A 55,345-nucleotide genomic window follows, 5' to 3' on the forward strand; every position below is an offset into this window, starting at 1 on the left:
TACCTCCAAGGTCAAGGCCCACGACGAAGAGAACACCGCCGGCATCGGCGACCTCGTTGTCATCGCCGAAACCCGTCCACTGTCCGCCACCAAGAACTGGCGGCTCGTGGAAATCCTCGAGAAGGCCAAGTAGCACCTGCTGCTTAGCTGTTGCCCCTGCTCCCTTCCGGGAGCGGGGGCTTCCTCGTTTAACCCACGCGTCACGCCAGGCAGCTTTTAGCGGCAGCGGACGACGGCGCCTGGACTGGCAGGGGAGTGGCACCTTTGGTGGGCCGAAACGCTGCCCTGCGTCACGCCGTCGTACGTCCGGCCCTGCTTGCGGGCCGGTGCTTACTGGTGATATGGGGACTGGCGGAAAACGTGCTAGGATATTGAGTTTGTATGGCGCCTTCTGCGCGCCGTCATCAACCTCGTAAACAAGCGTGCCACAGCACAGTGCCCCTGTGCGCCTCGGGATCCGTTCCGGGCCGGATGGGAGCAACTGCTTCTGGCACGGGCGTTTAGGCCTGGTCTGGCAAAATCCAGGCAGGTCAAGAGACACCCCGATCAACCGTTCCGCAAGGCTCATTCCGTAGCAAGACCACGGCCTGAGAACCGGCGCGACGCAAGGAGTAAATAGTGATTCAGCAGGAGTCGCGACTGAAGGTCGCCGACAACACGGGTGCTAAGGAAATCCTTACCATTCGCGTTCTCGGTGGATCCGGCCGTCGCTACGCAGGCATCGGTGACGTCATTGTCGCCACCGTCAAGGATGCAATCCCGGGCGGCAACGTAAAGAAGGGCGATGTGGTCAAGGCCGTCATCGTCCGTACCAAGAAGGAACGCCGCCGTGCGGATGGTTCCTACATCAAGTTTGACGAGAACGCAGCTGTGATCCTGAAGAACGACGGTGACCCCCGCGGTACCCGTATCTTCGGACCGGTTGGTCGTGAACTGCGTGACAAGAAGTTCATGAAGATCGTTTCTCTGGCTCCGGAGGTGCTCTAGTCCATGGCTGCAAAGATCAAGAAGGGTGACCTGGTTCAGGTCATCACTGGCGCCAAGGCTGAGCGCGGCGGCGACCGCGGCAAGCAGGGCAAGGTTCTGCGCGTATTCACCGACACCAACCGCGTGCTGGTTGAGGGTATCAACCGCGTCACCAAGCACACCCGGGTTGGACAGTCGCAGCGCGGCACCAAGACCGGCGGCATCGAGGTCGTAGAGGCCCCGATCCACATTTCCAACGTGGCCCTGGTTGACCCGTCGACCAAGAAGCCGACCCGTGTGGGCTTCCGCTTCGACACTGTGGAGAAGAACGGTGTCCAGAAGACCGTCCGTGTCCGCGTGTCCAAGAGCTCCGGGAAGGACATCTAATGACTGAGACTCTCGAGACTCCGGCAACGAAGATCGTTCCTCGTCTGAAGACCAAGTACGCCGAATCCATCAAGGCAGCACTGCAGGATGAATTCAAGTACGAGAACGTGAACCAGGTACCCCGCCTGGTGAAGGTTGTTGTGAACATGGGTGTTGGAGATGCCGCCAAGGACTCCAAGCTGATCGACGGCGCTGTCCGCGACCTCACCCAGATCACCGGCCAGAAGCCGCAGGTTACCAAGGCCCGCAAGTCGATCGCTCAGTTCAAGCTGCGCGAAGGCATGCCCATCGGAGCACACGCGACCCTGCGTGGCGACCGTATGTGGGAATTCGTGGATCGCCTGGTCACCCTGGCCCTGCCCCGCATCCGCGACTTCCGCGGCCTCAGCGGCAAGCAGTTCGATGGCAACGGCAACTACACCTTCGGTCTGACCGAGCAGGTTATGTTCCACGAAATCGACCAGGACAAGATCGACCGCGTCCGCGGTATGGACATCACGGTTGTGACCACTGCCAAGACCGATGACGAAGGCCGCGCGCTGCTCAAGGCGCTGGGTTTCCCGTTCAAAACCGAAGCTTAATTAACTACGTAAAAGGTCCGGCCGCTCCGCTCCCCAAGGGACGGAACGGCGGAAACCGTTATGAGGAAGGGCATGAGCCCACATGACAATGACAGATCCTGTCGCAGATATGCTTACGCGCCTGCGTAACGCAAACTCGGCATACCACGACTCCGTGTCTATGCCTTACAGCAAGCTCAAGGCACGCGTTGCCGACATCCTCAAGGCCGAAGGTTTCATCGCCGGCTGGAAGGAAGAGGACGCCGAGGTCGGCAAGAAGCTGACCCTGGACCTCAAGTTCGGTCCGAACCGCGAGCGTTCCATCGCCGGTGTACGCCGCATCTCCAAGCCGGGTCTCCGCGTTTACGCGAAGTCCACCAACCTCCCGCACGTGCTCGGTGGCTTGGGTATCGCTATCCTGTCCACCTCTTCCGGCCTCCTGACTGACAAGCAGGCCGGCAAGAAGGGCGTGGGCGGCGAAGTCCTCGCGTACGTCTGGTAACGGGAAAGGAAGAGAATAATGTCACGTATTGGACGTCTCCCCATCACCGTTCCTGCCGGCGTTGAGGTCAAGGTTGACGGCTCTGTCGTCAGCGTCAAGGGATCCAAGGGGGAGCTGACCCACACTGTGGCCAGCCCCATCGAGGTTGCCCTGGACGAGAACACCCTGACCGTCACCCGCCCGAACGACGAGCGCGCCTCCCGTTCGCTCCACGGCCTGACCCGCACCCTGATCGCCAACATGATCCAGGGCGTCACCGCAGGCTACGAGAAGAAGCTTGAAATCGTCGGTACCGGTTACCGCGTTCAGGCCAAGGGATCTGACCTTGAGTTCGCTCTTGGCTACAGCCACCCGGTCAACGTTTCGGCTCCGGCCGGCATCACCTTTGCAGTAGAGGGGCCGACCAAGCTCTCTGTCTCAGGTATCAACAAGCAGCAGGTCGGCGAGGTTGCTGCCAACATTCGCAAGCTGCGGAAGCCTGACCCGTACAAGGGCAAGGGCATCCGTTACGCCGGCGAAGTCATCCGCCGCAAGGTCGGAAAGGCTGGTAAGTAACCCATGGCCATCTCCATTAACAAGAAGCGTACGAACAAGAGCAAGGCTGCTGGTCGCAGCCGCCGCCAGCTTCGTATCCGCAAGCGCATTTCCGGTACGGCTGTCCGCCCCCGCCTGGTGGTCAACCGCTCCGCACGCCACGTATTTGTCCAGGTTGTCGATGACACCATTGGCCAGACCGTAGCAAGCGCGTCCACCCTGGAAGCTGACCTTCGTGCATTCGATGGTGACAAGACTGCCAAGGCCAAGCGCGTCGGCGAGCTCGTTGCCGAACGTGCCAAGGCTGCCGGCGTCGAGGCTGTCGTGTTCGACCGTGGTGGTAACAAGTACCACGGCCGGATTGCCGCCGTCGCTGACGGTGCACGCGAAGGTGGGCTGTCACTGTGACCGAAGCAAACAAGGAAAAGGACACTGTGTCTGCAGATCAGAAGGCCCCCGAAGCCGCAGCTGCTGAGACCACTGCCCCCGCTGCCGACGACCGCCGTGGTGGCGCCCGTCGTGGCGAGCGTGGCGACCGTGGCCAGGGCCGCGGCGACCGCGGTGGCCGTGGCGGCCGCGATGGTGGCCGCGAAGCCGAAAAGAACCAGTTCGTAGAGCGCGTTGTCACCATCAACCGCGTTTCCAAGGTCGTCAAGGGTGGTCGTCGCTTCAGCTTCACCGCACTGGTCGTCGTTGGTGACGGTAACGGCATGGTCGGCGTGGGCTACGGCAAGGCCAAGGAAGTTCCCGCTGCTATCGCCAAGGGCGTTGAAGAGGCCAAGAAGTCCTTCTTCCGCGTTCCCCGCGTTGGCAACACCATCCCGCACCGGGTTCAGGGTGAGGCCGCTGCCGGCGTCGTAATGCTGCGTCCGGCTTCCGCCGGTACCGGTGTTATCGCCGGTGGTCCGGTCCGTGCAGTACTGGAGTGCGTGGGCATCCACGACATCCTCTCCAAGTCGCTCGGTTCCTCCAACGCCATCAACATCGTTCACGCGACCGTTGATGCCCTGAAGCGCCTCGAAGAGCCGGCAGCTGTGGCAGCACGCCGCGGCCTGCCCCTCGACGAGATCGCCCCCCAGGCACTGGTGAAGGCCCTCCTGGCTCCGAAGGCAGGTGTTTAGTCATGGCTAAGAACCTGGTCCCCTCCGACGCTCAGTTGGAAATCACTCAGATCAAGTCCGCCATTGGCGGCAAGCAGAACCAGCGCGACACCCTGCGGTCCCTCGGCCTGAAGCGGATCGGACACACCGTTGTCCGCACCGCCGACGCCGTGACCGTTGGGATGCTCAACACGGTTCCGCACCTGGTAAAGGTAGAGGAGGCGAAGTAAATGGCAGAGAACACTGCTGATAAGGCACAGGCTGCTGAGAAGCAGAACACCCTGAAGGTTCACCACCTGCGTCCCGCTCCGGGTGCCAAGACCGCCAAGACCCGTGTTGGTCGTGGTGAGGCATCCAAGGGTAAGACCGCCGGCCGCGGTACCAAGGGTACGGCTGCCCGCTACCAGGTGAAGGCTGGCTTTGCCGGCGGCCAGCTGCCGCTGCACATGCGCCTGCCGAAGCTGCGCGGCTTCAAGAACCCGTTCCGGGTTGAGTTCCAGGTTGTAAACCTGGACAAGCTCAACGAGCTGTTCCCGGAAGGTGGCGCAGTCACCGTGGAGAACCTGGTCGAAAAGGGTGCCGTTCGCAAGAACCAGCCCGTCAAGGTGCTGGGCACCGGCGACATCACCGTCAAGGTTGACGTCACCGTCCACGCATTCTCGGCCAGCGCCGCTGAAAAGATCGCCGCAGCAGGCGGAAGCACCACCGCCCTCTAAAGGGACGGCGCCAGCTGTTGGACTCCCGGTATCCGTGGGCTTCGGCCCCGGATACCGGGAGTTTTTCACATCCGCCGGGCGAATTTTTCCCGCCACCCGGCGCATGCGCGCTGGCCCGGATTGTTCGCATGGCGTGTAGAACCGTTAGACTCGGTTGTCGGGATCTATGGAATCCCCCACCCCACTCTTATTGACACCACAGGAGGACGCTTGCTAAGCGCATTTGGCCGGGCCTTTCGCACGCCTGATCTGCGACGCAAGTTGTTGTTCACGCTGGGAATCATCACCATATTCCGCTTGGGTGCTTTCATTCCCTCGCCAGGTGTGAACTACCAGAATGTCCAGCAATGCTTGCATAACGGTCAGACCGCCGGTGGGCTGTACCAGCTCGTTAACCTCTTCAGCGGCGGCGCGTTGCTCCAGGTGTCCATCTTCGCCCTGGGCATCATGCCCTACATCACGGCCAGCATCATCGTCCAGCTGCTCCGGGTGGTCATTCCCCGGTTCCAGGAGCTCTACGACGAGGGCGCGTCGGGCCAGTCCAAGCTGACCCAGTACACCCGCTACCTCACCATTGCGCTCGGCCTGCTCAACGCCACCACCCTGGTATCCCTTGCCCGCTCCGGGCAACTACTTCCCGGCTGCCAGCTGCCGGTGATCCCGGATACCAGCATCATTACCACCATCCTGATCATCATCACGCTCACGGCCGGCACCGGGCTGATCATGTGGATGGGCGAACTCGTCACGGAGAAGGGCGTGGGCAACGGCATGTCGCTGCTCATCTTCACCTCCATCGCTGCACAGTTCCCCACCTCACTCGGTGCGATCTGGACGTCGCAGGGACCGGGAACATTCTTCCTTGTCCTGGCCGTGGGCCTGCTTACGGTGGCCCTGGTGGTCTTCGTGGAACAGTCGCAGCGGCGCATTCCGGTCCAGTACGCCAAGCGTATGATCGGCCGGCGCACCGTGGGCGGCACCAGCACCTACATTCCCATCAAGGTGAACATGGCCGGCGTCATTCCGGTCATCTTCGCTTCTTCCATGCTCTACATTCCCGGGCTGATCGCGCAGTTCAACCAGCCCCGGAACGGCGAGCCAATGCCAGCGTGGGTTGAGTGGATCAACAACAACCTCACCCGCGGTGACCACCCGATCTACATGGCGGTTTACTTCCTCCTGATCGTGTTCTTCACCTACTTCTATGTCGCGATTACCTTCAACCCTGAAGAAGTCTCAGACAACATGAAGAAGTACGGCGGCTTCATTCCAGGTATCCGCGCCGGCAGGCCGACCGCTGACTACCTGCAGTACGTGCTCTCACGGATCACCCTGCCCGGCGCCCTCTACCTGGGCTTCGTGGCACTGATCCCGTTGGTGGCACTGGTACTGATCAACGCCAACCAGAACTTCCCGTTCGGTGGCACCTCGATCCTGATCATGGTGGGCGTTGGTTTGGAGACCGTAAAGCAGATTGATGCGCAGCTACAACAACGTCACTACGAAGGGCTTTTGCGATGACGAGAATGCTGATTATCGGACCCCCCGGTTCCGGAAAAGGAACGCAGGCAGAGCGGATCTCAGAACGCCTCGGCGTTGTGGCCATCTCCACCGGCGACATCTTCCGTGCCAATGTGAAGGGTGAGACCCCGCTGGGCCTCGAGGCCAAGAAGTACATGGACAACGGCGACTTCGTTCCGGACAGCGTGACCAACAAGATGGTCCGCGACCGCCTGAGCGAGTCCGACGTCCAGAACGGTTTCCTGCTGGACGGCTACCCGCGCACCACCGCGCAGGTGGACTACCTTGACGAGATCCTCGCCGACGGCGACGAGAAGCTCGACGTGGTGCTGCAGCTGACTGCCGACGACGAGGAACTGGTGCACCGCCTCCTGGGCCGGGCCAAGGAAACGGGCCGGAGCGACGACAACGAAGCCGTCATCCGCCACCGCCTGGACCTGTACCACCAGCAGACCGAAGCCGTGGTGGCGAAGTACGCCGAGCGCGGCATCCTCACCCAAGTTGACGGGATCGGTCCCATCGACGAAGTAACCAACCGCGTGATGCAGGCCATCAAGGCCGCACAGGCAGCCTGACCAAAGGCGCCCGGTTTATCGAGGCTCCTCCCGGCATCCGGGAGGAGCCTCAGCTATTTGAAAGGACACACCATGGCCTTCGGCCAGCCCCGCATCGAATTCAAGAACAACGCCCAGATGCGCACCATGCACGAGGCCGGCCTGGTCCTCAGCCGTGCACTGGATGCCGCTGCTGCCGCCGCGGTGCCGGGGGTCACCACCAAGCATCTCGACGAGATCTTCGCCGCTATCCTCAACGACGCCGGCGCCAAGTCCAACTTCCTTGGCTACCACGGCTTCCCGGCCACCATCTGCACGTCCGTCAATGAGGAAGTGGTGCACGGCATCCCCGGCAGCCGTGTCCTGCAGGACGGCGACATCATCTCCATCGACGGCGGGGCGATCGTCAACGGCTGGCACTCGGACTCCGCACGCACCGTGATCGTGGGCAATGCCGATCCCGAGGACCAGAGGCTCTCCGACGTCACCCAGGCCGCCATGTGGCGGGGGATCGCGGCACTGGCCAGCGGCACCCACGTGGGCGACGTCGGCGCAGCCATCGACGACTACGTGTCCTCCGTCCCCGGAAAGCCGCTGGGCATCCTGGAGGATTACGTGGGCCACGGCATCGGCTCCGAAATGCACATGGCCCCCGACGTCCTGAACTACCGCACCAACCACCGCGGCCCCAAAATCAAGCCGGGCCTGTGCCTTGCCATTGAGCCCATGCTGGTCCGGGGCAGCATTGACACCGCAGTCCTGGCGGACGATTGGACCGTGGTGACCACCGACGGCAAGCGCTCCTGCCAGTGGGAGCACTCCGTGGCAGTACACGAAAAGGGCATCTGGGTGCTTTCAGCGCCCGACGGCGGCGCGGAGCACCTGGTGCCCCTCGGCGTCACCCCCGTGCCCATCCCGTAAGGGGACGCGCCCCTTCCGCCGCGATACGCAAAAGCCCTGGCAACCCCCGAAACGGGGTGTGCCAGGGCTTTCGCGTCGAAGGCTAGGCCTTCAGCTTCGGCTTGACGTCCTTGGTGTAAATCCCTTCGAGCGTTGTCTTCAGCTCAGCCATGGTGGCCTTGACGTCGCCCTGCTGGGTGAGGATCTTCGCGGCCGCCTTGGCCATCTCCTGGTCGGCGCCGGGAAGGAACGCGCGCGCGTTGTCCTGGACCCGGGTCACGGCCAGCTGGTCCATGGCGGTCTTGATCTGCGGCGTCTTGGCCAGCACTGCCGTCATGTCGGCTGAAGTGCGCGTGGGCATGTAGCCCGTGGCTGCCGAGAACTCGGCGGTGTTTTCCGGTTCCGTGACAAACTGCAGGAACATGGCTGCCGCGAGCTGTTCTTCACGCGTCACCCCGCTGGGGATGCCCAGGCCCGCGCCACCGGTCGGGCAGACCTGCGTCTTGGCTTTGGAGCCACCCGGCAGGAACCCGACGCCCACGTTGAAGGACGCGGACTTCAGGATGCCGATCAGCGAACCGGTGGAGGACAAGGTGGCGGAGGCCAGTCCGGCGGCAAAATCGTCAGCCGATTCCTTCGAGGACACCCCCGCCCAACCGTCCTTGTACACGGAATCCTGCGCAGCCTGGAGGGCGGCTACCGATTCGGGGGAATCGCAGGTAATGTCCCAGCCCTTGGACCAGGCGCCACCCTCGCCCCACAAGTTGTTCTGCAGGGTCCAGCCCGCGTACCCGGCAAGGGCCGGATGCATGAAGGCGTACTTGGCGCCGGAAGCAGCCTTGAGCTTGGGAGCCCAGCCGGCGAACTCCTGCCAGGTGGCTGGCGCCCGGTCCGGGAGCCCGGCGGCAGCGAAGTGGTCCTTGTTGTAGTAGAACAGCGGGGTTGACCGGCCGTAGGGGAGTGCCCATTGCTGGCCGTCGTACTTGTAGTCGTCCACCAGCGAGCTGCGGAAGTCACCAAGCTTGACGTCCAGCTGCTTGATGAGCGAGTCCAGCGGAATGATGCTTTCGTTCAGGTAGTAGCGGAACCACCAAACGTCGGAGAGGACCACAAGAGCGGGCAAGCCAGATTTTGCGGCCTGCGCCGTCTGGAACTTCTGGGCAATTTCCTCGTAGTTGGCTCCCGCCGTGACCAGGTTGACCTTGATGTCCGGGTACTTGGCCTGGAACTTATCGATCATGCTCTTTTCCACGTCCTGCGACTTTCCAGGGTGGTTGGACCAGAAGTCGAAGGACGCGGCCGGCTTGACACCGTCGAAGTCCAGCGCTGCGGCAGATGGCTTGGCTCCTGTCGAGGTGGACGGGCCACCGCAGGCGGTGAGGGCCGCGGCGCCTGCCCCGGCGCCGGCCAGGGAGAGGAAGAGCCGCCGGTCCACCGGCGAGGTAAGGATGTTTCGTGCCATGGTGATGCCTTTCTATGGGGCCGGCGGCGGTGTTGCGGGGGCAGCCCGGCAACCGGCTTGATGCGGAGGAGGAAAAGAGCAGGGAACGACGGCGGGGGCCGGCTTGATCAGCCGGTGACACTTCCCTGCGTCAGGCCGGCCACGATGTAGCGCTGCAGCATGGCGAACACCACCAGGATGGGAAGGATGACGAGGACGGCGCCGGCCATCATGATGCCCCAGCCGGCACCGTTGCCTTCGGAGTTCTGCAGCAGGGTCAGCCCAACCGGCAGGGTCATGCTCTCCGGTTTGTCCGTGATGATGAGCGGCCAAATGTAGTCGTTCCATTCGCTGACCACGGTCACCAGGGCAACAGTGGCGATGGACGGCAGGGAGACCGGCACCACCACCCGCCACAGCCGCCGCCAGTGTCCGGCGCCGTCGATCTCTGCGGCCTCAAGGATGGAAACGGGCAAGGTCAGGAAGTGCTGGCGCAGCAGGAAGGTGCCGAAGGCCGTGCCCAGGCCGGGGAGGATGATGCCCCAGAGTGTGTTCTTGCCGCCCAACCCTGCGATCAGGATGTAGTTGGGCAGGATGGCCACCTGCGGTGGAACCATGAGTGCAACAAGGATCAGAACGAAGATGGCTTTCTTAAAGGGAAAGCGGACGAAAACCAGGGCGTACGCAGTCAGGATCGCGAGGACCACTTTGATGCTGGAGCCCACCACGGTGACCACTGTGCTGTTGAAGAAGAACTGCCCGAACGGGACAGTGGTCATGGCAACCCGGTAGTTCTCCAGGTTTAGGCTTTCGGGCAGGACCTTGAGGTCCACGGTGACGATTTCCCCGGGCTGCTTGAACGAGCTGAGGACCATCCACAGCAACGGAAGGAAGACCACCAGCACGGAAAGCGCGAGCGGAAGGTAGCCGGTGGTCACGGTGGCGGCGAGGTTTGCGCGGCTGAAGGGACGCACGCTCATGAATAATGCACCTTTTTTTCAACGAAGCGGAGCTGGACCACCGTGATGATGAGCAGGATGGCGAACAGGATCACCGAAACGGAAGCGGAGTAACCGGCCCGGTTGTAGGCACCGAAGGCCTGGAGGTACGCCTCATAGATCAGGGTGCTGGTGCCGTTCCCCAGCGGTGTCATGATCCGGATGAGGTCGAACGCCTGGAGCGAGCTCAGCATGGTCGTGATCAGCAGGAAGAAGGTGGTGGGGGACAAGAGGGGAAGCGACATGCTGATGAAGCGGCGGACGTCGTTCGCCCCGTCCAGGGAAGCGGCCTCCATCACGTCCTTCGGCAGTGACTGCAGCCCGGCAAGGAACACCACGGCGCAGTACCCCAGGTTCTTCCATACATAGACCAGGATCACCATGGCCAGCGAGAGCTGCGGATCATTGATCCACTGGGGGCTCTGTTGTCCGATTCCCCGGAGCAGCCAGGCAAGGACGCCGTAGCCCGGGTCGAAGATGAACAGCCAAACGAGGCCCACCCCTACGCCTGAGAGTACGTAGGGGGCAAAGACCGCGGAGCGGGCAAAGGTGGTTCCCCGGACTTTGGTGTTGAGCGCAAGCGCCACCAGCAGGCCCAGGATCATGGACCCGCCCACCGTGGCGACGGTAAAGACGGCCGTGGTTCCCAATACCCGGCCGGCGTCAGGACCGGTGAAGAACGCCACGTAATTGTCCAGGCCGACGACGGTGGCCGAGGCTGCACCCAGTGTCCAGTCCAATGTGGAGTAGTAAATGTTGTTGATCAGCGGCAGGTAGGTGAACGTCGCTATGAGGGCCAGGTTGGGCAGGGCCAGGGCCAGGAACACCAGGCCGTCTCGGCGCGACCGGGAAGACCAGCGGCGTCGGCGAACGGGTGCGGGGGTTGGGGTCAAGGAATCAGCGGGCACGACGGCCCTTGGCTTTGTCAGATCAGCGGTCATGGGTCTCTAACGGGAAAGGGTGGAAAGCCCGTGGACGGGGGAGCTGACTTTCACTTCACCACACGTGCCGGGCCGGGTTCGCCGCAAAGCCGGATTCGCCAAGAGATTTGGCCCAGCCTTTAGTTTCTGTTCACGAAATGTTGGGGCGAACTAAACGCAAGGTTTTTGTCGGGCCCATCAACAGCCCCGGAGGGAGAATGGGGGCATGGGAACCATTACCGACGTCCCGGGCATCCGTGTGGGCCACGTCCAGAAGTCCGGCGGCGGCTGGCTGACCGGGGTCACCGTGGTCCTTCCGCCACCGGGAACGGTGGGTTCGGTGGACGTCCAGGGCGGTGGGCCGGCCACGCATGAAACCGATGCACTCGACCCCACAACCCTTGTCAGCACCGTGGACGCCGTGGTGCTCACCGGCGGCAGTGCCTACGGGCTGGCGTCTGCGGCAGGAGCGCAGCGCTGGTGCGAGGAGAACGGCCGGGGCTTCGCCGTTCCCGGGGGAGTGGTGCCCATCGTCCCTGCCGCCGCGATCTTCGACCTGGGCAGGGGAGGCGACTTCTCCGCACGGCCTACGCCGGACATGGGCTACGCGGCAACAGCCGCCGCGGCAGCACAAACGGACGGGCACGACGTCGGACGCGGCAACGTTGGCGCCGGCACCGGCGCGCTCATCGGCAGGGGCCAGTTCAAGGGCGGAGTGGGAACAGCATCAATCACCCTGGAGAACGGCGTGGTGGTCGCAGCCCTGGCCATAGTCAACGCACTCGGGCTCCCGGCTGCTGGGTGGGAAACCAGTCACGGCGCCCCGCTCAACACAACTCTTGTCGTCGTGGCCACCGATGCCGTTCTCGACGTGGCTGAGTGCAAGCGGACGGCCGCTGCGTCCCATGCCGGTATTGCCCGGGCTTTGAATCCGAGCCATACCCTGGCTGACGGAGACACTGTGTTTTGCCTCGCAACTGGCGCCGTGGCGCTCGACCGCTCGGACGATGCTGCCCGGCAACTGGGCCTCATCACCTTGCAAAGTGCGGCAGCCGACGTCGTCCGTTTGGCCATCCTGGACGGTGTTGCCAGTGCTGAAGCAGTGAGCACGCCAGCCGGCGAATATGGTGCGTACCGCACCGCGTAGGCTACTATGGCCGATTTAACTTTTGCAGCGATCCAGAGTAGTGTTGTTTGTTGGTTGTCTGGACTGCCACGCCCTTTTGGGCCTGGAGACGGCAATCGATCCAACAAAAACGTTCGTGGTCATGCCCGGTGCAATCCGGCGGGGCTGCGGCAACAACAGTTAGCGGAGGGTATGGCCAAGAAGGACGGGGTCATTGAGATCGAAGGCGTTGTGACCGAGGCGCTGCCTAACGCGATGTTTCGCGTTGAGCTCACCAACAAGCACATCGTTCTGGCACACATCTCTGGAAAGATGCGCCAGCACTACATCCGAATCCTCCCTGAGGACCGCGTAGTGGTGGAGCTGAGCCCGTACGACCTCACCCGTGGTCGTATCGTCTACCGCTACAAGTAAATTGCTGGGCGGCGGCAGCGCAAGCTGACTGCTGCTCCAGTTGACCAACTGCTACACGCAAAGGAATGCCATGAAGGTCAAGCCGAGCGTCAAGCAGATCTGCGAAAAGTGCAAAGTGATCCGCCGTAATGGCCGGGTCATGGTGATCTGCGAGAACCCGCGCCACAAGCAGCGCCAGGGCTAATTTCCTTCCCTGAAGGAAATCCTGGGCTGTAACCCACGCAAGTAAATAAAGGCAGCACAAGCTGATCTGGAACATTGAGCTCGAAAGAGTCCGGACAGCTAACCCCCGGTCGGAGGCTGGGGCCGCACTGAACGTGCGGGTGTACTGCCTACGACCTCCGGTTTATCAAGGAGCACTGCCACTATGGCTCGTCTCGCTGGCGTAGACATTCCCCGCGAAAAGCGGCTGGAAATTGCGCTTACTTACATCTACGGCGTGGGCAAGACCCGTGCACACGAAACCCTGGCTGCCACTGGCATCAGCGCTGACGTTCGCGTCAAGGACCTGACTGACGCCCAGCTGGTAGAACTTCGTGACTACATTGAAGGCAACTACAAGGTTGAGGGTGACCTTCGCCGCGAAGTAGCAGCAGATATCCGCCGCAAGGTTGAAATCGGCAGCTACGAAGGTATCCGCCATCGCAAGGGCCTCCCAGTACGCGGACAGCGTACGAAGACGAACGCACGTACCCGCAAAGGCCCGAAGCGTACCGTGGCCGGCAAGAAGAAGGCCCGTTAAAATCCCCGCTCGGGATTTACGGACTTTCCCCAATAACTTTCTGTAGGAGAAAAAATGCCCCCGAAGACTCGTGGCGCGGTTCGCAAGCCGCGTAAGAAGGACAAGAAGAATATCGCGCTTGGCCAGGCGCACATCAAGAGCACCTTTAACAACACCATCGTTTCCATCACGGATCCGAGCGGCGCTGTTATTTCCTGGGCTTCCTCCGGTGAGGTTGGCTTCAAGGGCTCGCGCAAGTCCACCCCGTTCGCTGCCCAGATGGCTGCCGAAGCCGCTGCCAAGCGTGCGCAGGAGCACGGCATGCGCAAGGTAGACGTTTTCGTCAAGGGACCGGGTTCCGGACGCGAAACCGCAATCCGTTCGCTGCAGGCCGCAGGCCTCGAGGTTGGCTCCATCCAGGACGTCACCCCCGCAGCGCACAACGGCTGCCGCCCGCCGAAGCGCCGCCGCGTCTAATTCTTTTCCGCAGCAGGAGCTTGCCCGGACCAGCGATGGCCCGGGCAAGCCCAGCGCGTTAAGTCTCAGACCGAATTTCCACCACCTGTGTTGCGTCATATAGCGGATGCTCGCCGAAAGGAAACCTAAGTGCTCATTGCACAGCGCCCCACCCTCTCCGAAGAGGTAGTCTCCGAAAACCGTTCGCGTTTCATCATTGAACCGCTGGAACCGGGCTTCGGCTACACCCTCGGAAACTCCCTCCGCCGTACCCTGCTCTCCTCCATCCCCGGTGCTGCCGTAACCAGCATCCGGATCGATGGTGTGCTGCACGAGTTCACCACGGTTCCGGGTGTCAAGGAAGATGTCACCGAGATCATCCTTAACATCAAGAGCCTGTCGGTTTCCTCCGAGCACGACGAGCCCGTCGTGGCTTACCTGCGCAAGCAGGGCCCCGGAGTCGTCACCGCCGCGGACATCGCTCCGCCGGCCGGCGTCGAATTCCACAACCCGGATCTGCACATCGCCACGCTGAACTCGAAGGGCAAGTTCGAACTCGAACTGACCATCGAGCGCGGCCGCGGCTACGTTTCGGCAGCTCAGAACAAGTCCGGCGACGCAGAGATCGGCCGTATCCCGGTCGACTCCATCTACTCGCCGGTCCTGAAGGTTACTTTCCGCGTGGAAGCAACCCGTGTTGAGCAGCGCACCGACTTCGACAAGCTGATTGTCGACGTCGAGACCAAGCAGGCCATCGCCCCGCGCGATGCCGTCGCTTCCGCAGGCACCACCTTGGTGGAACTGTTCGGTCTGGCCCGTGAGCTGAACACCGCAGCTGAAGGTATCGAGATCGGCCCGTCGCCCACCGACGCTGCCCTGGCAGCCGACATGGCACTGCCGATCGAGGATCTGGACCTCACCGTCCGTTCCTACAACTGCCTCAAGCGTGAGGGCATCCACACCGTGGGTGAACTCGTTGCCCGCTCCGAGGCTGACCTGATGGACATCCGCAACTTCGGTGCCAAGTCCATTGACGAGGTCAAGGCAAAGCTGGTTGAACTGGGCCTGTCCCTCAAGGACTCGCCTCCCGGTTTTGACCTCGCAGCACGCGCCGCAGCAATCGAAGAGGACGACGCCGCGTTCGGCGACGACGAACTCTAAACCAGACCTTGGCCGGCGGGCAGCACCATGGTGTGCCGCCCACGGCTTCCACATGAGGAGAAACAATTATGCCTACCCCCACTAAGGGTCCGCGCCTCGGAGGCGGCCCGGCTCACGAGCGCCTCATGCTCGCGAACCTGGCAGCATCCCTGTTCGAGCACAAACGGATCACCACCACGGTGACCAAGGCCAAGCGCCTGAAGCCGTACGCAGAGCGCCTGGTCACCTTCGCCAAGCGCGGCGACCTCGCTTCCCGCCGCCGCGTTCTCGGCCTGATCAGCAACAAGGGCGTCGTCCACGAGCTGTTCAACGACATCGCCCAGGCTGTGGAGAACCGCGACGGCGGCTACACCCGCATCACCAAGATCGGCAACCGCAAGGGCGACAACGCTCCCATGGCTGTCATCGAACTGGTCCTCGAGCCGGTTTCCGCAAAGCAGGCCGTCGTAGCCGAGGCTACCCAGGCCACCAAGCGCGACGCTGCCAAGGCTGCTCCGGCCGCCGAGGAAGCCCCCGAGGCTGAGGTCGTGGAGACCGAAGCTGCTGAGGCTCCTGTTGCTGAAGAAGCTGCAACCGAAGAGGCTCCGGCCGCTGAGGAAACTGCTGAAGCTCCCGCAGCCGAGGAGAAGGACGCGAAGTAATTCGCTGATTCCCTTCGCATAGACTTAGGTCTGTGAACCACCAAAAACCCGCGGCCCCCGTTCCAGGGGGCGGCGGGTTTTTGCGTATCCGGCTTGATCTTTCGTACGACGGCGGCCCGTTCAGCGGGTGGGCACTGCAGCCAGGACGGCTGACCGTCCAGGGCGTCCTGGAGGAAGCGATCGAGCTCTTGGTCCGGCGCCCGGTCCGCGTGACCGTTGCCGGCCGCACCGACGCCGGGGTGCACGCCCGCGGCCAGGTGGTCCACCTTGACCTGACCGAAGCCGAGTGGCTGGGACTGCCGCGCGGGCACGAACTGGATCCCGCCGTCGCCATGCTGCGCCGGCTCCGCGGCGCGTTGAGCCGCATCCTCGGGGACCTTACCGGCGCGGTGGAAGTGCACAGGATCTCCCTGGCACCCACCGGTTTCGACGCCCGTTTTTCCGCCCTTTGGCGGCGCTACAGTTACCGGATCGCGGACGGGCCGGCGCTCTGGGATCCGTTGGAGCGATACTTCACGCTGTGGCACCGGAACCCGCTGGACGTATCCCTGCTCAACCAAGGGGCCTCGAAGCTCCTCGGGCTGCAGAACTTCCTGTCCTTCTGCAAGCCCCGGGAGGGCGCCACCACCGTCCGGGAACTCCAGCGCTTCGAGTTCAGGCGGGGCGAGGACGGCGTCATCGTGGCCACCGTCCAGGCCGACGCCTTCTGCCACAACATGGTGCGCGCACTGATCGGCTCCGCGCTCTACGTGGGTGAGGGGACCGAGGCGCCGGGCTGGCTGCACGAGCGGCTGCTGCTGCAGAAACGGGACGCCAAATCCGTCCTGGCCGCCCCGCACCCCCTGGTGCTGGAGGAAGTGGCCTACCCGTCGGACAGCGAACTATTGGCCCGCGCCGAACTAACCCGCGCCGTCCGCAAGTACTAATCTTCATCCATTGCTCCTTACTTGTCGTTTTGGGTCTGAAAACGACACGGGGCCCACACCGGCGAGGGCCCCGGCCCGAGCTTGCGAGGGTAGGGAGCCGGTGGGGAGCAATGGATGGTTCTAAAACGCCGGCGGCGAGCCTTCGGCGGGAAGCGTAACCGTGAAGGTGCTGCCCTGGCCCTCGCCGCTCTGGCACATGATGCTGCCGCCGTGCCGTTCCACGATCATGCGGGTAATGGAAAGGCCCAGCCCGGCTCCGGGGATCGCCGCCCTTTGCGCGGACTCCGCCCGGAAGAACCGGTTGAAGGCCTTCGCCGCGTCGTCGGTGGACATGCCCATCCCGGTGTCCGTGACGCTGAGCCGGACCCACTGCTTGTCCGCTTCCGCGCTGATGCTGACCTTGCCGCCGTCGGGGGAGTATTTAATGGCGTTGGAGACCAGGTTGTCCAGCACCTGCCCGATGCGGAGCGGGTCGGCGTAGGCCCACAGGGGCGAGGGGATGTCGGCGGCGATCTCTACATGGGACCGCTGCGCCGAGGCCTGGGCCGAACTCAGGCTGGTTTCCACCAGGCTGGCCAGGTCGGTCCGCTTGGGGTGGACGTTCAGGGTGGTGGAGGCGGAGGCCGTCAGGTCGGCCACCAGGTCCAGCAGCCGCTCCGCATTGCGCTGGACCACCAGCAGGCGGTGCGCCACGTGCGGGGGCAGGCTTTCGGCGTCATCCAGCACCAGGTCCACGTTGCCGACGATCGAGTTCAGCGGGTTCTTGAATTCGTGCGAGACATTCGAGATCAGTTCCTGGTTGGCAGCCAGGGATTCCACCCAGCCGGTGACGTCGCTGTAGACCACCACTGCCCCGGTGAGGCGACCGTCCTCGCTGACCAACGGGCGGGCGGCGGTAGAGACGGCGCGCTGCTCCGGGCCTTCGCCCGCCCACACCAGGTAGTCGGCGAAGGACTCCCCGGCCATGGCACGGATGATAGGCCTGCGGTCCGGTGGGAGCAGGGTGCGGCGGTCCTGGCCGAAGATGAGCTGGTGCCCCTGCCCGGGAATGGCCTCATCGGCACCCGTGGCCCGGCGGAAGTTGCGCTGGCGGCTGTTGGACACCAGGAAGTGGCCGGAACGGTCGACGGCGGCAATACCGACGTCAGTGGCGTCCAGTACGGTTTCGAGCAGCTTCTCCCGTTCCCGGCTTGAGTCCAGCAGGTTCCGGAGCTCACGGTCCTTCTCCGCCAGTTCACGCTGCTGCAGCCGGAGATGCACGCTTGCGAAGCGGATGGCCAGGGACACGGCGAGCATCATGACGGGGAAGAGAACGACAGTGGTGAGGTCCGCGGCGGTTTCCGACGGGAAGTGATCCACGGCCGTGGGGAGCATGATCAGGAACGGCCCCAGGAAGCTCAGCACCAGGCTGCTGCGCGCCAGCATGCCGGACGCGGAGAGCCAGATGACCGGGAAGACCACCAGGACGGCCAGGCCCGGCAGGAGCGGTGCCGCACCGTTGCGCAGGAACCCGATCGCGGCGAAGTCCAGCACTGGAATCAGCAGGTACGGACGGTGCGCCAACCGTTCCCAGGGAACCAGGAAGCAGGCAAGGAACAGCAGCCCGTGAAGGACAAGGCCGGCCATGTACAGCGGGCTGTGCAGGAGCGAGGGCCAGGCAAACGGGCTGGCGACGGCAATGACAGCCACAATGAGGGTGAGGGGGAGCTGGCACAACGCCACTTGGGCGCGGGGCCCCAGCCGGCGGAAGATGCGGCCGGGTCCACGGTGGAACAACGGCTCAGCCATGTTTCTGACTCGTACCCCTTCACGTCTGGAATGCAGGTTGCGCCGGAGTGATTCAATTCCCCCCGGATGCCCGGCACTTACCCATTCCTGCCCCATATTGCACACGTCTTGTCATAGTAATTGACTTTTCAATTTTTAGCGCGGATTCAGGTGTCATCAGGCAGGCTTACAAGTAGCGTATAAATGGTTGGAGCGGGAATGGCATTGGCGCTGGGCCAATGGGGGGCCATCTCCGCCTGGCACAGGGATAGCAATGGACGATCTTGGTATAGCTGTAGTAATCGAAGATGACGCAGACGTACGCAACCTCCTTGAAGGTGTATTGACCCAGGCGGGCTTCGAAGTACATACAGCGGTTGATGGGCGGGCCGGGGTTGAGGTGGTCCGCAGTAAGCAGGCCAACGTTGTAACGCTCGATATCGGCTTGCCGGATATTGACGGGTTCGAGGTTTTACGGCGAATCCGGAATTTCAGCAATGCATATGTGGTGATGCTGACGGGCCGGACGGAGGAGCCGGACCTGTTGTCTGCACTCAATGCGGGCGCGGACGATTACATCGCCAAACCCTTCAGGCCAAGGGAGCTCCGGGCCCGGGTGTCGGCGATGATGCGCAGGCCCCGGCATGAGATAGCGGGGGAGGAACCGTCAACCGCGCACTGGGGACAGCCCCCGGCTCCGCCCGCGCCGGGCGATCCGGGGGTGCTGCGGCACAACGGACTCCAGCTGAACCACCGCACACGCACGGTGGAGGTCAAGGGTCAGCCGCTGGGCCTGACCCGCAGCGAGTTCGACCTGCTGCATGTGCTGCTGAAGGGCGGCGGCGCCGTATGCACCAGGGCTGACCTGGTACGGGCCGTGCGGGGCGACTTCTATGACCATGACACTTACATAAGCGAGGCCGATGAGCGTGCAGTGGAGGTCCATGTGGGAAACCTCCGGCGCAAGCTTAAGGAAGACCAGTTGTCGCCGCGCTGGCTGCAGACGGTGCGCGGTGTGGGGTACCGGCTGGCGCCCCGGCGGCCCGACGACGCGTAGGCTTCAGCCCTTCTCCAGGATGTAGGTTGACTGCAGCTCGGATACTGTCCGTGCCCCGTCCTGGGCTACTCCGGCCATCATGGCCTGGCCCTGGACAAAGTCGCCGCGCCGGATCAGGTCTTCGAGGAGTTCGGCGAGCCTGGCCAGGCGGACCCCGCCCACCATGGCGGAACTGATCTTGAGGCTGATGACGGCGTCCAGGGCAGACGCCTTGTCTTCGCTGTCCACCGCCGTTCCCAGCCGGGTCAGGCGCAGGTCCCACATGGCGGCATAGTCACGGGCGAACCGCTGGGCCAGGCCGGATCCTGCCACTTCGTCCTCGAGTTCGTCCAGCACAGCTGCATCAATCAATGGCAAGAGACCCGCCGCCTTCAGCGAGTGGTCCGCGCTGGCGGCCGGGACGAAAACGGAGGGTACTGCGACCCCGGCCAGCGGTGAGTCCGCAGCGGGGCTCTTTCCACTCGAACCGTGATCGTGACTGTGCATTGTTCAAGGCTACTTCCTGGAATTCGTGCGGTGTCTTATTTCGGGTCATCCTGTGTAAACCTTGAGGCAACCTTGCCACGGTGCTGAGCGTGCTTCACTGCCCGGTGAAAGTGGCAATCGTGTTGATCACGGCCGGCCCCAGAATGGCGATGAAGAGGACCGGAAAGATAAAGAACAGCAACGGGAAAAGGATCATGACGGGCAGCTTCATCGCCTTTTCCTCGGCCCGTTGGCGCCGCTTGACCCGCATCACCTTGGCCTGCACGCGCAGGACCCGGCTGATGGCGATGCCGTACGTGTCGGCCTGGACCACGGCCTGCACAAAGCTGCGAAGCTCCGGGATGTTGGTCCGTTCAGCCAGGGCGATGTAGGACTCCCGGCGGCTGCGTCCCACCTGCATGTCCTGCAGGGTGCGGACCAGTTCCTCGGCCAGGGGGCCCTTGCCGTTCTCGCCGGCCCGGGCCATGGCGCCTTCAAAGCCCAGGCCGGCTTCCACGGAAATGAGCATCTGGTCCAGGGTGTTGGCGAGTTCCAGCTGCATGGCCTTCTGCCGCTCCTGCCCCTTGCTGTAGAGGAGGAGGTCCGGGATGAAGTAGCCAAGGAACAGGACGAAGATCCCGGCCAGCTTCATCACAGGGCTGCTGCCGATGGCCGCCAGGTAGCCGCCCATGGCCACGCCGGCCACGCCGAGGGCCAGCTTTGACCCCAGCACCTTCCCCAGCGGCATGGAGGCCGGGCGGCCGGCGAGGGACAGGAGGCGGTCAAGGAACGCAACATAGGCAGGGGGAGTGAGGCGCCTGCCGACGGCTTCGAGCAGTCCCGGCGCTGCGGCAGCAGCGGTGGCAACAGGCGTGCCGCCGCGGGAGAGCAGGTCGTTGACAGCCACGCGGCCTTGCTTGTCCACCGTCAGGACGGACCACGCCAGAGCCGCCACGGGCACGCAGACCAGCAGGACGGAGAGGAGGACGATCAGGTTCATGTGATCCTCAGAACTTCAGGTCGATGATCTTGCGCATCCAGAGCGCACCGATGGTCATCAGGACAAAGGACGCACCGATCATTGCCCAGCCCAGGGGATGGGTGAACATCGAGTTCATGTAGCTCGGGCTCACCGCGAGCAGCATGGCCACGATGCCGAACGGCATGGCGATCAGGATGTAGGCAGAGAACTTGCCTTCAGCGGCCAGGGCCTTGATGTGCCCCTTGATCTCCGCGCGCTCGCGGATGGTCTCGTTCACCTGGTCCAGCACCTCCGCCAGGTTGCCGCCCACCTCGCGGTTGATCTGGATGGCCTGTGAGATCCATACGAAGTCCTCGTTCTTCATCCGGTCGGCGGTGTCGTTCAGGGCCGCCAGCAGGTCACGCCCCAGACTGGTTTCGGTAATCACGCGCCGCATTTCCTCCGACGTCGGCTTCTGGGACTCGGCGGCGGCGGCGTCGATGGCGCGCAGGATGCTGTGCCCAGCCCGCAGGCCGCCGGAGAGCAGCTGCAGGGTGTCGCCGAGCTGGCTGTCGAAAGCGGTGCGGCGCTTGCCGGCCAGGAAGCCGAGGACCAGCTTGCCCGCGAAGGGGGCCAGCAGGGCAAGCAGCAGTCCCATCAGGAGGCCCACGGTGGCCAACCCAACCAGCATGCCGAGGCAGGCGCCGATGCCCACCAGCAGGAAGAATTCGGCCTGGCTGAGGCGCAGGCCGGCGTTCTCCAGTTCGGCGCGGGAGAAGAGCCTGACGTTCCGGCCGGCGAGGAGCCGTTCGAAGGACCGCACGCCGGAGAGCGCCAAACGCGTTATGGATGACGGTGGCTCGGGTTCAAATGGACGACGGCGGTCCAGCGGCACGGCGGGGGCGCTCGGCAGGAGCACGGCCACGCCGAGGAGGCAGATGGCAGAGAGGAGGATGACGCTTCCGATGGCGATGATCATGGCTGCGTCCCTACTTCACGCCCGGGCCCAGCGGGGTGGCAAACACCGCGGGAGACACGTGGATGCCCAGGTCCTCGAAGCGGTCGATGAACCGCGGCCGGATGCCGGTGGCAACAGGCCTGCCCAGGAAGCGGCCGTGGGCATCAACTCCGGCGGAGTAGTCGAAGACGAAGGCGTCCTGGAGGGTGACGATGTCCCCTTCCATGCCCTGGACCTCGGTGACGTGGGTGATGCGGCGGGAGCCGTCGCGGAGCCTGGAGATCTGGACGATCAGGTTCACGGCGGAGGCTATCTGCTCGCGAATGGCGCGCAGCGGAAGGTCCATCCCGGCCATCAGCACCAGGGTCTCGAGGCGGGCCACGGCGTCGCGGGGGGAGTTGGAGTGCACGGTGGACAGCGAACCGTCGTGGCCGGTGTTCATGGCCTGCAGCATGTCCAGCGATTCACCGCCACGGACCTCGCCCACCACGATCCGGTCCGGACGCATACGGAGGGAGTTGCGGAGGAGCTCGCGGATGGTCACTTCGCCCTTGCCTTCGGTGTTGGCCGGCCGGCTTTCCAGCCTGACCACGTGGTCCTGCTGGATCTGCAGTTCAACGGCGTCCTCGATGGTGACAATGCGTTCGTCGTGCGGCAGGAACGAGGACAGGACGTTTAGGAGCGTGGTCTTGCCCGTACCGGTACCGCCCGAAACGATGATGTTGAGCTTGGCTTTGACGCAGGCGTTCAGCAGTTCTGCCATCTCGGGCGTCAGGGTTCCGAAGTCGATCAGGTTGCGTACTGTCAGCGGCGTCTTGCTGAACTTTCGGATGGTCAGCGAGGAACCGCCCACGGCCAGCGGAGGGATGACGGCGTTCACGCGGGAGCCGTCCTCCAGGCGGGCGTCCACCAGCGGGGAGGACTCGTCGATGCGGCGGCCCACCTTGGACACGATGCGTTCGATGACCTTGCGCAGGTGTTCCTCGGAGCTGAAGCGGGACTCGCTGAGCGTCAGCTTGCCTTTGCGTTCCACGTAGATCTGGTCCATGCGGTTCACCATGATCTCGGTGACGGCGGGGTCGTCCAGCAGGCGCTGGAGGGGGCCGTAGCCCAGCACGTCGTCGGCAACGTCCTGGACCAGGCGGGTGCGCTCTTCCGGCGTCAGCGGCACCTGTTCGGCGTCGACGATGCGGGTGAGTTCCTTCTTGGCTGTGCTCCGCAGTTCCTGCTCGGTGACGGCGGCGTCGTTGAAGCGCGTTCCCATCCGCTCGAAAAGGGCGGTGGCCGCCCTGTCCTTCATGGCTGCGAAGACGTCCACTTTGGGTGCGGTGGGCACCTGCTGCGCGGCGTCGTCGTGCGTTGAATGCACGGCGGCGGCATGCGCCGGAACGTGCCGCTCGGCACTTTCCGCAGGGGACGGGGAAGGAGTAGGCGCCGGGCGCGGCGGCTCAAGCAGCGCGGTGCCGGCCGACTGGTTGCGGCCCTGGACCGCGTTGATGCGTTCTGAGAGTTTCATCAGATGACCACCCTTCGGTGAAGCTTCCGCTGTGCCTGGGCACGCCATGCGGGGTTGAAGCGCTCCACGAGCTGGCGGAGGCTTTTGACGGCGGGGTCCTTTTTGGAGTCCTGGAGGACGGGGATGCCGCGGTTGGTGGACAGCGCCACGGCACGGGAGCGGGGGACGCTGACGTCCACCGGGGCTCCGATGGTGGACTCGACGTCCTGGACGTTCAGGCCGGTTTTGCTGTCCGCCATGTTCAGGACCACGTGCCGGGATTCGGGCTCGATCTCGAGCTGGCGGAGGACTTCCAGGCCGGAGCGCAGGCCGCGGAGGCTGGGGATGTCCATGGCGCTGACCCATACAGCGTCGGTGCACTGTTCCATGGCGGCGAGGCCGATTTCCTGCATGCCGGGGGCGGTGTCGATCACCACGTACTGGAATTCCTGAGCGAGCTGGTCCAGCAGGTGGCTGATCTGGTCCGGGGTGATGTGGTCCGCGTCCACGGGGTTGGGCGGGGCGCAGAGGGCGTAGATGCCGGCGGGGTGGACGGTGAGGAAGGCCTTGAGGACCAGGGAGTCCTGGGCCGCTGCCGGCGTGACGGCGTCGGTGACCGTGTGTTCCGGGTTGAGGTAGAGGCCGGAGGCGACGTCCCCGAACTGTAGGTCAAGGTCCACGATGACCACGCTCATGGGCGCGATCTGGCCCAGGCCGATGGCGATGTTGGTGGCCAGGGTGGTTTTGCCCACGCCGCCCTTGGGGGAGAAGACGCCGATGACCAGGCCCTTGCCGCCGTTCTCCGTTTGGTGGGTTTCGGGGCCGCGGTTGCGGGTGGCGAAGGACTGGCAGGCGCGTTCCAGCAGCACCCTGATTTCCGCGGCGTCGGCCTGCGGGTTGAGGATGTCGCGGATGCCGGCGCGCATGGCGTGGAGGAGAAAATCCGGGTCCACGTCGCTGACCAGGACCAGGCTGAGGCCGGGGAACTGGACGTCGAAGACCTTGGCGAACCTCAGGGCCTCTTCATACGGGACGTCCGGGCCGATGATGAGCACTTCCGGTTGTTCCTGGTTGAGGAGGGCGAACAGTTCCTGGGGGCCCGCGGGGAGGATGTCACTTGCGATGGTCTGGACGCTGCCGCGCAGGCCGTGGGCGACGGCGGCGCGCAGCTTCTGGTCGAACTCGCCGTTGGGGGAGAGGAGGACGAAGCGGCTCATTTGTACACGTTGTCCTTCCTGGCGATGAAGCCGCCGTTGTCCTGGGCGTCGAGGGGTTCCTTGGTGAGCCAAAGGCTGCCATTGATCGTGGTGAAGATGATCTTGTTTGCATCCACGTCGCTCACCGCGACAGTGACCATTAAGGAACCTTGGGGAAGGGTGGTGTCCTGGGGGTTTGTGCCGTCGGTAGGCTTGGCAGTTGGCGTTGCCTGGGGTGCCCGCTGGACGGCTGTGACCAGGACCTTGCGGAGGGCGAGTTGAGTGGTGGGTTCGCCGGGTTTGCTCTTGTCCGCGCCAGCAGGAAAGCTGAATCCGATTGCAACATGGTCGCCGGCTTCAAGACGGCCACCGACCACCATTTTTGGTTCCAGCTCGAAGGTGACTTCCTGGAGACCTGCCGGCACCTTGGCTGCGCTGCTGCTCTTGGCGTCCTGAGGGGCCACGAGGCGTTCGGCCAGGAGCTGTTCGCCGGGGACCAGGTCAACAGCGGCGACGGTTCCGGCTTCGTTGTCCAGCGTGTTCAACGCGGTCTTCGCAATGGCTGTGCCGGGCAGCTGCTGAAGTGACACCGAAGCCTTCACCACATCGACCGAGGACCCCGACGGTACGGCTTTGGTGACCACGAGCACGCCCGTGGGATTCATGTCGGCGACTGCTCGCTGGTCGGCACCGTTTGCGTAGGTGATGATTAAGACCGCCCCGATGATGGCCAGCACTACTGCTGCTACACCGGCCAACATACGTGACTTCACTAACTGCTCCTGTGGACTTGCTGATTCTTACGGGGTGAGACGGACGATTGAGGCCTCGTAATTGGGGACGTTGCCAAGTTCGAATGCCTGGGCGAGCGAAACGAATTTCACGAAGTACCCGCGAATCGTCTTGTTTTGGACATTTCCCCCGGCCGTCCACGAATAGTTCGCGAACTGATAGCCAGTGACGTGAAAGGCGGCGAAGCCCTTGACGTAGAACTTGCCGGAAGAACCCGTTCCCGTCGCTACGTCGTAGAGCGGTAGGAGAACTGTTTGGTCGTTCATCTGGCTGAAGTCCGCGGCGGTGCAGATAGTCGGGGCGCTGGCACCGGGGTCGCTGGCGAACCATATGCCGGGGTTGTTGGCCTGGCCGGCCGTCATGGTGACCGAGCACTGTGAGCCACTGGTAGTGATCCAGCCGAAACCACCTGGTAGCCCGCCGCAGCCGTTCACCGACTGCTCAAGCACCTGTACGCTTCCCGTTGTTCCACCGGCCGGGATGTCCAGTTTGCAGTAGGCAATGGCCAGTGGAAGGATCGCCGGGCCCTTGGACGGTGTGCCCCACTGTGCTGAAGCGCTTGCGTTCACTTCCGCAGAGGAGATCCCCAGAGCCCGCGCGAAGAACAGAGACACTTGGTTTGGAACGCCGCCTGCTTCCTGTGCGCCGGCCGTAACGGCCACAGTTCTTCCGGTCTGATCGATCGTGACCGACTTCAAATTGCTGAGGCCGTCATTGGCGTTCTTGTTTGCAAGACCTGCTGCCAGCGACGACGTGCTGATGCAGTCGGCGTCAGCCGTTGATTTGGCACATTTTTGGGCTATAGCCAAGGCAGCGGCGTCGGCTCCATTGTGAAGCTGGGTGCGTTCTGCATACATCATCGAAACATCCACAGCGATGGCTGCGAAGCCGAGGAGCGCCACAAGCATGACGGCCACGATCACGCTCACAGCGCCTCGTTCGTCGCTTTGCGAACCGTTGACCTGAACTAGCCCCCGCACAACATGGCTCCTTGGCCTGTCATAGCGAACGGTCCAGCAATTCCTGTCATCGTGGAGAGGCTGTACGTGATGGTGACCGTCATTCGGTTGCCCGGCGCGCAAGTTGAGGCGCCTGTATCAAGGTTTTTGAACGCAATATTGCCGTCAACCAACGCTGGCTGGAGGGATACTGCAGTGTTCTCTGCGGCAGATCTGGCCCCGTTGGGATCGTTCGAGATTGCCATAACGCGGACGCCTTCGCGGGCTGCGGCCGAAAGCGATGCTTGGGCGTTGTAGGCCCGGCTGAATTCCATGATGCCAAGGAGCAGCATGATGAGGACAGGCACGACGATGGCGAACTCAACGGCCGCCGCCCCGCGTTCTGATGGCCTCACCATGTGCTGCGTTCCTCTCGAATCACTGTTGCTGCGATGCGTCGATTTGTACACGTGAAACAGTTTGTGCGGTGCAGTTGAGCTGCACCGCACAAACAGCCGGCGTGATGGGGCCTGGGGTCTTGCTTCAGGGGCCGGCTTCAGAGATTGGCTGTGACTCCGGTGAACATCGTGTTCAGCTGGCCACCCAGGGTGCTTACAGCGACGATGATGACGACTGCGATGAGTCCGACCATGATGCCGTATTCGACAGCTGTTGCGCCCTTTTCGTCGTGGAAGCGGTTCTTGAGGTTGAGGCCGACGGTCTGAAGGGTGGCGATGAGAGAAAGCATAATGAACTCCTGAGCGAGTGGTTTTTGGCCGGCCCTGCACCAGCACTACGACGAAGTTAGCAACGCTTGATGCGGTGTTGACCGGGTCTTGCAGGATCGTGTGCAAAGGCATTTCAAGGTGTACCTTTCCCGCGCGATCACGTGGAAAACCCTGCGAAACCGGTCGCTTGCAGATCGGGAAGGCGAAGCGGGCACCGGGAACGGATGTGTTCTCTGCTGTGACCGCTGTTGTTGCGGTCACGCCGGCGTACGCCCTGCGGAAACGTCGCCTGGTCGCCTGTACCGTTCTCGTCGCGGGAACCTGTTTCTTGGGCGATGGTCCTGCGTAAGTACAAGTGCCCAACGCAACGGATTCTCCGCTTCGGTCGCTTCAACGGGGTGGGTTCGGCGACGTCGAGCAGACAGTACCGGCCCTTCGTCCGGGCTAGAGCTTGGCTGTGACTCCGGTGAACATGGTGTTCAGCTGGCCACCCAGGGTGCTTACAGCGACGATGATGACGACTGCGATGAGTCCGACCATGATGCCGTATTCGACAGCTGTTGCGCCCTTTTCGTCGTGGAAGCGGTTCTTGAGGTTGAGGCCGAGGGTCTGAAGGGTGGCGATGAGAGAAAGCATAATGAACTCCTGAGCGAGTGGTTTTTGGCTGGCCCTGCACCAGCACTACGACGAAGTTAGCAAGGCTTGATGCGGTGTTGACCGGGTCTTGCAGTATCCTGTGCAAAGGCTTTTCAAGGTGTACCTTTCCTGCGCAATTGCGTGGAAAACCCTGCGAAAACCGGACGCCTGCAGATGGGGGAGGCCAACCGGGCACCGGGAACGGATGTGTTCTCTGCTGTGACCGCTGTTGTTGCGGTCACGCCGGCGTACGCCCTGTGGCGGCCCATCCGTCGAGCATGGTGCGGTTGAACCGCTCGACTTTACCGTTGGTCTGTGGCAGGTAGGGGCGGGTTCGCTTGTGCCTGATTCCCGGGCCCAAGGCGTCCTTGAAGGCGTAGGAGCGGTAGCAGGAGCCGTCGTCGGTCAGGACCCGGCTCACCGTGGTCCCGGCGGCGTTGAACGCGGCATTTGCCCGCTCCCAGAAACCGCCGGCGTTTTCCTTCTTCTCATCGGTCAGGATCTCGGTGTACGCGAACGGGGAATGGTCATCGACGACGTTGTGCAGGTACGCGTACCCGGGCCGTTGGTTGGCCTCGGTCCCGGTCTTGTTCTCGTCTTCCACGGCCCGGCCGGAGACCCGGTGCCCGCCACCGTCGGGGATCCTGCCGAGTTTCTTGATATCCACATGGACCAGGACCCCCGGCTTGTCGTGCTCGTCGCGGCGGATCACCCGGCCCATGGCCCGGTCCAGCCAGGACAACCTGGCCAGACGCTACCGGGATAGGACTTTGAGCACTGTCGAGGGGTGGATGCCCAAGAGGTAACCGATCCGTTCCGGCCCCCCAGCGGCGCTTGAGCGGACGGGCAATGATCCGCCGATAAGGCCGGAGCGGGCCCCGGCGCGGGGACCGTGCAGGGCGGCTGGACAAGTCCCCCAAACTGTTCTCGCCGAGCTCCCGGTACCGTCGGGCCCACGGCGACGCAGTAGCAACAGAAACCTGAAATCGCTCCGCGGCCCTCCGCAGCGGCCAACCCTCATCAACTACACAACGCGCCAGCGCGAGACGGCCACGAGGGCTCAGAAAACATTGGGGTGGGACATTGAAGACCTCCGTTTGTGGAACAGGACTCTTAGACAAGCCCCACTCCACTCGGAGGTCTTCTTCATGTCACCACACTACGCCGACCGTCACCAACGTCTGTGGTAATACAGCTGAGCTTGGCTGTGACGCCGGTGAAGTTGGTGTTGAGCCGGCCACCCAACACGCTCACGAAGTCAGCAACGCATTCCGCGCGCTGTCGCGCACCTTGGCACATCCCGCCCAAGGCCTTTCAGGCTGGGTTCTTCCTGCGAAGTTCCCGGCAACCATGCGGTACAGCTCAGTCCCAAAAGAAAGAGCTGTGCCCAAATGCGATCTTTCCGCCGTTACGGCAGCAGGTTGTAGTATTGGGCGCCGACAATTTGCTCGGCGTGGTAGTGGCTTCTAACCCAGTCCACGATTCGTGCCGACTCTCCGCGGCCTTCAAGGGTAAGTGGCGGCAGATCCTGAACCACTACGCAGGCCACCTGATGGTCGGTGACCATTCGCTGAAACTGCTCCAAGGTTGGGAATGGATCGGTGCCGTCAAATCCGCCCAGCGGCAGCACCGATCGCTTGCTGGCCAACTGATAGTTGGCTGCTGTCTCAGAGCCCACAGTGGCCGCCGCCCATTTGGTAGTGGACGGAGTCGCGCGGAGGCGCGAAACGATTCCGGATTCAGGCACGTTGCCGAACATTACTTCAATGAAACTGGCTGGCACTTCGGGGCCCATCTGCTGACGGTCGGGATGATCCGTGCGTATGCCGAGGATACTGGGACCAGCCACGACGCCTGCCCCCTCATGGGAACTCAGAACTGTATTGATGGACCACACCAACGGACCGACCAATAGCGCCACTGCCAAAAGTCCTGTTGTCATTTTCCGAAGGGCTGGAAAAGGCGGTGGGACCACAAGAAAGGTGATGGCCACGGACCAAACCAGAAGCGCCACCAAAGGACCCAGCGGGAAATCAGCGGTTGAGCGACTCGCGGTTAGGAAGGCCAGCACCATTGTTATTAAGAGCGTCCCAACCAGCATCCAGCGTGCGTTTCGTCGTCTACTAAGCCTGTATAGGTGCAGCAAGCCCGTCCCTGCGAGGCAGCATAGCGGTGGTACAACAGTTAGGCAGTAATACGGATGGACTATGCCAGACATGAACGCCAAAACCGTTGAGGCGGAGAGAAACCAAAGAACGCACAGACTAAGGAAGGCCCGGTATCGCCGACTGCCGCTCTGCCGCTTGATATGCCAGACGGCAATGCACATTCCTGCTACGGCCAGGGGCAGGAACCAGCCGAACTGGCCCGAGAATTGCGGTTGAAGGAAACGCTGGAAGCCTGGATCCAGTTTTTCCGCAAGGCTCGCCGTACTGGGAGACATCGTCCGGCTGGCGTCCTCTCCGGTAAGGCGGTCCAGACCGTTGTAGCCCAAGCTTAATTCCACCGCGCTGTTGAGACGGGATCCTCCGACGAATGGCCGGCTGGCCGCCGGGACCATTTGCACCAGGACAAACCACCACCCGCCGGTAACCAGTGCAGCGAGCAGGGCGACCGAGACGTGCGTTATGCGCTTCAGGACTGGTCCACGGGCAAAGGCCAGATAGGTAACAGCGACGGCGGGCAGCAGCAGCGCGATTTGAAGCTGCTTCGTCAGCAGGGCAGCACCCGTGAGCGCACCGGCGAGAATCAGCCACCGTAGCTTGTCGCGGCGGATTGACTCCAATGCGGTGTAGGCCACGCCGATCATCAGCAGGGTAAGCAGTGCATCTGGGTTGTTGTAGCGGAACATCACCACGGCAACTGGGGTTATGGCGAAAAATGTCGCCGCGAGAAGTGCTGCGGCGCTCCCGACATAAGTGCGAACCATCCTGTAAAGCAGGTAGACGCTGGTAATTCCCATAAGGGCCTGCGGCACCAGGATGCTCCAGGGGCTTAGCCCGAAAGCGCGTACGGAAGCCGACATTACCCACAGGCTGAGCGGTGGCTTGTCGACGCTAATGGCGTTGCCTGGATCCGAGGAAGAAAAGAAGAATGCGGTCCAATCCTGTGAGCCGGCCATGGCTGCAGCAGAATAATACGAGTTGGCCCATCCGTTTCGATCCAGGCCCCAAAGATAGAGCACAGCAGTTAGGGCCAAAAGGGCCCACAGCGCCAATGTTTCCCGCCGACGGCCTAAGTATGGTGAGGATGGCGCACCGCCGGTTTGGCGCAAACGAAGCCCCCCGGCTGGAAGCTCAGAGGGGTCCCATGGGTCTGGTGCCGCGGGCTTCAAGAGGCCTGCGCCGTTTGGGCACCTGAGATCACAACGCGGCTGGCTGCTGCATCGGCCCTGGGAACACGGAAAACCCAGACCCGCAACATGACGAAGCGCATAAGCGTCGCGAGGATATTCGCCGCGGTAAGTGTCACGAGCTCCATCGTAGGGGACGAGTGCGGTGCAGAAGCGTGCAAAATCAACAGCGACGATGATGTTATTGACCAAGCCAGTGTAAAGACAACAAGTCCTTGGAACTGTTGGGTGAAGAGCTTCTCCGGGCCGTTCATCCCGAAGGTAAAACGGCGGTTAGCGGCCGTATTGCCCACCGCTGTCAGGAGGAGGGCGAGGAAGTTGGCCGGCTGTGCGCCAAAAGGCTCCTGGAACAGCACATAGAGCAGGGCGAAGGCCACCGTTGATATGGCTCCGACAACGCCGAACCGAATAACTTGCCCAAAGAAGCTGGGCCTCGACTGTGGAACCACAGGGCGCCGCCCCAGCTCCGCATAAATCGCTTGAACGGGAATCGACCCCTTTACGAGGGAACCAGCAACCCGAATGAGACCGCGAATGTCATCAACTGCAGTCTGCATGATGTCCACTCGACTGTCAGGATCGTCCACCCAGTCCACCGGGATTTCATGGATCCGAAGGCCCGAGCGCTCCGCGATGATGAGGAGTTCCGTGTCGAAGAACCATCCGTTGTCCTCCACATGAGGAAGGAGCTTCTTCGCGACGTCAGCCCGGATGGCCTTGAAACCGCACTGGGCATCGGAGAATCGAACCTGCATGGTGCGCTTCAGCAGAAAATTGTAGGAGCGGGAAATGAACTCACGCTGCGGGCCACGGCTAACGCGGGAGCTCTGGCCAAGCCTCGTGCCAATGGAGATATCCGAATGGCCGGACAATAACGGCGCAACCAATGGCGGAAGTGCCGCCAGATCCGTGGAGAGGTCCACGTCCACATACGCCAAGACTTCCGCGTCGGAGGAACCCCAGGCGTCACGAAGTGCCCACCCGCGGCCCTTCAGGTCTAGCCGACGGTACGCGACGTTTGGCATACGATCGGCCAGGTTGGCCCCAATCAGGGGGGTGCTGTCAGTGCTTGCGTTGTCGGCGATGGTAATCTGCCACGTCACCGCAAATTCGCTATGGAGATAATTTGCGAGTTCAGTGATGCTTTTTTCGAGTACCGATTCCTCATTGAAGACCGGTACCACAATTTCAAGCGCCAGGCCCCCGTGGCTAAGTTTCATGCTATGTATGCTATGGACGGCTTGGGGGCCGAATGTAGAAACTTGGGGAATACTGATGAACTACTTGGGGAATCCTTGATCTCTTGGCTTGCGGCACTGCCGGGCTTTTGTGTTGCGGGTGCTGTACTCCTGCTGCCCGGACTGGTTTTTGGCTGGGCCCTAGGGTTACGGCGGATCTGGATGATTTCGCTTGCCCCGGTCCTGACAGCATCACTTGTTGCCGTCTCTACACTTGTTTGCTGGTGGTTGCACGTTGACTGGCAGCTTGGCGTTTTCACCTTTGCCACAGTGGTGTGTGCCGGAGTTACGCTCGGTCTGGTCCGTGCAGGGGCGAGACGGTGGCCGAAGTTCTTCTCATGGGATCAAAGAGAACAGTCGGTGGGCCGTGCATACTGGATTGCACTGCTCACCAGCGGGATCCTCCTCTCTCTGAGATACGCCCAGATTGTCGAGGACCCGGCCAATATCAACCAAGGCATAGACACGCCATTCCACCTCAACCTGGTACAGCAGATCATCGATTCCCGTGACGGATCACCTTTCTCTGTACGTGGGCTCATGGGTGAGTCCGGAGGGTTTTACCCACAAATCTGGCACGCACTTGCCGCACTTATTGCCGAGGCAACCGGGTTACCGGTGGTTGACGCAGCGAACGCCTTAAACTTCGCTGTTGTAGCCATAGCTTGGCCGATCGGTGTACTTTCCTTGGTCAACGTCGTTGTGGGCCCCAAGATGGTCGCTTTGCTATCTGCCGGTATTGCGAGCGCCGGTTTCTTCGCGTTCCCGTTCACTGTCATGCAGAGCCAAAAGAGCGACTTTGGTCCGCTGTTCCCCTACATGCTTGCAGTCACGTTCTTGACTCCCCTGGTGGCGGTTGTGGCCTCGCTACTTGGATTTGGCCGCACGTCACCGGTTCCTTGGCCGCTGGGCCTCACAACGCTCCTTGCCGGACTGCCAGGGCTGGTTGTCACGCACATGTCGGCTTTGGTAGCCCTTGTGGGTCTTACATCGGGCTTCACCGCCATGGCCGCTGTGCGGTCTTTCAGGAAAATCAAACAGATGCGGTCCGGTCCTTTTCCGTACCTGCAATGGACAGCACTTTGGACCAGCGTCTTCACATTCGGCTTGATAGTTTGGGCCGGAGTGCGGCCTTTTACCACTACTTGGGATCCAATTGACACTTTTCCAGCGGCCGTTCGAAGCGTTCTCGAAGTAGCTCCCACACACGGGGGCGTAAGCTGGGGCCTTGCGGCGCTCACTCTGCTGGGCACCGCGGTCATATTCGGTCGCGCAAGTGAACGGTGGTTTCTGGCTGCGTATGCAGGCGCCGTCGCGCTTTACCTTGTTGCGGCGGCGCTGCCGCAGCCACTGTTGAGGCAAATCATTATTGGTGCGTGGTACGGGGACCCACCCAGGCTCGCTGCCCTCCTGCCGATGTTCTGGGCCGTCTTTGTCGGCGTAGCGGCGACCTGGTTCGTTGAAAGCGTGGTCTCACGCTTCCGTATCAAATGGCTTGGGGCCGTTGCCATCACGGCGGTCGCGGTAACGACCGTATTGTGGCCAACAAATTCGCAAACGACACCAGGAAGGGAACGCACCTACGCTCTGGCAAGTGACTCGCCACTGGTGCGTCCCGATGAACTCGAATTGCTGGGACGGCTTAGTGCCGAAGTGCCTGAGGGCGCAGTGATGGCTAATAACCCGTGGGACGGCAGTTCTACGGCGTTTGCGATCGCGAACCGGCGTGTACTCTTCCCGCACGCGTACACCGGGTCGAACGCGGACCGTCTGCTCCTGGCCAAGACGCTAAACGAAGCCACACCTGGCTCTGAGGCTTGTGCGGCGGCAAAAAGGGAGAAGGTTGGATTCCTCCTCGACTTTGGCCAGCATTACATTGACCAGCTGCGTGCCGAGGTCAATGATTTTCCGGGGCTTAGTGTGCCGGCTAATTCGCCAGCGTTTGTGAAAGTGGACCAACAAGGGTCTGCGGTCTTATATCGCTTCGTGGGTTGCGACCTGTAGGCCGCGACTGCCCGTGGTGATTGGTAAGGCCCTCGCCTTTGAACGTAAAACGGACCCCCTCGGTTCTGGGTGCCGAGGGGGTCCGGACTATGGGCGCAAGTTGCGCCTTGGGTAGGGGGATCAGGGGATTCCCAGAGCCGAGCTCAATGTTGTCGCGAGGTTCTGGTACTGGAGGTTCAGGGCCTGACCAAATGCGGTGATGCCGATAACCAGAGCCATTGCTAGGAATGCGACCAATATCCCGTATTCGGTAGCTGTCGCTCCGCGTTGGTCCATCGTTAACGTACGTAGAGCTTCGGCGCGTCGGTTTATAAAACCTGGGATCCAATTCAACATGGCTGCCCCCTAGGAGAAAACTGCCATGATCTGGAGGACAGCGGGCCCGAGCAAAATGATGAAGAGCGTCGGGAGAATGAAGAAGATCAGCGGGAAGAGCATCTTGACCGGCATCTTCATGGCGTGTTCTTCGGCCATCTGCCTGCGTTTGATGCGCATGTCTTTTGCCTGTGTCTTCAACACACCGGCGATAGCTATGCCGTAGGTATCGGCCTGTACCACGGCCCGGACGAACGTCCGCACTGCGGGTACATCAACTCGTTCCGAGAGAGCCAGGTACGCCTCCTTGCGGGAGCGCCCTACCTGAATGTCTTGAAGGGTCCTGATTAGTTCATCCGCCAAGGGACCCCTGCCATTCTCTCCGGCACGTCCCATGGCGGTTTCGAACCCCAAGCCCGCTTGAACCGAAATCAGCATCTGGTCCAAGGCATTCGGAAGCTCCAACCTGATTGCTTCCCGGCGCTTTTGGGCAAAGTTCCGCAAGAGGATGTCGGGAAGGAAATAGGCCAGTGCGACAATGACAAAGGCGATGAAGAACCTCCCCGCCGAGGGTGAGCCCATGAAGACCAGAAGGCCCAGGAGTGCGCCGCCGAAGGCCAGCATTGGCTTGATCATGAGGATCCGGGAAAGCGGCCACTGTTTTGGCCGACCCGCGCCCGACAATTGTTTGTCAAGCCAGGCCTCGTAGCCGCGGGGTGTAATCCGTTTGGACAAGCTCGAGAATTGTTGGCTGATGTTGAGCGACTGTGATGCCTGTGCGGAGCGGCCGCCCAGATTCGCCTTGATGCGCCGCAGGGCAGCCCGGTCGCCTGTGAAGGACAACCAAACCATGCCCGAAATCGGCACGACAATGGCCAATATTGCAGCTAGTGCGATGGGTTGCATGTCATCCCCCTAGTACTTCGGTTTTATGATGCGGCTGAGCCAGAGGCCGCCGACGGACAAGAGGATGATCGCCGCGCCCAACATCGCGAATCCAATGAATGTCGTGGTGAAGACCCGCGAGTAGGTTGGGTTGAACAGCACGAGGCCGATGAACATCAGGATCGGCAGGGCCATGAGGACCAATGCCGAGATCCGCCCTTCTGCGCTGAGTGCCCTGACTTGGCCTTTGACTTGGTTTCGGTCGCGGATGGTCTCACCCACGTGGTCCAGAACTTCCGCCAGGTCCCCACCAACTTCACGGTGGATTTCAATGGCTTGTGCTATCCAGTAAAAGTCCTCGCTTGCAGTTCTCCGAGAGACATCCGCCATCGATTCACCCAAGTCGCGGCCGATCCTGGTTTCGTTGACGATGCGCGTGAGCTCCACAGCCATCGGTCCATCATTTTCCTGCGCTGCCGCGTCGATGGCCCTCAGGAGGCTGTGCCCGGCCCGAAGACCGCCGGAGAACATTTGCAGCGTGTCCGGGACCTGAGCGTCGAACGCCTTTCTGCGCCGGGAAATAAGGAAATTTAGGCCTAGATACAGGAGGAAAGGCGTGACAATGAAAGCCAGGATGCTCATGCCGAGGCCACCGAGGAGGAATGCTGCGACCGTTGTCACCAAAGTGACTGTTCCGGCGATCAGGAGGTAATCCCCGGGCTCCTTGTTTAGGCCTGCCTGCTCCAACTTGTCGCGGTTGAAGATCGAGGTGGGGCGCTTCTTGAGGCCACGGTTCAAGGCACCCACAGCTTGATTGGTAAGGCGTGTCAGGCTGGAGGATTGTTGCACAATCTCAGGGCGTCGCCTGGAAAGGGGGACGCCCTGGCGTCCCTTCCAAACGAAGACGAAAAATAGCGCGAGAGACGTGTAGACCAGGAACAGGCCCGTCATGAAGAGGGCGACTGGCACGGACGGCGTCATGGCTATCTACCTCGGCCCGTTTCAGCGCCGAAGATGTGTGGTGAAACGTGGATGCCAAGGTCTGCGAAACGGTCCGTGAACCGTGGCCGAACGCCGGTTGGAACTGGCTTACCGAGGAACCTTCCGTTCGAGTCAACTCCCGCAGCAAAATCGAAGACAAACGCATCCTGAAGGGTGACGATATCGCCCTCCATGCCCTGCACTTCGGTGATGTGCGTCACTCGCCGGGTGCCGTCCCTCAGCCTGGAGATGTGAACGATAAGGTTCACCGCGGACGCAACCTGCTCGCGTACTGCGCGGAGCGGAAGATCCATCCCGGCCATCAATACCAAAGTCTCAAGGCGGGCTATGGCATCGCGGGGCGAATTGGCGTGGACTGTGGAGAGGGAGCCGTCGTGGCCGGTGTTCATGGCCTGCAACATGTCAAGGCATTCGCCGCCGCGCACTTCGCCGACCACTATACGATCCGGCCGCATGCGGAGCGAGTTTCGCACGAGGTCGCGAATGGCAATCTCGCCTTTTCCTTCGATGTTCGCCGGCCGGCTTTCCAGCCTCACCACATGGTCCTGCTGAAGCTGGAGTTCTACTGCGTCCTCAATCGTGACGATGCGGTCCGAGGCAGGAATGAAGGAAGACAACGCGTTGAGCAGTGTGGTCTTGCCCGTACCAGTACCACCGGAAACGATGATGTTCATCCGGGCTAGGACGCACGCTTGAAGCAACTCGGCCATCTCGGGTGAGAGGCTGCCGAACGCAATGAGCTTCTGGACGGTCAGAGCATCACCGCCGAACTTTCGGATGGTCAGGGCGGGTCCGTTGACAGCCAATGGCGGGATGATGGCGTTGACGCGGGATCCGTCAGCCAAACGTGCGTCGACAAGAGGAGAGGATTCGTCGATCCGGCGTCCGACCTTTGACACTATGCGCTCGATCACCCTCCTCAGGGCGTCGTCGGAGGCGAACTTGGTGTCAGTCAATGTCAACTTGCCGGCCCGTTCAACGTAAACCTGGTCGAACCGATTGACCATTACTTCTGTGACGGAGGGATCATCCAGGAATCGTTGGATCGGACCGTGGCCAAGAACGTCATCGATAATTTCTCGGATAAGGCGCTGGCGCTCGGACGGGGTCAGCGGAACCTGTTCCTCGTCGACAACTATCTTCAGCTCATCCTTGACGTACTGGTGGAGCTCAACTTCTTCCAGAGAAGAATCAGTGATGCGGGCACCAAGCCGCTCATAGAGCGCGTGGCTTGCGCGTTCCTTGAGTGCGCTCAACGCACCGCTCGCTACGGCCGCAGTTGGGCTCAGCTCGATGACTTCGGACGCTTGCGCCGTTTCTGCGGTTTTGGCGTCACGAATGCGGCCCAAGGTCGCGGGTTCAACTGCGTCCTTGGTCAGCATAAACGGATCGTGATTTTCTTCCACCACTGCCAAACTTGGCTCCGTGCCTCGTGCCTTTTCGAGTCTGCGTGAGAGGTTCACTGGACTACCGCCCTTCTGTGCAACTTCTTGTGGGGTCTTGCTTCCCAGCTCGGCTTAAACCGCTCCACAAGTTGCCGCAGACCCTTCTGCGCGGGATCCCTGCTGCCGTCCTGGAGGAGCGGGATTCCTTTATTGGTAGAGAAAGGGAGGGTCCTGGAACGGGGGAGCACTACATCGACCGGAGCGCCGATAGTTGCTTCTACATCCTGGAGCGTCAGCCCGCTACGGCGGTCTGCCATGTTGAGGACTACGTGGCGAACTTCCGGCAAGAGGTTCAGCTCGGAAAGAATCTGGTTGCCAGAGCGAAGGCCTCGTATGCTCGGAACATCCATGCCGCAAATCCATACAGCGTCGGAAGCCAAGTCAAGGGTTGCCAGGACATGTTCACCGAGCCCCGGCGCCGTATCGACCACGACGTACTGGAACTCCTGCCGCAGCTGGGTAAGCAGATGGCTGACGTTCTCTCCCGTGATCCGGTCCATCTCCACCGGGTTCTTTGGGGCACACAGGGCGTAGATACCGGCAGGGTGCACGGTCAGGTACGTCTTGAGGACCATGGAGTCTTGGCTCGCGGCACCGACAACGGCGTCCGTGATGGTGTGGTCGGGTTCCAGCATCAGCCCGCTGGCGACGTCTCCAAACTGCAGATCCAGGTCCACGATGACCACCCCCATTGGAGCGATCTTTCCCAGCCCCACGGCCAGGTTCGTGGCAACGGTCGTCTTGCCTACCCCTCCCTTGGGGGAGATGACGGCGATGATTCGACCCCCCGCTGCGTGCTCGTGATGCTCGGAGCTGCTTGGGGACAAACCCCGTCGCCGCCCGGCCGAGGCAAGGCTGGCCCGCTCGACGATGATCCGGATGTGGTCCACTTCTGCTGCCGGATCCAGAAGATCCCGGATGCCGGCCCGCATCGCCTTGATTGCCACTTCGGAGGATTCGTCGGTCACCAGGATCATGCTGATCTCCGGATACTGTAGATCCATCACTGCGGCGAACTTCAAGGTCTCGTCAGCCGGCAGCCCGGGTCCCAGGATGAAGACTTCAGGAGGTTCCCCGAGGAGTTGCGTCAAGACTTCCTCGGGACCCTGGGGGAGATAGTCAGCCTGGAAGTATTGAAGGGTTCCCGGCATGGCTGCAGTAGCCAGACGAACTTTGCGCTCGAATTCCGCGTTAGGGGTGATCAGGACAAAGCGGCTCATCGGAATACCTTCGTCTTGTCCACAACGCCTGTGGTGCCCTCCGTAGCCCCGGTGGGCTCTTTCGACATGTAGATCTTGCCGAATTCTGCTGCGTACACCAGGCGTTCGGCGTCAACTGAGTTCCGGGCGACCGTGATCAGGTAGATTCCGTCGCTTTGTGCATTGCTGCCGGAGCTGAGGGATCCATCCGACTTTTGGGTCGAATCCTGCTGAGCCGGATTGCCGTTGCTCAACTGGGTGGCAGTGACAAGGACTTTGTGGAAGGTGAGCTGGGTGCCCGCCGATTGCGTAGCCGTTTGTCCAGCCCCGTTGGTGGATGACTCGGTGAGGGAGATGAAGATGCCCACAGTGTCACCGGCGGAAATCTTTCCGCCGACTACGCGTTCGATGGGGAGCTTGAGTGAAATCTCCTGCATGCCGTCAGGGACAGCGACTCGTGACGGCCCGAGGAATGACTGCTTTTCCACCAGCCGGCTCGAGAGCAGTTGTTCTCCTGGAACCAGGGCAACGGCGGTGACCTTTGACCCCAAGGAGTTTAGATCGGTCACACTATCCGCGGTGAGTGCTGACTTTGGGAGCGGCTTCTTGGCTACTGACCCTCCCAAATCGCTGACTGCTGTTCCTGCAGGAACGGCGGCCTGAACCACAAAGACTTCCGATGTCTCGGTTCCGGCCATGGCACGGGCATCCGCGCTCTGTACGTAGGTAATAAGAAGGACTGTGCCGCTTATCGCGATGACTAGCGCGGCGATGCCTCCCAGTAGGCGTGCTTTCACTTTCTTCCCCTTAGTCGTTGCTTTACTTGATCAGCCCGATGACAATGACGTTGCCATTGGGTGTGGTGGAACCTCCGGTGAAGAGGTTGGGGTCCGCGGAGTATCCGACGAACGTTCCGTAGAGGCCCTTTTGACTCCCGGTGAAAACGTTGGTTGGGTCATATTTGGCCTGACCAGTAAAGTTCCATGCCTGGAGCTTGAACCCGGCCCACTTTTCGATGTAGTACTGGACGCTGGATCCATTGCATGAGCCGAACTGGGCTGCGGGCATTCCCGCGCAGGTGTACTTGTAGACCGGAAGCGCAACGGTGGAGTTGGCGAGTGACGGATTAAGTGTCGGGTTGAACAGGTCCATGCATCCGTTTGGAACGGCACCTCCTGCGCTTGTCATGCTCCACTGCCCAACTTCAGCGGTAACTTTGCATCCAGTGCTGCTGTCGGGATTCAGCCAAGCGAACCCACCTGGAATGATTTGATTCGACGGGTTAAGCCCGTTGCAATCTTGTGCGCCTGCGCCCCCACCCTGGGTGAGGATCTTGTGGGGCAGCCCGTCATCTGTGAATTCGCAAGTAGCGAAAGTCAACGGGAGGATGGAAATACCTTTAGTGACGTACTTCCACTTCGCCGTTGCTGTAGCACCTACCGTCACGGGTGGAGCGTTGAGTGCGCTGGCAAACATCTTGGTCAGGAAGCCGGCGTTTGTGGCGCCATCCTTTGTAGAGGTGGTTACGGAGACCTGGCCCGCGACGGAAAGATCAACTGACTGAACTGTTGACTGCGAGTCCAGGGAATTGCCGTTCGCAAGTGACGAGGCAAGGGCAACAGCGCTGGCTTGGGAGCAGCCTGAGGCTGCGCAAAGGTCCACCGCAGCCAGAGCCCCGGCGTCTGCGGCATTCTGCAGCTGTGCCCGTTCCGCGTATATCTGGCCTGTGTCGACCGCGAGGGCGCCAGCACCTAATAGAACCAACATCATCACAGCCACTAGGACACCAGCGGCACCCCGCTCGGCGGCTTCGCGATTCAGATTCATCCGCCGCATCGCATGGCTCCTACTCCGGTCAATCCGACTGACGATCCAAACAGGCCTGTCATCGTTGGCGCGCTGTAGGTAATCGTTACCTTCATCGTGGTGTCCGGTGTGCAGGCCGTGGGGGAGAACGTGTAGCTGAACGGGCCGCTAAGACCCGGCGCCCCGGCGACTGCGGCGGCTTTTGCGTCGGTTTGACTGTTCTTGACAGCCATAGTCCTCGCGGCCTCGCGAGCGGCTTGGGTTACGGAAATCTGGGCGTTATAGGCATTGGCGAACTCGACGATGCCTACTACGACGGCCAGGAGGATGGGAGCCACCAGCGCGAACTCCACAGCAACGGCGCCACGACTTTTGTGTTCCGTGTTTTCTTTGCGGATCTTCTTCAACGGATCCCCCGAAGTTGATTGCGATTTCGGACGTGCCGCAATTGGTGCGGCACATCCGAAAATTGGGGTGGCTACCAGGTGCCGACTGTCGAGCCCAGGCTGGAGAACCAGTTGTTCAGCGCTGTGCCGAAGGCAGTAACGCCGATGATGATGAGGAGTGCGATGAACGCCACGAGGAGCGAATACTCTGTCGCGGTTGCACCCTTTTCCGAGGAGATGCGCTCCTTGCAGCTCGCGACGAAGGCGAGTACGGAGACCATGAATGAAGTCATTTCTGTCCCTAAATTCTTGTTTTGGCACGGTCGCTGATGCGCCGGCTGATCGCCCCAGGCGATCACTAAGTCGCAGCCGGAGAATGCTGTCCGGCTACCAAGAAGTGCGCCGCGCCCGCTGGGCTACAGGGACGCGGCGCACTGTTGAGGCGGCCAACTACCAGGTGCCGACCTTGGATCCCAGGCTCGAGAACCAGGTGTTGAGGGCACCGCCAAAGGCGGTGACGCCGACGATAATGAGCAAAGCAATGAACGCGACGAGCAGCGAGTACTCCGTGGCGGTCGCTCCCTTTTCAGAGGAGAAACGATCCTTGACGCCGGCAACGAATGCCATCATCGAGACCATGAGAGAAGTCATTGTATTTTCCTTAATTCGGTGAAATTGAATTGATTTTTATTTCAACGAATTTCCAGCTGCCCCCATGAATCCTTAGCGGCTGGACTTCGCTAAGAAGAGATTGTCATTTACGCCGGAGGGCAACAATGCGTAGTGGTACTCGACTTTTAGGCGGCGCGCCGAAAGGACGTACTCGAATACTCGGAAAGGTACCTAGGGTGCGATCACCCTGCTCCATCGACTACTTGGATGGGCGCGCTTCAACCCGAGCGCAAGGAGTCGCTCGGCTGCAGTTCCTGCTACTGGATGAGCAGGGCAGTGAGGGCCAGGGCGCCAAGCATGGCGGGGCCGTGCGGCACTTCCTTGGCCGTATTCCGGCGTTTTCCGCCGAGGAACACCGCTGTGGTGACCCCGTTCACGATGAAGCCCAGAAGGCCTCCATAGAGCAGTTGGCTCCAACCTAGGTACCCGAGGTAAAGGCCGACGGGTGCCGCCAGTTTCACATCGCCCATGCCGATGCCGCCAGGGGAAATCAACGCCAAAATAAGGTAGACGGCAAACAAAATGACCGCGCTGAAGAGGGCGCGGACGAAGTCATCAGGTTGCTGACTAAATATGAGGGGAGCTCCCAACAGGACAATGCCGGCGACTAAGAGAATGAATACGAGCTGGTTGGGCAATAAATGCAGCGCAATATCCACCCTGGCAAGTTGAACGCCGAGTACTGCAAGGAGGATTAGGGCCGACAGGCCCGGTGGAGTGCCAAAGCGCAGGACGAAGGCGACGCAGGCGCCGCCGGTGACTGCCGCCGTCGTGATCCGCGCGCGCGGCGTTGGGAGGCCGCCCAGCCGCGGGAGCAGCCTGGCAATGAGGATCTCAGCCACGGGGGAGAGGAGGCACCCCAGGAGGCCAAGGGAAACGACCATGAGCAAACCGGCCGAGCCGCCGCCCCCTGCTGATACCACTGCGCCCCCTCGGTTGGTCGGGCCGACGCGCGATGTGCTGGCCGTCTGCTACCCCATTTTGACCCTGAACCCCCTGACGCGCTAATCTTGGTAGTCGTTGTGCGTGTCCTATTCCGATGGTGCGTGCCCGCTTGAGAATCCGGTTGCAGGATAGCTACTCAACGTGCACATTCGGAACTTCAGGATGACTGGTTACATGGAGCCCTCACCTCTGTTCCGGTAGCGCGCAGACAGTAGGTGCGCGAGCTAGCGACACCTAAACAAGAACGCCAGAACAAGAACGAGGCAAACACCGTGCGTACGTACACCCCGAAGCCCGGCGATATCAACCGCCAGTGGCACGTCATTGACGCCACCGACGTTGTCCTTGGTCGTCTTGCAAGCCAGACCGCAATCCTGCTGCGCGGCAAGCACAAGGCCACTTTCGCATCCCACATGGACATGGGCGACTTTGTCATCATCATCAACGCTGAGAAGGTAGCCCTGACCGGCGCCAAGCTGGAGCAGAAGCGCGCATACCGCCACTCCGGCTACCCGGGCGGCCTGACCTCCGTCAACTACGCGGAACTCCTGGAATCCAACCCGGTCCGCGCCGTTGAGAAGGCCATCAAGGGCATGCTCCCCAAGAACTCCCTCGCTGCCCAGCAGCTGGGCAAGCTGAAGGTGTACCGCGGTGCAGAGCACCCCCACGCCGCCCAGCAGCCCAAGACTTTCGAAATCACCCAGGTCGCCCAGTAGTCCTGGCCACCAAACAACTTATCTATACAAGGAGAATCGTGGCTCAGAACGAAGAGACCACCGAGGTCGTCGAGGCCGAGGAAAACCTGACCAGCTACACCTCTGAAAGCTCAGCTGCCGAAGCTGCGCCGAAGAAGGAGCGCCCGGCCCTGACCGTCGCCGGCGCAGCCGTTGGCCGCCGCAAGGAAGCCGTGGCACGCGTCCGCGTTGTGCCCGGCTCGGGCAAGTGGACCATCAACGGCCGTGCGCTGGACAACTACTTCCCAAACAAGCTGCACCAGCAGGACGTCAACGAGCCCTTCAAGATCCTGGATCTCGAAGGCGCCTACGATGTCATCGCCCGCATCCACGGTGGCGGCATCTCCGGTCAGGCCGGTGCACTGCGCCTCGGCATCGCCCGTTCGCTGAACGAGATCGACGTCGAGAACAACCGCGCCACGCTGAAGAAGGCCGGTTACCTGTCCCGCGACGCCCGTGTCATCGAGCGTAAGAAGGCCGGTCTCAAGAAGGCCCGCAAGGCCCAGCAGTACTCCAAGCGCTAAACCCGCTTGCACAGAAGCCCGTCCCGCCACTTGGCGGGGCGGGCTTTTCTGCGCGCCGGACATCCTTGAGACGATCCACCGGATCGCGAGTCCGGCAGCAGACGCATCAAGCCCCTCGACTAGAATAGGTTTTAGTGCTCACATGATGCGTTTGGACAGGTCGTAAATGCCCTGTCCATTTATCACCTCGAGGTCAAAATGCCTTTTTACCCAGTCTGAAATGTCACTCACCGTGCTTGCCTTTGACTGTGTTGCCAAAAACTCGTCCTGGGGCAGGAAGTAGCAGATCTTTCCGTCCTCTACGTGGTCTTTGAAAGCCTGGAGGGTGGGTGACGGGTCTGTCCCGGCGAATCCACCGAGCGGCATGACCGGTCGGCCAGCCTCAAGCTGGAGTCGTGCGGCTGTCTGCGAGGCTGTGGTGGCGGCCGCCCAAAGGCACGTTCCAGAAGAAGCCGTAAGTTTGTCGAGAATGGCGGTGTTTGGCGTCTGGCCAAAGGCAACGTCATACGCCCAAGCGGGGTTCCCATGTTTCATGTCATCCAGAAAGCGATTGATGCTCGTTTGGCTCTTCGTCAGCTGCCCGGAAACGGGGTTGGAACCGTTCTGTGGGAGTGTTGTATTGAGGGCTGATGTAAGGAGGGGCCCCGCCAACATGGCCGCCACCGCTACGCTTGCCGCCCCCACCTCAAGCCAGCGGGCCGGGGGCCGGACAACCGACAGCGCTGCGCCGAGAGCTCCTAGGAGCATGATTCCATTGTCAAGCCACTCCGGCCAGCCAACCACGCTGCTCAGGATGAGCCAAGTGCACACCGCCGTAGCCAGGATGCCAGCCGCTGCTACCACTCTGACCACAATCAGCCGGTGGTGCTGCAAATAGATTGCGCTGGCAACACCGAGGGTGAGGGCCAGCGGCGCCGAGAGCGCCTCCGTGTAGTAGGTGTGGATCTGATTTCCCATAAAGCTCAGGACGAGGTAGGTGCCCAGGAACCAAGTGATGGCCACAAAGGCCAAGGCCCTTGCTCCACCTTCGCGGGGTAGCAACCTCCAGCTAAAAGCTGTCAAAAGTGCGCCGATAATCGCGGCAGGCAGCATCCATCCGATTTCCTGGCCGTAGTTCGCATTAAGAAGCCGCGTAAGCCCAGCGTCCGAATCCACCTGCCTGAACTGTTCGGGTATCAGGTTTGCGACTGGACCAGCGTCGGTCCCCACTATGCGGTCCACCCCGTTGTAGGCCCAAGTCAGTTCCAGCACGCTGTTGGACTGTGAGCCTCCGACGTAAGGCCGCTTTCCCGCAGGGATCAGGTCTACTAACGTCATCCAGAAACCGCCGGTAAAAACCATCACAGCACCTGAAATGGCGAAATTCTTCAGCCTCCTGGACCAGGCCGCGTTGCCCCAGAACAGATACGCAACACTTACGCTCGGGAGGACCAAGAGCCCTTGAAGCTGTTTGGTCATGAAAGCCAGACCCACCGCGACGCCGGTGAGGATGAGATACCTCAACCGGTTCGACTCGATCGCATGCTGTACCGCATACACGGAGACAAGCATCAGCAGAAGCATGAGAGGATCCGGGTTGTTATACCGAGACATCAAGACCACGATCGGCGTGGTGAAGAATACGGCGGCAGCAAAAAGTGCAGGTATCGCCGGAAAATTCTTACGAACGATGACGTAAATGAGCAGTGTAGATGTAACGCCCATAATTGCTTGTGGCGCCAATATTCCGATGGGCGTAAATCCGAACATCTTCGTGGAAATCTCCATAACCCACAAGCTGAGTGGCGGCTTGTCAACGGTAATGGAATTGCCCCAGTCCGAGGACCCGAAAAATGCGGAACCCAAGTTCTGCGTGCCGGACTGGACTGCTGCACTGTAGAAGTAGTTAGCCCAGCCGTTGATTCCCAGGTTCCAAAAGTGGAAAATCCCGTTCAACACCAAAATGAGCAGCAACGCCGGCCGCTCCCACACTGGATTTTGGGGACGTCCCCTTATCACTCCACGAAGAAACCGTATGGCCTCCTCTTTATAGTCAGCCCCGAAGGTTGTAGATAGTGACGCCGTCAACGTTCTCCCCCTTGAAGTTCGACTGAACCCACTCCGTGGTAGCGGCGGCGTCCCGGCCGAGGGGTATACCGTCAACGATTGTTTGCTGCCAGATGAAATAGGCGATGCGCTTACTCGACACCAAGGATTTGAACTGGTCAAGAGTCGGAGCGGGGTCGGTGCCCAGCCAACCTCCCAGTGCGATTACCGGGCGCTGCGATGACAATTGATATTGCGCTGCGTTCTGGGCTGTGTAGGTGGCTGCGGCCCATTCGGACTCCGTCGCGTTCTGCAGCAGCGCAGTCACTGCCGGCGATGGTTCTGCACCAAACCCAAGTTGGCGGGCAAGAGGCGGATCGCCGCGGCGCGCGGCGTCAAGGTGTGCTGAGAGTGTTCCCGGATTGTTGCTCACGGGCCCGGACAAAGGGTTTGTCCCAAAGTGGGGTGTGGAAAGCGTGATCGTGTCCGTTGCCAGCGGACCCCAAATCAGTACGAGCCCGATGAGCACCAGCGTGAGCCGGACTTGAATCCTGGATTCAGCCAGGAGCCAGCCTGCCGCCGCCAAAAGCGTTATCGCGATTGCGCTGACTGGCCAGCTGCCCCAACCGTTACTGTATTCAAAAATCCGTGTCGCCACGTAGCCTGTTCCCAACAACAAGACAACGCCCATTGCCCGAGGGATCAACCGGCCACGGAGTGTCCACAACAGGGCGACGCCCATCGGGATGACCAGCGCTATCGGGGCGGCCAGGGAAAATACGTAGTACGTATGTGTCATGGTGCCCATGAAGCTCAATACGGTATAGGTGGTTGCGAGCCAGGTGACGGAGATCGTCAATAATCCGGTCTTTGACTTCGAAACGTGGCCCGACTCTCGCCACAACATCACCAAGGCGAGCGTGCACGTGAGGGCAGTAAACAGCAGCCATGCCCCCTCCGGGGCAAAGTTTGCATTGAACAGCCGGCTGAGTCCGCCGTCGTAGGAACTCGGTGAGAGGTCTTCAGGTGTCGGTGTAGCGCCCGTCGCGGGATTGGTGCTGAAACGCAGGAACCTGGCCAGTCCGTTGTAGTCGATGGTGAGTTCGAGCATGCTGTTCGTAGCAGAACCGCCGATATACGGCCTGCTTCCTGCGGGGATGAGGTCGACCACTATGAGCCACCAGCCGCCGCTGACGATTAGAGCACCGAGGAAACCCAGGAGCCGCCATATCCGTGATCCGATTGTTCCCGCGCCGCAGAGAACGATCGCCAGGACAAAGGCGGGAATTGGCAGGAAGGCTTGGATCTGTTTCGCCATGAATCCAAGCCCCAAAGCCGTTCCTGACAGGAGAAACCATGACCAGCGGTTGCTTTCGTTGGCGCGGACGATGAAGTACGTTGCGGCGACCGTCAGCAGGCCCATGAGGGGTTCTGGGTTGTTGTACCTGGACATGAGGACGACTACCGGCGTGGTCGCATAAATTAGGCCGCCCAGCAGTGCCGGCGCGGCCGCATGGTTTCGGCGGATGATCTTGTAGATAAGCCACGTGGTGGCTATGCCCATCAGGGCTTGCGGCACAAGAAGAGACCAGGAATTGAGGCCAAAAAGCCGGACCGACAACGCCATGATCCAGATGCTCAGCGGCGGCTTGTCAACGGTGATGAGGTTCCCCGCGTCGAGGGAACCGAAGAAGAAGGCCTTCCAGTCTTGGGACCCGGCCAGCGCTGCGGCGGAATAGTAAGGATTGGCCCATCCATTGCGGTCCAAGGCCCAGAGGAAAGACGTGGCGGTCGCGGCCAACAACCCGGCCAAGGCCATGCGCTCCCACCTTGCGTGATTCCGGGCAATCGGGCCGGCGGGGGCAAGAACCCGGTTCGCCTCTTTGATGCTCAACGGACTGACTGTCCAACAGGCCGGAAAGCCAGATGGGCCGAATGTCCGTCACTGCGACGAACCCTGAACACCCAAAGGCGAAGAAGCACGAACCGCAGCAATGTGGCGAAGACGTTGGCGGCGGTCAGGACCAAGAGTTCGGTGCTTGGGGCTGGGTCCAAATTCACCGTGTGCAGGACCAGCAGTGCCGAGGACGTAATAGCCCACGCCAGAAGGAAGACCACAAGGCCCTGGAACTGTTGGGTAAACAGCTTCACTGGGCCGCTAATGCCGAAGGTGAACCGCCTGTTCGCGGCAGTGTTGCCAACGGCCGTCAGCAACAGGGCAAGGAAATTGGCCTGTTGTGCGCCAAAGGGTCCTTGGAGAACCAAATACAACAATGCGAACGCAAGGGTTGAAATAACGCCAACGAGGCCGAACCTGACCACTTGGCCGAAAAAGCTGGGACGGCCCGGTGGGACTATCGGCCCGCGACCGAGTTCGGCATAGATTGCCTGGACGGGAATCGAACCTCTCACCAGAGAACCAGCGACGCGAACCATCCCGCGAAGATCATCCAGGGCAGTTTGTTTGATGTTGACCCGGCTATCGGGGTCATCAATCCAGTCGACCGGGATTTCGTGGATCCGCAGCCCCGAGCGTTCAGCGATGATCAACAACTCAGTATCGAAGAACCAGCCGTTATCTTCCACATGCGGGAGCAAACGCTTAGCGACGTCGGCCCGTATTGCCTTAAATCCGCATTGCGCATCGGAGAACCGGACCTGCATCGTCCGGCGGAGCAGGAAGTTATAGGAGCGCGAAATAAATTCCCGCTTCGGACCGCGACTGACGCGTGAGCTCTGACCCAGCCTTGTACCGATGGAAAGGTCCGAATGCCCCGACAGCAGGGGCGCTACAAGCGGCGGGAGTGCGGCAAGATCCGTGGACAGGTCCACGTCCAAGTAGGCCAAGACCTTTGCCTCCGAAACGCTCCAAGCATCGCGAAGCGCGAAACCACGCCCTTTGACCTCGAGGCGGCGATACTCGACATTTGGCAGTTGCTCGCTGAGCCGGGCAGCAATCGCCGGAGTCCTGTCGGTGCTTGCGTTGTCGGCAATGGTTATCTTCCATGTCGACGGCATTTCCTGTGAGAGATATTCGGAGAGCCTTAAGATGCTGTGTTCGAGTACGGCTTCCTCATTGAAAACCGGTACTACAATTTCGAGCGCCAAGCCCCCATAGCTAGGTGTCATGCATCAGAGATTAGGGCTGGCCAACGCCGGCCGCGAGTCCTTTTGGTAAAGACACGTACCGGACAGAAGAATCAAGTAGTCTACCTAGCCAGCCATACTTTGAAGCAGGTAGCTACTACTGGGGCCCGCCCACCACCGCACCACTACGATCAGGGCGCATGGGGGATGAAGAAGCGAATCGCGGGTCTACCCGCTACGGCGCACTTGACGGGCTAAGGGGACTGGCCGCCGCAGTAGTGGTGATTCACCACTGCTTCCTGGTCTCACCGAGCCTTTCCCTCGCCGTTGCCCGTGTGGACACGGAACACATTGAACCGTGGGTATGGTGGATGACCTTCACGCCCCTGCATTTGCTATGGGCGGGCACCGAGGCGGTTTACGTTTTTTTTATTCTTTCCGGATTTGTTCTCACGCTCCCCTTCATGGGAGTTTCACAGCCAACCTGGCGGGCGTACTATGCAAAGCGATTTGTCCGGATCTACCTTCCAGTCTGGGCGTCTTTGGCCGTTGCGGTGCTCTTGGCGTGGATCGTTCCGCGCACGGGAAGTCCGGACCTTAGCGCCTGGCTGCTCATTCATGATGAGTCTCCGAATGTGTTTGTTGACGGCGTCCTCCTTGGTGGTGCAGACTCACTCAATTCGCCACTCTGGTCACTGCAGTGGGAAATGTTGTTCTCCTTAACGCTCCCTCTTTATGTGGTTTTGGTGTTGCGGATTAGAAATGCTTGGCTGCCGTGCCTTCTGACGCTTTTTTCGTTGATCGCTGTCGGAACGGTCACCTATCTCCCGGCCATCGTTTACATGTCCATGTTCGGCATCGGTGTACTCATGGCCGTGCGGAGGAACTCGCTGGAACAATTCGGACGCACTCTCAGTCGAGTCAAATGGATTGGCCTCATTGCGTCCTCATTGCTGCTCCTGGCCTCGCGGTGGCTATTCCCGCAACTTCCCACGGTGATATGCATGGCGTGCATCGGGGGTTCGCTATTGGTGTTCGCCTTCATTGCCTGCCCGCCCGTAGCCAGTGCAGGCAACCATCGAATCCTGCAATGGATTGGCACCCGATCCTTCAGCCTGTATTTGGTTCACGAGCCGATCGTGGTATCGATCGGCTTCGTCTCTCATATTTCGAACCCGTTGCTCCTTACGGCCTTGGCCGTTCCACCCTCATTGGCTGCGACCGAATTATTCTTTCGGTTTGCCGAACGGCCGGCCCACATACTTGCTGGACGCGTCGGCCATCTTGTGGGCAGCAAGGTTCGCCGAGCGCCGCAGCTTCTGACGGCCCGGCCGTAGATAGATCGCCGCCCTTGAAGGACCCGCCCCCAAAGCCCCTGCACCCATCCTCTAGACTTGTCCGGTGTCTAGATTATTTGGAACTGATGGTGTCCGGGGCTTGGCCAACGGCCTGCTGACAGCGGAGCTGGCCCTGCAGCTGGCCCAGGCGGCCGCCGTCGTGCTCGGCCACGACCGCAACTCCAACGATTCAAGGCCCCGTGCCGTGCTGGCCCGTGACCCGCGCGCCAGCGGCGAATTCATCGCCGCTGCGGTGGAGGCCGGCCTCTCCAGCTCGGGTATCGACGTCTATGACGCAGGCGTCCTGCCCACGCCCGCCGCCGCCTACCTCGTGGCGGACCTGGATGCCGACTTCGGCGTCATGATCTCCGCGTCCCACAACCCGGCACCGGACAACGGCATCAAGTTCTTTGCCCGCGGCGGCCAGAAGCTGCCCGACGAGGTGGAGGACGCCATCGAAGCCCAGATGGGCAAGGAAGCAGTCCGCCCCACCGGCGCCGACGTGGGCCGCATCCAGCGCTTCTCCGACGCAGAGGACCGCTACATCGTCCACCTGCTCCGCACCCTTCCGCACCGCCTGGACGGCCTCACGGTGGTGCTGGACTGCGCCAACGGCGCCGCGAGCGGCTGCTCGCCCCAGCTCTTCAAGGACGCCGGCGCCGACGTCATCGTTATCGGCGCGGATCCTGACGGCCTGAACATCAACGACGGTGTGGGCTCCACCCACCTGGGCCCCCTCAAGGAATCCGTGGTGAAGTACGGCGCGGACCTGGGAATCGCGCACGACGGCGACGCCGACCGCTGCCTGGCCGTGGATCACGAGGGCAATGAAGTGGACGGCGACCAGATCATGGCCATCCTCGCTGTCGCCTTGAAAAAGTCCGGCAGGCTCAAGGACGACGTCCTGGTAGCCACCGTCATGAGCAACCTGGGCCTCAAGATCGCCCTCCGCGACGCCGGCATCACCATCCTGGAAACAGCAGTGGGGGACCGCTACGTCCTCGAAGGCATGCGCGACGGCGGCTACAACCTGGGCGGCGAACAGTCCGGCCACGTTATCTTCTCCGACCATGCCACGACCGGCGACGGCCTCCTCACCGGGCTGCAGCTCGCCGCGCAGGTGGCCCTGACCAAGAAGCCGCTCAAGGAACTGGCCACGGTCATGACCAAGCTCCCGCAGGTCCTCATCAACGTCAAGGGCGTTGACCGCAGCAGGGTGGGCAGCAGCGACGTCCTGGCTCAGGCCGTTGCGGCGGCGGAAGCAGCGCTCGGCGAAACCGGCCGCGTCCTGCTCCGGCCGTCCGGCACCGAGCCGGTTGTGCGCGTGATGGTGGAGGCAGCGGACGAAGAGACCGCCCAGTCCATCGCCGAACACCTGGCCCACGTGGTCCGGACCGAACTCGCGCTGGAGCTGGCCTCAAGCTAGGCGAACCGCAGCAATCCAACCCAAGCGCAGAGTGGCCCGCCTCCCAACAAGGAGCCGGGCCACTTCGCGGGTAACAAACGGCCTAGAGCGCGCGCTCCTTCAGCGCATCCCGGATCTCGGTCAGGAGCGCAACCTGCGGATCCTCGGCGGCATCCTTCTTCACGTCGTTGTTGATTCCCAGCCTGCGGTTGCGTCGCTCGATCATGATGTTCATCGGCATCACCACCACAAAGTAGATGGCCGCGGCAATCAGCAGGAAATTCACTATTGCGGTCAGCAGCACCCCGAACTCGATGGCGTTGCCGTTCATCTGCACCCTTGCGAAGCTGTCGAAGTTGGGCGCGCCAACCAGCCCGGAGATGAATGGCATCAGCACCTTGTTCACCAGCGCCGTCACCACCGCGCCGAACGCAGTACCCATGACAACGGCGACGGCAAGGTCAACCACATTGCCCTTCATGATGAAGTTCTTGAATCCAGTCAGCATGGAATCCAACCTAGCGCACGCCCCTACGGATACCCCGGCGCCGCTTCGAGCCCGAAGTATTCCTCCAGCGTCCCGATCCCGCGGTTCAACATATCCGTGGCCGCCTCCACCCCCACGTACCGCAGGTGCCACGGCTCGTAGTAGTACCCCGTGATGGGGTGCAGCATCCACGGGTACCGCACCACGAACCCGAACCGGTTCGCGTTCGCCTTCGCCCAGGTGGCTGCCGGCTGGTCGGCGAAACACGGCTGGAAACTGCAGGCGCCACCGCCGTCCCCGATGTCGAACGCCCACCCGGTCTGGTGCTCCGAATGGCCGGGACGCGCACTGGCGGTGTCGGCGTCGGCCTGTCCCCGTGCGGCGACGTACCCGTTGTAGGTGGTCACCTGCGTGGTGTACGAGCGGTAGCCGCTGGCCAGCACCATCGCCACGCCGTCCCGCCCGGCCGCCGCGAACATCGCCTCGGCGGCCGCCGCCGTCGTGCTGTTCAACAGCGCCGCCTCACCCGCAGCGGAAATGGCGACGGCGGGACGCACCAAATCGGCCGGCACATAGTCCGCCGGCTTCAGGGGCCGGTGCTTGTTGACGATGACCCACTGGCTGGTCGGGTCGTCAAGCGAAAACTGCCGCGCCAGCGTGGCCGAAGGCGACGGGGACGGCGCCTCCGGTGACGAGCCCACGGTGGCGACCTCCGGGGTCGCGCCCGGGGAATCAGTAACGGCGGCAGGGGAGGAAGAAGCAGCGGACGACGACGGCACCACCTTGGGCGCCTCGGGCGTGCAGGCTGACAGGACAGTCAGCCCGGCCCCCGCTGCGAGGAAGCGCGTGAAGCTGCGCCGGGTGGAGGACCCGCATTGGTAGCACACCTGTGCTACACCTTCCGGAGGAGCATGCGCCGGATGGAGTGGTCCGCCTCTTTGGTCAGCACCAGCTGGGCCCGGCCGCGCGTGGGCAGGACGTTCTCCTCCAGGTTGGGCTCGTTGATCCGCTTCCAGATATCCCGGGCGGTGCTCTCGGCCTCCTCGTCGGAGAGGGTGGCGTAACGGTGGAAGTAGGACTCCGGCTGCGCGAACGCGGTGCTCCGCAGCTTCCGGAACCGGTCCACGTACCACTCCTCGATGTAGGAGGTCTTGGCGTCCACGTAGATGGAGAAGTCGAAAAAGTCGCTCAAGGCCAAGCCCTGCCGGCCGTCCTGCCGGGGACGGGCAGGGGCCAGCACGTTCAGGCCCTCCACGATCAGCACGTCCGGGCGGCGGACCACTACCTCCCTGCCGGGAACAATGTCGTAGGTGACGTGGGAATACCAGGGCGCCCGCACTTCCTCGGCACCGCCCTTGATCTCACTCACGAAGCGCAGCAGCGCCCGGCGGTCGTAGGACTCCGGGAAACCCTTCCGGTCCAGCAGCTGACGGCGCTTCAGCTCAGCCAGGGGGTAGAGGAACCCGTCGGTGGTGATCAGCTCCACATTGGGTGTGCCGGGCCAGCGGCGAAGCATCTCGCGCAGCACGCGGGCAATGGTGGACTTGCCCACGGCAACGGAACCGGCAACCCCGATCACGAAAGGGGTGCGCTGGGTCTGCTCGCCCAGGAACGTAGTGGTGGCCGCGTGTAGCTGCCCGGCAGCCTCCACATACAGATGCAGGAGACGGGACAGCGGCAGGTACACATCCCTGACTTCTTTGATGTCCAGGGGGTCGCCAAGCCCGCGAAGGCGCAGCACGTCCTCTTCATTAAGGGGCTGTTCCATCTGGGCTGCGAGCCGGGACCAGGTGTGCCGGTCCAGCTCCACGAACGGCGAGGCACCCTCCCCGTTCGCTTCATTGCGTTGCGAAGTCACGCTAAAGATTCTGCCCCGGGTCCGCCCCATCGCGAAATGACGCCCCTGCTCAGTGGGTCGGCAACAGCCCAGCGCGGGGGCGCCGGTCCCGGATGCCCGGAAGCGCGGCCTTCCCGTTTAGAGCAACAGGCACGCTGCCGATAGTCTTGTGCTTATGTGTGGAATCGTGGGTTACGTAGGCCGTTCGGTTGACGGTGGGATTAATGGTCACAGTGCGCTGGACGTAGTCCTGGAGGGACTGCGCCGTCTGGAGTACCGCGGTTATGACTCTGCCGGTGTGGCTGTGGTGTCCGATGGGGCTATCGAGTCGCGGAAGAAGTCCGGGAAGCTGAGCAACCTCATTAATGAGCTGGAGGCCCGGCCGCTGCCTGAGACCCTGACTGGTATCGGCCACACGCGCTGGGCCACGCACGGCGGCCCGACGGACCGCAACGCGCACCCGCACCTGGCTGACGGCGGCAAGCTCGCGGTGATCCACAACGGCATCATCGAAAACTTCGCCGAGCTCAAGCAGGAGCTGCTGGAAAAGGGCGTCACCTTCCTGTCCGAGACGGACACCGAGGTCGCTGCCGCGTTGCTGGCTGACATCCTCCGCAACCAGCTGGGCGGCGACCCGGCCAACGGCGGCCTCACCCGCGCCATGGAGCTGGCCTGCCAGCGCCTGGAGGGCGCCTTTACCCTGCTGGCGGTGCACGCGGACCAGCCCGACGTCGTCGTGGCCGCCCGCCGCAACTCACCGCTGGTGGTGGGCCTGGGCGAGGGGGAGAACTTCCTGGGCTCTGACGTGTCCGGGTTCATCGACTACACCCGCCGCGCCGTGGAGCTGGGCCAGGACCAGATCGTCACGATCACCGCTGACAGTGTGGCGATCACCGATTTCTTCGGCAACCCGGCCCAGGGCAAGGAATACCACGTGGACTGGGACCCGGCCTCGGCTGAAAAGGGCGGTTTCTCCTCCTTCATGGAGAAGGAAATCAATGACCAGCCCGACGCCGTGGCGCAGACCCTGCTGGGCCGGTCTGACCTGGACGGCAAGCTGACCCTGGATGAGCTGCGGATCGATCCTGAGCTGCTGAAGCAGGTCAACAAGATCATCGTGCTG

General features: G+C 61.9%; 61 protein-coding genes and 2 pseudogenes (2 of these 63 only partly in view). 28 read left to right on the forward strand and 35 right to left on the reverse strand.

Annotated features, from left to right (window positions below):
• The 13 genes from rpsQ to map form a co-directional block, all read left to right on the forward strand.
• Window positions 1-133: the final stretch of a 30S ribosomal protein S17 gene (gene rpsQ, locus IEW19_RS06390; RefSeq protein WP_018760451.1), read on the forward strand. The gene continues 173 nt to the left of window position 1, outside the view; the window shows 133 of its 306 coding nt (coding positions 174-306); its start codon lies off the left edge, out of view; it ends in the stop codon at window positions 131-133.
• Between the two features lie 485 nt (window positions 134-618).
• Window positions 619-987 (forward strand): 50S ribosomal protein L14, encoded by a 369-nt coding sequence (gene rplN, locus IEW19_RS06395; protein WP_003803789.1) that lies wholly within the window; start codon window positions 619-621, stop codon window positions 985-987.
• A gap of 3 nt (window positions 988-990) precedes the next feature.
• Entirely contained in the window at window positions 991-1,353 is a 363-nt protein-coding gene (gene rplX, locus IEW19_RS06400; RefSeq protein WP_188570831.1) for a 50S ribosomal protein L24, read from the forward strand.
• Window positions 1,353-1,934, forward strand: a complete 582-nt coding sequence (rplE, locus tag IEW19_RS06405; RefSeq protein ID WP_188570832.1) for a 50S ribosomal protein L5 — start codon at window positions 1,353-1,355, stop codon at window positions 1,932-1,934. The genes rplX and rplE overlap by 1 nt, the downstream gene beginning before the upstream one ends.
• Window positions 1,935-2,016: 82 nt before the next feature.
• Entirely contained in the window at window positions 2,017-2,415 is a 399-nt protein-coding gene (gene rpsH, locus IEW19_RS06410) for a 30S ribosomal protein S8 (RefSeq protein ID WP_015937843.1), read from the forward strand.
• A gap of 18 nt (window positions 2,416-2,433) precedes the next feature.
• Window positions 2,434-2,970 carry a 50S ribosomal protein L6 gene (rplF, locus tag IEW19_RS06415; RefSeq protein ID WP_188570833.1) on the forward strand — a complete coding sequence of 179 codons (537 nt, stop codon included), beginning with the start codon at window positions 2,434-2,436 and terminating at the stop codon, window positions 2,968-2,970.
• A gap of 3 nt (window positions 2,971-2,973) precedes the next feature.
• A complete protein-coding gene (rplR, locus tag IEW19_RS06420) occupies window positions 2,974-3,357 on the forward strand; it encodes a 50S ribosomal protein L18 (RefSeq protein WP_159631366.1) in 384 nt (127 codons plus the stop codon).
• The gene (gene rpsE / locus IEW19_RS06425) at window positions 3,354-4,070 is read left to right on the forward strand and encodes a 30S ribosomal protein S5 (RefSeq protein WP_188570834.1); all 717 of its coding nucleotides are present in this window, start codon (window positions 3,354-3,356) and stop codon (window positions 4,068-4,070) included. The genes rplR and rpsE overlap by 4 nt, the downstream gene beginning before the upstream one ends.
• Before the next feature lie 2 nt (window positions 4,071-4,072).
• The gene (rpmD, locus tag IEW19_RS06430) at window positions 4,073-4,279 is read left to right on the forward strand and encodes a 50S ribosomal protein L30 (RefSeq protein WP_009358731.1); all 207 of its coding nucleotides are present in this window, start codon (window positions 4,073-4,075) and stop codon (window positions 4,277-4,279) included.
• A complete protein-coding gene (rplO, locus tag IEW19_RS06435) occupies window positions 4,280-4,765 on the forward strand; it encodes a 50S ribosomal protein L15 (RefSeq protein ID WP_188570835.1) in 486 nt (161 codons plus the stop codon).
• A gap of 210 nt (window positions 4,766-4,975) precedes the next feature.
• On the forward strand, window positions 4,976-6,286 hold the full coding sequence (secY, locus tag IEW19_RS06440; protein ID WP_188570836.1) for a preprotein translocase subunit SecY: 1,311 nt from the start codon (window positions 4,976-4,978) through the stop codon (window positions 6,284-6,286).
• A gap of 5 nt (window positions 6,287-6,291) precedes the next feature.
• Window positions 6,292-6,861 carry an adenylate kinase gene (locus IEW19_RS06445; protein ID WP_188570837.1) on the forward strand — a complete coding sequence of 190 codons (570 nt, stop codon included), beginning with the start codon at window positions 6,292-6,294 and terminating at the stop codon, window positions 6,859-6,861.
• A 72-nt stretch (window positions 6,862-6,933) separates the two neighbouring features.
• Complete coding sequence (map, locus tag IEW19_RS06450) at window positions 6,934-7,761, forward strand: type I methionyl aminopeptidase (protein ID WP_188570993.1); 828 nt, start codon at window positions 6,934-6,936, stop codon at window positions 7,759-7,761.
• Window positions 7,762-7,843: 82 nt separating this feature from the next.
• Here the strand turns inward: map and IEW19_RS06455 are convergent, their stop codons facing one another.
• The 3 genes from IEW19_RS06455 to IEW19_RS06465 form a co-directional block, all read right to left on the reverse strand.
• Window positions 7,844-9,202, reverse strand: a complete 1,359-nt coding sequence (locus IEW19_RS06455) for an ABC transporter substrate-binding protein (RefSeq protein WP_188570838.1) — start codon at window positions 9,200-9,202, stop codon at window positions 7,844-7,846.
• Window positions 9,203-9,309: 107 nt separating this feature from the next.
• The gene (locus tag IEW19_RS06460; RefSeq protein WP_188570839.1) at window positions 9,310-10,161 is read right to left on the reverse strand and encodes a carbohydrate ABC transporter permease; all 852 of its coding nucleotides are present in this window, start codon (window positions 10,159-10,161) and stop codon (window positions 9,310-9,312) included.
• Complete coding sequence (locus IEW19_RS06465) at window positions 10,158-11,120, reverse strand: carbohydrate ABC transporter permease (RefSeq protein WP_188570840.1); 963 nt, start codon at window positions 11,118-11,120, stop codon at window positions 10,158-10,160. Before IEW19_RS06465 ends, IEW19_RS06460 begins: the two co-directional genes overlap by 4 nt.
• Before the next feature lie 205 nt (window positions 11,121-11,325).
• Between IEW19_RS06465 and IEW19_RS06470 the strand changes: the two genes are divergently transcribed.
• The 8 genes from IEW19_RS06470 (at window position 11,326) to IEW19_RS06505 (ending at window position 16,544) form a co-directional block, all read left to right on the forward strand.
• Window positions 11,326-12,246: a P1 family peptidase gene (locus IEW19_RS06470; RefSeq protein WP_188570841.1), complete on the forward strand. Its 921-nt coding sequence runs from the start codon at window positions 11,326-11,328 to the stop codon at window positions 12,244-12,246.
• Between the two features lie 171 nt (window positions 12,247-12,417).
• Window positions 12,418-12,639, forward strand: coding sequence for a translation initiation factor IF-1 (gene infA / locus IEW19_RS06475; protein WP_009358723.1), 222 nt, complete (start codon window positions 12,418-12,420; stop codon window positions 12,637-12,639).
• A gap of 70 nt (window positions 12,640-12,709) precedes the next feature.
• On the forward strand, window positions 12,710-12,823 hold the full coding sequence (gene rpmJ, locus IEW19_RS06480; RefSeq protein ID WP_009358722.1) for a 50S ribosomal protein L36: 114 nt from the start codon (window positions 12,710-12,712) through the stop codon (window positions 12,821-12,823).
• A 183-nt stretch (window positions 12,824-13,006) separates the two neighbouring features.
• On the forward strand, window positions 13,007-13,381 hold the full coding sequence (rpsM, locus tag IEW19_RS06485) for a 30S ribosomal protein S13 (RefSeq protein ID WP_028275004.1): 375 nt from the start codon (window positions 13,007-13,009) through the stop codon (window positions 13,379-13,381).
• Between the two features lie 54 nt (window positions 13,382-13,435).
• A complete protein-coding gene (rpsK, locus tag IEW19_RS06490; RefSeq protein ID WP_018760435.1) occupies window positions 13,436-13,837 on the forward strand; it encodes a 30S ribosomal protein S11 in 402 nt (133 codons plus the stop codon).
• A 129-nt stretch (window positions 13,838-13,966) separates the two neighbouring features.
• Window positions 13,967-14,977: a DNA-directed RNA polymerase subunit alpha gene (locus IEW19_RS06495; RefSeq protein ID WP_013601812.1), complete on the forward strand. Its 1,011-nt coding sequence runs from the start codon at window positions 13,967-13,969 to the stop codon at window positions 14,975-14,977.
• Window positions 14,978-15,045: 68 nt separating this feature from the next.
• Entirely contained in the window at window positions 15,046-15,618 is a 573-nt protein-coding gene (gene rplQ / locus IEW19_RS06500; RefSeq protein ID WP_188570842.1) for a 50S ribosomal protein L17, read from the forward strand.
• Window positions 15,619-15,650: 32 nt separating this feature from the next.
• The gene (locus IEW19_RS06505) at window positions 15,651-16,544 is read left to right on the forward strand and encodes a tRNA pseudouridine synthase A (RefSeq protein ID WP_188570843.1); all 894 of its coding nucleotides are present in this window, start codon (window positions 15,651-15,653) and stop codon (window positions 16,542-16,544) included.
• Window positions 16,545-16,664: 120 nt separating this feature from the next.
• Here IEW19_RS06505 and IEW19_RS06510 read toward each other — a convergent pair whose 3' ends face one another.
• The gene (locus tag IEW19_RS06510) at window positions 16,665-18,332 is read right to left on the reverse strand and encodes an ATP-binding protein (protein ID WP_188570844.1); all 1,668 of its coding nucleotides are present in this window, start codon (window positions 18,330-18,332) and stop codon (window positions 16,665-16,667) included.
• Window positions 18,333-18,585: 253 nt separating this feature from the next.
• Between IEW19_RS06510 and IEW19_RS06515 the strand changes: the two genes are divergently transcribed.
• Window positions 18,586-19,368, forward strand: coding sequence for a response regulator transcription factor (locus tag IEW19_RS06515; RefSeq protein WP_188570845.1), 783 nt, complete (start codon window positions 18,586-18,588; stop codon window positions 19,366-19,368).
• Between the two features lie 3 nt (window positions 19,369-19,371).
• Here IEW19_RS06515 and IEW19_RS06520 read toward each other — a convergent pair whose 3' ends face one another.
• From IEW19_RS06520 to IEW19_RS06585, 13 genes and pseudogenes are all read right to left on the reverse strand, one after another.
• Window positions 19,372-19,854, reverse strand: coding sequence for an Hpt domain-containing protein (locus IEW19_RS06520; RefSeq protein ID WP_188570846.1), 483 nt, complete (start codon window positions 19,852-19,854; stop codon window positions 19,372-19,374).
• A gap of 94 nt (window positions 19,855-19,948) precedes the next feature.
• Entirely contained in the window at window positions 19,949-20,833 is an 885-nt protein-coding gene (locus tag IEW19_RS06525) for a type II secretion system F family protein (RefSeq protein ID WP_188570847.1), read from the reverse strand.
• A gap of 7 nt (window positions 20,834-20,840) precedes the next feature.
• On the reverse strand, window positions 20,841-21,773 hold the full coding sequence (locus IEW19_RS06530) for a type II secretion system F family protein (RefSeq protein WP_188570848.1): 933 nt from the start codon (window positions 21,771-21,773) through the stop codon (window positions 20,841-20,843).
• Between the two features lie 10 nt (window positions 21,774-21,783).
• A complete protein-coding gene (locus IEW19_RS06535) occupies window positions 21,784-23,268 on the reverse strand; it encodes a TadA family conjugal transfer-associated ATPase (RefSeq protein ID WP_188570849.1) in 1,485 nt (494 codons plus the stop codon).
• The gene (locus IEW19_RS06540) at window positions 23,268-24,464 is read right to left on the reverse strand and encodes a CpaE/TadZ family protein (RefSeq protein ID WP_188570850.1); all 1,197 of its coding nucleotides are present in this window, start codon (window positions 24,462-24,464) and stop codon (window positions 23,268-23,270) included. Before IEW19_RS06540 ends, IEW19_RS06535 begins: the two co-directional genes overlap by 1 nt.
• Window positions 24,461-25,216 (reverse strand): Flp pilus assembly protein CpaB, encoded by a 756-nt coding sequence (cpaB, locus tag IEW19_RS06545; protein WP_229748362.1) that lies wholly within the window; start codon window positions 25,214-25,216, stop codon window positions 24,461-24,463. Before cpaB (IEW19_RS06545) ends, IEW19_RS06540 begins: the two co-directional genes overlap by 4 nt.
• A 27-nt stretch (window positions 25,217-25,243) precedes the next feature.
• Window positions 25,244-26,164, reverse strand: a complete 921-nt coding sequence (locus IEW19_RS06550; protein WP_229748363.1) for a pilus assembly protein TadG-related protein — start codon at window positions 26,162-26,164, stop codon at window positions 25,244-25,246.
• 38 nt (window positions 26,165-26,202) lie between these two features.
• Window positions 26,203-26,592 carry a TadE/TadG family type IV pilus assembly protein gene (locus IEW19_RS06555; RefSeq protein ID WP_188570851.1) on the reverse strand — a complete coding sequence of 130 codons (390 nt, stop codon included), beginning with the start codon at window positions 26,590-26,592 and terminating at the stop codon, window positions 26,203-26,205.
• A gap of 137 nt (window positions 26,593-26,729) precedes the next feature.
• Window positions 26,730-26,921, reverse strand: a complete 192-nt coding sequence (locus IEW19_RS06560) for a Flp family type IVb pilin (RefSeq protein ID WP_188570852.1) — start codon at window positions 26,919-26,921, stop codon at window positions 26,730-26,732.
• Between the two features lie 424 nt (window positions 26,922-27,345).
• Complete coding sequence (locus IEW19_RS06565) at window positions 27,346-27,537, reverse strand: Flp family type IVb pilin (protein ID WP_188570853.1); 192 nt, start codon at window positions 27,535-27,537, stop codon at window positions 27,346-27,348.
• Window positions 27,538-27,799: 262 nt separating this feature from the next.
• A pseudogene (locus IEW19_RS06575) lies at window positions 27,800-28,621 on the reverse strand (IS481 family transposase); the annotation flags it as partial.
• Between the two features lie 324 nt (window positions 28,622-28,945).
• On the reverse strand, window positions 28,946-30,658 hold the full coding sequence (locus IEW19_RS06580; RefSeq protein WP_188570856.1) for an ArnT family glycosyltransferase: 1,713 nt from the start codon (window positions 30,656-30,658) through the stop codon (window positions 28,946-28,948).
• A 209-nt stretch (window positions 30,659-30,867) separates the two neighbouring features.
• A complete protein-coding gene (locus IEW19_RS06585) occupies window positions 30,868-32,109 on the reverse strand; it encodes a bifunctional glycosyltransferase family 2/GtrA family protein (RefSeq protein WP_188570857.1) in 1,242 nt (413 codons plus the stop codon).
• A gap of 12 nt (window positions 32,110-32,121) precedes the next feature.
• Between IEW19_RS06585 and IEW19_RS06590 the strand changes: the two genes are divergently transcribed.
• Window positions 32,122-34,131 (forward strand): DUF6541 family protein, encoded by a 2,010-nt coding sequence (locus IEW19_RS06590; protein WP_308419988.1) that lies wholly within the window; start codon window positions 32,122-32,124, stop codon window positions 34,129-34,131.
• Between the two features lie 120 nt (window positions 34,132-34,251).
• On the opposite strand, the gene IEW19_RS23905 is transcribed toward IEW19_RS06590, so the two are convergent.
• The 12 genes and pseudogenes from IEW19_RS23905 to IEW19_RS06645 all read right to left on the reverse strand — a co-directional run bounded on the left by IEW19_RS23905 (window position 34,252) and on the right by IEW19_RS06645 (window position 42,764).
• Window positions 34,252-34,467: a Flp family type IVb pilin gene (locus IEW19_RS23905; RefSeq protein WP_188570859.1), complete on the reverse strand. Its 216-nt coding sequence runs from the start codon at window positions 34,465-34,467 to the stop codon at window positions 34,252-34,254.
• A 9-nt stretch (window positions 34,468-34,476) separates the two neighbouring features.
• Entirely contained in the window at window positions 34,477-35,352 is an 876-nt protein-coding gene (locus tag IEW19_RS06600) for a type II secretion system F family protein (protein ID WP_188570860.1), read from the reverse strand.
• Between the two features lie 9 nt (window positions 35,353-35,361).
• Window positions 35,362-36,312, reverse strand: a complete 951-nt coding sequence (locus tag IEW19_RS06605) for a type II secretion system F family protein (protein WP_188570861.1) — start codon at window positions 36,310-36,312, stop codon at window positions 35,362-35,364.
• 2 nt (window positions 36,313-36,314) lie between these two features.
• Complete coding sequence (locus IEW19_RS06610; RefSeq protein WP_188570862.1) at window positions 36,315-37,796, reverse strand: TadA family conjugal transfer-associated ATPase; 1,482 nt, start codon at window positions 37,794-37,796, stop codon at window positions 36,315-36,317.
• Window positions 37,793-38,998, reverse strand: coding sequence for a CpaE/TadZ family protein (locus tag IEW19_RS06615; protein ID WP_188570863.1), 1,206 nt, complete (start codon window positions 38,996-38,998; stop codon window positions 37,793-37,795). Before IEW19_RS06615 ends, IEW19_RS06610 begins: the two co-directional genes overlap by 4 nt.
• On the reverse strand, window positions 38,995-39,774 hold the full coding sequence (gene cpaB / locus IEW19_RS06620; RefSeq protein WP_229748366.1) for a Flp pilus assembly protein CpaB: 780 nt from the start codon (window positions 39,772-39,774) through the stop codon (window positions 38,995-38,997). The genes IEW19_RS06615 and cpaB (IEW19_RS06620) overlap by 4 nt, the downstream gene beginning before the upstream one ends.
• A gap of 22 nt (window positions 39,775-39,796) precedes the next feature.
• The gene (locus tag IEW19_RS23420) at window positions 39,797-40,129 is read right to left on the reverse strand and encodes a hypothetical protein (RefSeq protein ID WP_229748375.1); all 333 of its coding nucleotides are present in this window, start codon (window positions 40,127-40,129) and stop codon (window positions 39,797-39,799) included.
• 519 nt (window positions 40,130-40,648) lie between these two features.
• A pseudogene (locus IEW19_RS23910) lies at window positions 40,649-40,813 on the reverse strand (pilus assembly protein TadG-related protein); the annotation flags it as partial.
• Window positions 40,801-41,190, reverse strand: coding sequence for a TadE family protein (locus tag IEW19_RS06630; RefSeq protein ID WP_188570865.1), 390 nt, complete (start codon window positions 41,188-41,190; stop codon window positions 40,801-40,803). The pseudogene IEW19_RS23910 and the gene IEW19_RS06630, both read right to left, overlap by 13 nt.
• A gap of 71 nt (window positions 41,191-41,261) precedes the next feature.
• A complete protein-coding gene (locus IEW19_RS06635) occupies window positions 41,262-41,462 on the reverse strand; it encodes a Flp family type IVb pilin (protein WP_188570866.1) in 201 nt (66 codons plus the stop codon).
• Between the two features lie 157 nt (window positions 41,463-41,619).
• Complete coding sequence (locus IEW19_RS06640) at window positions 41,620-41,820, reverse strand: Flp family type IVb pilin (protein ID WP_188570867.1); 201 nt, start codon at window positions 41,818-41,820, stop codon at window positions 41,620-41,622.
• A 278-nt stretch (window positions 41,821-42,098) separates the two neighbouring features.
• Window positions 42,099-42,764 (reverse strand): prepilin peptidase, encoded by a 666-nt coding sequence (locus IEW19_RS06645; RefSeq protein WP_373283568.1) that lies wholly within the window; start codon window positions 42,762-42,764, stop codon window positions 42,099-42,101.
• A gap of 294 nt (window positions 42,765-43,058) precedes the next feature.
• Between IEW19_RS06645 and rplM the strand changes: the two genes are divergently transcribed.
• A complete protein-coding gene (rplM, locus tag IEW19_RS06650) occupies window positions 43,059-43,502 on the forward strand; it encodes a 50S ribosomal protein L13 (protein WP_015937805.1) in 444 nt (147 codons plus the stop codon).
• Window positions 43,503-43,540: 38 nt separating this feature from the next.
• Window positions 43,541-44,044, forward strand: coding sequence for a 30S ribosomal protein S9 (gene rpsI / locus IEW19_RS06655; protein WP_188570868.1), 504 nt, complete (start codon window positions 43,541-43,543; stop codon window positions 44,042-44,044).
• Between the two features lie 138 nt (window positions 44,045-44,182).
• Here the strand turns inward: rpsI and IEW19_RS06660 are convergent, their stop codons facing one another.
• From IEW19_RS06660 to IEW19_RS06670, 3 genes are all read right to left on the reverse strand, one after another.
• A complete protein-coding gene (locus tag IEW19_RS06660; protein WP_188570869.1) occupies window positions 44,183-45,997 on the reverse strand; it encodes an ArnT family glycosyltransferase in 1,815 nt (604 codons plus the stop codon).
• Between the two features lie 79 nt (window positions 45,998-46,076).
• On the reverse strand, window positions 46,077-47,888 hold the full coding sequence (locus IEW19_RS06665) for an ArnT family glycosyltransferase (RefSeq protein ID WP_188570870.1): 1,812 nt from the start codon (window positions 47,886-47,888) through the stop codon (window positions 46,077-46,079).
• A gap of 71 nt (window positions 47,889-47,959) precedes the next feature.
• Window positions 47,960-49,198, reverse strand: a complete 1,239-nt coding sequence (locus tag IEW19_RS06670) for a bifunctional glycosyltransferase family 2/GtrA family protein (RefSeq protein ID WP_188570871.1) — start codon at window positions 49,196-49,198, stop codon at window positions 47,960-47,962.
• A 158-nt stretch (window positions 49,199-49,356) separates the two neighbouring features.
• Between IEW19_RS06670 and IEW19_RS06675 the strand changes: the two genes are divergently transcribed.
• Together IEW19_RS06675 and glmM are read left to right on the forward strand one after the other, a co-directional pair.
• Entirely contained in the window at window positions 49,357-50,493 is a 1,137-nt protein-coding gene (locus IEW19_RS06675; RefSeq protein WP_188570872.1) for an acyltransferase family protein, read from the forward strand.
• A 64-nt stretch (window positions 50,494-50,557) separates the two neighbouring features.
• Window positions 50,558-51,919 (forward strand): phosphoglucosamine mutase, encoded by a 1,362-nt coding sequence (glmM, locus tag IEW19_RS06680; RefSeq protein WP_188570873.1) that lies wholly within the window; start codon window positions 50,558-50,560, stop codon window positions 51,917-51,919.
• Between the two features lie 82 nt (window positions 51,920-52,001).
• Here glmM and mscL read toward each other — a convergent pair whose 3' ends face one another.
• The 3 genes from mscL to coaA are packed head-to-tail and all read right to left on the reverse strand — an operon-like array spanning window position 52,002 to window position 54,273.
• On the reverse strand, window positions 52,002-52,406 hold the full coding sequence (gene mscL / locus IEW19_RS06685) for a large conductance mechanosensitive channel protein MscL (RefSeq protein ID WP_188570874.1): 405 nt from the start codon (window positions 52,404-52,406) through the stop codon (window positions 52,002-52,004).
• Between the two features lie 23 nt (window positions 52,407-52,429).
• Window positions 52,430-53,272: a M15 family metallopeptidase gene (locus IEW19_RS06690; protein WP_188570875.1), complete on the reverse strand. Its 843-nt coding sequence runs from the start codon at window positions 53,270-53,272 to the stop codon at window positions 52,430-52,432.
• Between the two features lie 5 nt (window positions 53,273-53,277).
• Entirely contained in the window at window positions 53,278-54,273 is a 996-nt protein-coding gene (coaA, locus tag IEW19_RS06695; protein WP_188570876.1) for a type I pantothenate kinase, read from the reverse strand.
• 124 nt (window positions 54,274-54,397) lie between these two features.
• On the opposite strand from coaA, the gene glmS reads away from it, so the two are divergent.
• On the forward strand, window positions 54,398-55,345 hold the 5' portion of the coding sequence (gene glmS, locus IEW19_RS06700; RefSeq protein ID WP_188570877.1) for a glutamine--fructose-6-phosphate transaminase (isomerizing). It continues 945 nt past the right edge of the window; 948 of the gene's 1,893 nt are visible here — the first part of the coding sequence; the start codon lies at window positions 54,398-54,400; its stop codon lies off the right edge, out of view.

It is taken from the genome of Arthrobacter liuii, assembly GCF_014639275.1.
Classification (GTDB): domain Bacteria; phylum Actinomycetota; class Actinomycetes; order Actinomycetales; family Micrococcaceae; genus Arthrobacter; species Arthrobacter liuii.

What these genes read in the sequence shown, in the direction of transcription:
- IEW19_RS06470 (WP_188570841.1), top strand. Translation starts at nt 11,326, where the DNA reads ATGGGAACCATTACCGACGTCCCGGGCATCCGTGTGGGCCACGTCCAG.
- IEW19_RS06510 (WP_188570844.1), bottom strand. Translation starts at nt 18,332, where the DNA reads ATGGCTGAGCCGTTGTTCCACCGTGGACCCGGCCGCATCTTCCGCCGG.
- infA (WP_009358723.1), top strand. Translation starts at nt 12,418, where the DNA reads ATGGCCAAGAAGGACGGGGTCATTGAGATCGAAGGCGTTGTGACCGAG.
- rplO (WP_188570835.1), top strand. Translation starts at nt 4,280, where the DNA reads ATGGCAGAGAACACTGCTGATAAGGCACAGGCTGCTGAGAAGCAGAAC.
- IEW19_RS06465 (WP_188570840.1), bottom strand. Translation starts at nt 11,120, where the DNA reads ATGACCGCTGATCTGACAAAGCCAAGGGCCGTCGTGCCCGCTGATTCC.
- IEW19_RS06565 (WP_188570853.1), bottom strand. Translation starts at nt 27,537, where the DNA reads ATGCTTTCTCTCATCGCCACCCTTCAGACCCTCGGCCTCAACCTCAAG.
- IEW19_RS06675 (WP_188570872.1), top strand. Translation starts at nt 49,357, where the DNA reads ATGGGGGATGAAGAAGCGAATCGCGGGTCTACCCGCTACGGCGCACTT.
- IEW19_RS06600 (WP_188570860.1), bottom strand. Translation starts at nt 35,352, where the DNA reads ATGCAACCCATCGCACTAGCTGCAATATTGGCCATTGTCGTGCCGATT.
- IEW19_RS06555 (WP_188570851.1), bottom strand. Translation starts at nt 26,592, where the DNA reads ATGGTGAGGCCATCAGAACGCGGGGCGGCGGCCGTTGAGTTCGCCATC.
- mscL (WP_188570874.1), bottom strand. Translation starts at nt 52,406, where the DNA reads ATGCTGACTGGATTCAAGAACTTCATCATGAAGGGCAATGTGGTTGAC.
- rplE (WP_188570832.1), top strand. Translation starts at nt 1,353, where the DNA reads ATGACTGAGACTCTCGAGACTCCGGCAACGAAGATCGTTCCTCGTCTG.
- IEW19_RS06445 (WP_188570837.1), top strand. Translation starts at nt 6,292, where the DNA reads ATGCTGATTATCGGACCCCCCGGTTCCGGAAAAGGAACGCAGGCAGAG.
- IEW19_RS06615 (WP_188570863.1), bottom strand. Translation starts at nt 38,998, where the DNA reads ATGAGCCGCTTTGTCCTGATCACCCCTAACGCGGAATTCGAGCGCAAA.
- IEW19_RS06520 (WP_188570846.1), bottom strand. Translation starts at nt 19,854, where the DNA reads ATGCACAGTCACGATCACGGTTCGAGTGGAAAGAGCCCCGCTGCGGAC.
- IEW19_RS06590 (WP_308419988.1), top strand. Translation starts at nt 32,122, where the DNA reads ATGGACGGCTTGGGGGCCGAATGTAGAAACTTGGGGAATACTGATGAA.
- IEW19_RS06460 (WP_188570839.1), bottom strand. Translation starts at nt 10,161, where the DNA reads ATGAGCGTGCGTCCCTTCAGCCGCGCAAACCTCGCCGCCACCGTGACC.
- rpsK (WP_018760435.1), top strand. Translation starts at nt 13,436, where the DNA reads ATGCCCCCGAAGACTCGTGGCGCGGTTCGCAAGCCGCGTAAGAAGGAC.
- rplR (WP_159631366.1), top strand. Translation starts at nt 2,974, where the DNA reads ATGGCCATCTCCATTAACAAGAAGCGTACGAACAAGAGCAAGGCTGCT.
- IEW19_RS06530 (WP_188570848.1), bottom strand. Translation starts at nt 21,773, where the DNA reads ATGATCATCGCCATCGGAAGCGTCATCCTCCTCTCTGCCATCTGCCTC.
- IEW19_RS06580 (WP_188570856.1), bottom strand. Translation starts at nt 30,658, where the DNA reads ATGGCCGGCTCACAGGATTGGACCGCATTCTTCTTTTCTTCCTCGGAT.
- rpmJ (WP_009358722.1), top strand. Translation starts at nt 12,710, where the DNA reads ATGAAGGTCAAGCCGAGCGTCAAGCAGATCTGCGAAAAGTGCAAAGTG.
- IEW19_RS06670 (WP_188570871.1), bottom strand. Translation starts at nt 49,198, where the DNA reads ATGACACCTAGCTATGGGGGCTTGGCGCTCGAAATTGTAGTACCGGTT.
- rpsM (WP_028275004.1), top strand. Translation starts at nt 13,007, where the DNA reads ATGGCTCGTCTCGCTGGCGTAGACATTCCCCGCGAAAAGCGGCTGGAA.
- IEW19_RS06585 (WP_188570857.1), bottom strand. Translation starts at nt 32,109, where the DNA reads ATGAAACTTAGCCACGGGGGCCTGGCGCTTGAAATTGTGGTACCGGTC.
- IEW19_RS06455 (WP_188570838.1), bottom strand. Translation starts at nt 9,202, where the DNA reads ATGGCACGAAACATCCTTACCTCGCCGGTGGACCGGCGGCTCTTCCTC.
- rpsH (WP_015937843.1), top strand. Translation starts at nt 2,017, where the DNA reads ATGACAATGACAGATCCTGTCGCAGATATGCTTACGCGCCTGCGTAAC.
- coaA (WP_188570876.1), bottom strand. Translation starts at nt 54,273, where the DNA reads ATGGGGCGGACCCGGGGCAGAATCTTTAGCGTGACTTCGCAACGCAAT.
- IEW19_RS06525 (WP_188570847.1), bottom strand. Translation starts at nt 20,833, where the DNA reads ATGAACCTGATCGTCCTCCTCTCCGTCCTGCTGGTCTGCGTGCCCGTG.
- IEW19_RS23420 (WP_229748375.1), bottom strand. Translation starts at nt 40,129, where the DNA reads ATGGACCTGTTCAACCCGACACTTAATCCGTCACTCGCCAACTCCACC.
- IEW19_RS23905 (WP_188570859.1), bottom strand. Translation starts at nt 34,467, where the DNA reads ATGTTGAATTGGATCCCAGGTTTTATAAACCGACGCGCCGAAGCTCTA.
- rplQ (WP_188570842.1), top strand. Translation starts at nt 15,046, where the DNA reads ATGCCTACCCCCACTAAGGGTCCGCGCCTCGGAGGCGGCCCGGCTCAC.
- IEW19_RS06515 (WP_188570845.1), top strand. Translation starts at nt 18,586, where the DNA reads ATGGACGATCTTGGTATAGCTGTAGTAATCGAAGATGACGCAGACGTA.
- IEW19_RS06540 (WP_188570850.1), bottom strand. Translation starts at nt 24,464, where the DNA reads ATGAGCCGCTTCGTCCTCCTCTCCCCCAACGGCGAGTTCGACCAGAAG.
- IEW19_RS06635 (WP_188570866.1), bottom strand. Translation starts at nt 41,462, where the DNA reads ATGACTTCATTCATGGTCTCCGTACTCGCCTTCGTCGCGAGCTGCAAG.
- rplX (WP_188570831.1), top strand. Translation starts at nt 991, where the DNA reads ATGGCTGCAAAGATCAAGAAGGGTGACCTGGTTCAGGTCATCACTGGC.
- IEW19_RS06665 (WP_188570870.1), bottom strand. Translation starts at nt 47,888, where the DNA reads ATGGCCTTGGCCGGGTTGTTGGCCGCGACCGCCACGTCTTTCCTCTGG.
- map (WP_188570993.1), top strand. Translation starts at nt 6,934, where the DNA reads ATGGCCTTCGGCCAGCCCCGCATCGAATTCAAGAACAACGCCCAGATG.
- IEW19_RS06640 (WP_188570867.1), bottom strand. Translation starts at nt 41,820, where the DNA reads ATGACTTCTCTCATGGTCTCGATGATGGCATTCGTTGCCGGCGTCAAG.
- IEW19_RS06560 (WP_188570852.1), bottom strand. Translation starts at nt 26,921, where the DNA reads ATGCTTTCTCTCATCGCCACCCTTCAGACCGTCGGCCTCAACCTCAAG.
- IEW19_RS06535 (WP_188570849.1), bottom strand. Translation starts at nt 23,268, where the DNA reads ATGAAACTCTCAGAACGCATCAACGCGGTCCAGGGCCGCAACCAGTCG.
- IEW19_RS06605 (WP_188570861.1), bottom strand. Translation starts at nt 36,312, where the DNA reads ATGACGCCGTCCGTGCCAGTCGCCCTCTTCATGACGGGCCTGTTCCTG.
- rplF (WP_188570833.1), top strand. Translation starts at nt 2,434, where the DNA reads ATGTCACGTATTGGACGTCTCCCCATCACCGTTCCTGCCGGCGTTGAG.
- rpmD (WP_009358731.1), top strand. Translation starts at nt 4,073, where the DNA reads ATGGCTAAGAACCTGGTCCCCTCCGACGCTCAGTTGGAAATCACTCAG.